40 protein-coding genes and 1 pseudogene (2 of these 41 running past the window's edge) are annotated in these 57,671 nt (G+C 56.2%); 26 read left to right on the forward strand and 15 right to left on the reverse strand.

All coding sequences use genetic code 11. The features are described from left to right. The 3 genes from H7A51_18575 to H7A51_18585 all read right to left on the reverse strand — a co-directional run. Positions 1-200, reverse strand: the 5' end (the start) of a protein-coding gene (locus tag H7A51_18575) for a sulfatase (GenBank protein MCP5538224.1). It extends 1,264 nt beyond the left edge of the window; the window shows 200 of its 1,464 coding nt (coding positions 1-200); its start codon is at positions 198-200; its stop codon lies beyond the left edge, outside the window. A gap of 24 nt (positions 201-224) precedes the next feature. Further along, positions 225-1,103, reverse strand: a complete 879-nt coding sequence (locus H7A51_18580) for a hypothetical protein (GenBank protein ID MCP5538225.1) — start codon at positions 1,101-1,103, stop codon at positions 225-227. Between the two features lie 103 nt (positions 1,104-1,206). Continuing rightward, positions 1,207-2,850, reverse strand: coding sequence for a hypothetical protein (locus tag H7A51_18585; GenBank protein MCP5538226.1), 1,644 nt, complete (start codon positions 2,848-2,850; stop codon positions 1,207-1,209). Between the two features lie 848 nt (positions 2,851-3,698). On the opposite strand from H7A51_18585, the pseudogene H7A51_18590 reads away from it, so the two are divergent. Beyond that, a pseudogene (locus tag H7A51_18590) lies at positions 3,699-3,773 on the forward strand (PEP-CTERM sorting domain-containing protein). A 38-nt stretch (positions 3,774-3,811) separates the two neighbouring features. Here the strand turns inward: H7A51_18590 and H7A51_18595 are convergent. The 3 genes from H7A51_18595 to H7A51_18605 form a co-directional block, all read right to left on the reverse strand. Next, complete coding sequence (locus H7A51_18595) at positions 3,812-4,459, reverse strand: zinc metallopeptidase (protein ID MCP5538227.1); 648 nt, start codon at positions 4,457-4,459, stop codon at positions 3,812-3,814. 45 nt (positions 4,460-4,504) lie between these two features. Beyond that, entirely contained in the window at positions 4,505-7,261 is a 2,757-nt protein-coding gene (locus tag H7A51_18600) for a hypothetical protein (protein ID MCP5538228.1), read from the reverse strand. Positions 7,262-7,346: 85 nt separating this feature from the next. Continuing rightward, entirely contained in the window at positions 7,347-8,264 is a 918-nt protein-coding gene (locus H7A51_18605) for an alpha/beta fold hydrolase (GenBank protein ID MCP5538229.1), read from the reverse strand. A 218-nt stretch (positions 8,265-8,482) separates the two neighbouring features. Here H7A51_18605 and H7A51_18610 point away from each other — a divergent pair, with 218 nt between their 5' ends. The 7 genes from H7A51_18610 (at position 8,483) to H7A51_18640 (ending at position 17,259) form a co-directional block, all read left to right on the forward strand. Continuing rightward, the gene (locus H7A51_18610) at positions 8,483-8,857 is read left to right on the forward strand and encodes a hypothetical protein (GenBank protein ID MCP5538230.1); all 375 of its coding nucleotides are present in this window, start codon (positions 8,483-8,485) and stop codon (positions 8,855-8,857) included. An 87-nt stretch (positions 8,858-8,944) separates the two neighbouring features. Further along, positions 8,945-9,541 (forward strand): tetratricopeptide repeat protein, encoded by a 597-nt coding sequence (locus H7A51_18615; protein MCP5538231.1) that lies wholly within the window; start codon positions 8,945-8,947, stop codon positions 9,539-9,541. A 137-nt stretch (positions 9,542-9,678) separates the two neighbouring features. Then, positions 9,679-11,925, forward strand: a complete 2,247-nt coding sequence (locus tag H7A51_18620) for a ComEC/Rec2 family competence protein (protein MCP5538232.1) — start codon at positions 9,679-9,681, stop codon at positions 11,923-11,925. Then, positions 11,926-13,653: an ABC transporter permease gene (locus H7A51_18625; GenBank protein MCP5538233.1), complete on the forward strand. Its 1,728-nt coding sequence runs from the start codon at positions 11,926-11,928 to the stop codon at positions 13,651-13,653. Positions 13,654-13,743: 90 nt separating this feature from the next. After that, positions 13,744-15,669 (forward strand): metallophosphoesterase family protein, encoded by a 1,926-nt coding sequence (locus tag H7A51_18630; GenBank protein MCP5538234.1) that lies wholly within the window; start codon positions 13,744-13,746, stop codon positions 15,667-15,669. Between the two features lie 69 nt (positions 15,670-15,738). Next, entirely contained in the window at positions 15,739-16,644 is a 906-nt protein-coding gene (locus tag H7A51_18635; GenBank protein MCP5538235.1) for a hypothetical protein, read from the forward strand. 54 nt (positions 16,645-16,698) lie between these two features. After that, positions 16,699-17,259 carry a ribonuclease H-like domain-containing protein gene (locus tag H7A51_18640; GenBank protein ID MCP5538236.1) on the forward strand — a complete coding sequence of 187 codons (561 nt, stop codon included), beginning with the start codon at positions 16,699-16,701 and terminating at the stop codon, positions 17,257-17,259. A gap of 40 nt (positions 17,260-17,299) precedes the next feature. Here H7A51_18640 and H7A51_18645 read toward each other — a convergent pair whose 3' ends face one another. The 3 genes from H7A51_18645 to H7A51_18655 all read right to left on the reverse strand — a co-directional run bounded on the left by H7A51_18645 (position 17,300) and on the right by H7A51_18655 (position 19,905). Next, entirely contained in the window at positions 17,300-18,451 is a 1,152-nt protein-coding gene (locus H7A51_18645; GenBank protein ID MCP5538237.1) for an ATP-grasp domain-containing protein, read from the reverse strand. Positions 18,452-18,521: 70 nt separating this feature from the next. Then, complete coding sequence (locus tag H7A51_18650) at positions 18,522-19,241, reverse strand: protein kinase (GenBank protein MCP5538238.1); 720 nt, start codon at positions 19,239-19,241, stop codon at positions 18,522-18,524. Positions 19,242-19,284: 43 nt separating this feature from the next. Beyond that, on the reverse strand, positions 19,285-19,905 hold the full coding sequence (locus H7A51_18655; GenBank protein MCP5538239.1) for an SET domain-containing protein: 621 nt from the start codon (positions 19,903-19,905) through the stop codon (positions 19,285-19,287). A gap of 339 nt (positions 19,906-20,244) precedes the next feature. On the opposite strand from H7A51_18655, the gene speA reads away from it, so the two are divergent. From speA to speB, 4 genes are all read left to right on the forward strand, one after another. After that, complete coding sequence (gene speA, locus H7A51_18660) at positions 20,245-22,167, forward strand: biosynthetic arginine decarboxylase (protein MCP5538240.1); 1,923 nt, start codon at positions 20,245-20,247, stop codon at positions 22,165-22,167. A 17-nt stretch (positions 22,168-22,184) separates the two neighbouring features. After that, a complete protein-coding gene (locus H7A51_18665) occupies positions 22,185-23,402 on the forward strand; it encodes a saccharopine dehydrogenase family protein (protein MCP5538241.1) in 1,218 nt (405 codons plus the stop codon). An 88-nt stretch (positions 23,403-23,490) separates the two neighbouring features. Further along, entirely contained in the window at positions 23,491-24,660 is a 1,170-nt protein-coding gene (gene nspC, locus H7A51_18670; protein MCP5538242.1) for a carboxynorspermidine decarboxylase, read from the forward strand. Positions 24,661-24,883: 223 nt separating this feature from the next. Continuing rightward, positions 24,884-25,738: an agmatinase gene (speB, locus tag H7A51_18675; GenBank protein ID MCP5538243.1), complete on the forward strand. Its 855-nt coding sequence runs from the start codon at positions 24,884-24,886 to the stop codon at positions 25,736-25,738. 61 nt (positions 25,739-25,799) lie between these two features. On the opposite strand, the gene H7A51_18680 is transcribed toward speB, so the two are convergent. From H7A51_18680 to H7A51_18690, 3 genes are read right to left on the reverse strand one after another with little or no spacing between them, the layout of a single operon-like run. Continuing rightward, positions 25,800-27,659: an FAD-binding protein gene (locus H7A51_18680; protein MCP5538244.1), complete on the reverse strand. Its 1,860-nt coding sequence runs from the start codon at positions 27,657-27,659 to the stop codon at positions 25,800-25,802. Next, the gene (locus H7A51_18685) at positions 27,652-28,302 is read right to left on the reverse strand and encodes a ferric reductase-like transmembrane domain-containing protein (GenBank protein MCP5538245.1); all 651 of its coding nucleotides are present in this window, start codon (positions 28,300-28,302) and stop codon (positions 27,652-27,654) included. Before H7A51_18685 ends, H7A51_18680 begins: the two co-directional genes overlap by 8 nt. 4 nt (positions 28,303-28,306) lie before the next feature. Further along, complete coding sequence (locus H7A51_18690) at positions 28,307-28,522, reverse strand: 4Fe-4S binding protein (GenBank protein ID MCP5538246.1); 216 nt, start codon at positions 28,520-28,522, stop codon at positions 28,307-28,309. Between the two features lie 209 nt (positions 28,523-28,731). On the opposite strand from H7A51_18690, the gene H7A51_18695 reads away from it, so the two are divergent. The 7 genes from H7A51_18695 (at position 28,732) to H7A51_18725 (ending at position 40,250) form a co-directional block, all read left to right on the forward strand. After that, on the forward strand, positions 28,732-29,373 hold the full coding sequence (locus H7A51_18695) for a DUF1449 family protein (GenBank protein MCP5538247.1): 642 nt from the start codon (positions 28,732-28,734) through the stop codon (positions 29,371-29,373). A gap of 32 nt (positions 29,374-29,405) precedes the next feature. After that, a complete protein-coding gene (locus tag H7A51_18700; GenBank protein ID MCP5538248.1) occupies positions 29,406-31,469 on the forward strand; it encodes a flotillin family protein in 2,064 nt (687 codons plus the stop codon). Positions 31,470-31,575: 106 nt separating this feature from the next. Beyond that, positions 31,576-31,983: a GxxExxY protein gene (locus H7A51_18705; GenBank protein ID MCP5538249.1), complete on the forward strand. Its 408-nt coding sequence runs from the start codon at positions 31,576-31,578 to the stop codon at positions 31,981-31,983. 140 nt (positions 31,984-32,123) lie between these two features. Then, a complete protein-coding gene (locus H7A51_18710; GenBank protein MCP5538250.1) occupies positions 32,124-37,187 on the forward strand; it encodes a DNA repair ATPase in 5,064 nt (1,687 codons plus the stop codon). A 38-nt stretch (positions 37,188-37,225) separates the two neighbouring features. Continuing rightward, positions 37,226-37,789 carry a four helix bundle protein gene (locus tag H7A51_18715; protein ID MCP5538251.1) on the forward strand — a complete coding sequence of 188 codons (564 nt, stop codon included), beginning with the start codon at positions 37,226-37,228 and terminating at the stop codon, positions 37,787-37,789. Between the two features lie 120 nt (positions 37,790-37,909). Then, positions 37,910-38,842 carry a hypothetical protein gene (locus H7A51_18720; protein ID MCP5538252.1) on the forward strand — a complete coding sequence of 311 codons (933 nt, stop codon included), beginning with the start codon at positions 37,910-37,912 and terminating at the stop codon, positions 38,840-38,842. A gap of 391 nt (positions 38,843-39,233) precedes the next feature. Next, positions 39,234-40,250 (forward strand): discoidin domain-containing protein, encoded by a 1,017-nt coding sequence (locus H7A51_18725; GenBank protein MCP5538253.1) that lies wholly within the window; start codon positions 39,234-39,236, stop codon positions 40,248-40,250. 255 nt (positions 40,251-40,505) lie between these two features. On the opposite strand, the gene H7A51_18730 is transcribed toward H7A51_18725, so the two are convergent. Then, positions 40,506-41,579 (reverse strand): transposase, encoded by a 1,074-nt coding sequence (locus H7A51_18730; protein MCP5538254.1) that lies wholly within the window; start codon positions 41,577-41,579, stop codon positions 40,506-40,508. Between the two features lie 94 nt (positions 41,580-41,673). Here H7A51_18730 and H7A51_18735 point away from each other — a divergent pair, with 94 nt between their 5' ends. From H7A51_18735 to H7A51_18750, 4 genes are all read left to right on the forward strand, one after another. Further along, positions 41,674-41,886: a transposase gene (locus H7A51_18735; protein MCP5538255.1), complete on the forward strand. Its 213-nt coding sequence runs from the start codon at positions 41,674-41,676 to the stop codon at positions 41,884-41,886. Positions 41,887-41,952: 66 nt separating this feature from the next. Then, positions 41,953-43,059: a transposase gene (locus H7A51_18740; GenBank protein MCP5538256.1), complete on the forward strand. Its 1,107-nt coding sequence runs from the start codon at positions 41,953-41,955 to the stop codon at positions 43,057-43,059. 360 nt (positions 43,060-43,419) lie between these two features. Next, complete coding sequence (locus H7A51_18745; GenBank protein ID MCP5538257.1) at positions 43,420-44,808, forward strand: sulfatase; 1,389 nt, start codon at positions 43,420-43,422, stop codon at positions 44,806-44,808. A gap of 133 nt (positions 44,809-44,941) precedes the next feature. Then, positions 44,942-48,205, forward strand: a complete 3,264-nt coding sequence (locus tag H7A51_18750; GenBank protein MCP5538258.1) for a hypothetical protein — start codon at positions 44,942-44,944, stop codon at positions 48,203-48,205. 240 nt (positions 48,206-48,445) lie between these two features. Here H7A51_18750 and H7A51_18755 read toward each other — a convergent pair whose 3' ends face one another. Continuing rightward, the gene (locus tag H7A51_18755) at positions 48,446-50,884 is read right to left on the reverse strand and encodes a right-handed parallel beta-helix repeat-containing protein (GenBank protein MCP5538259.1); all 2,439 of its coding nucleotides are present in this window, start codon (positions 50,882-50,884) and stop codon (positions 48,446-48,448) included. Positions 50,885-51,191: 307 nt separating this feature from the next. Further along, positions 51,192-52,475 (reverse strand): hypothetical protein, encoded by a 1,284-nt coding sequence (locus H7A51_18760; GenBank protein ID MCP5538260.1) that lies wholly within the window; start codon positions 52,473-52,475, stop codon positions 51,192-51,194. A 610-nt stretch (positions 52,476-53,085) separates the two neighbouring features. Here H7A51_18760 and H7A51_18765 point away from each other — a divergent pair. The 3 genes from H7A51_18765 to H7A51_18775 form a co-directional block, all read left to right on the forward strand. Beyond that, positions 53,086-53,931 (forward strand): PEP-CTERM sorting domain-containing protein, encoded by an 846-nt coding sequence (locus tag H7A51_18765; GenBank protein ID MCP5538261.1) that lies wholly within the window; start codon positions 53,086-53,088, stop codon positions 53,929-53,931. Next, a complete protein-coding gene (locus H7A51_18770) occupies positions 53,928-56,945 on the forward strand; it encodes a sulfatase-like hydrolase/transferase (GenBank protein ID MCP5538262.1) in 3,018 nt (1,005 codons plus the stop codon). Before H7A51_18765 ends, H7A51_18770 begins: the two co-directional genes overlap by 4 nt. A 616-nt stretch (positions 56,946-57,561) precedes the next feature. Beyond that, positions 57,562-57,671, forward strand: partial view of a hypothetical protein gene (locus H7A51_18775; protein MCP5538263.1) — the beginning only. The gene runs 2,839 nt beyond the window's last position; 110 of the gene's 2,949 nt are visible here — the first part of the coding sequence; the start codon lies at positions 57,562-57,564; its stop codon lies beyond the right edge, outside the window.

Consider the following 57,671-nt stretch of genomic DNA (forward strand, 5'->3'; position numbering starts at 1 on the left):
CCGTTTTTAGCAATCCGCTCAAGCGTGGGTGTCTTCACCACCTTGTCACCGTAGAGCGGCGAATGTGGCCAGCCCCAGTCATCAGCGATGCAGAACAGGATGTTAGGCATGGAGCCGGCACCCGCCAAGCCAGCCGAAGCAAAAAGAAACGACAGCAAGTAAATGGAGAACAAGCGCATGGCATGTAAACGTAACGCCATGGAGGTTTCTTGCATCCTGGGTGCCTAGCGCATCTCGAGTTTGGTCTTGGCCCACATCCATTTGTAGACTTTACCGTCCTCGATCAGGGCGATGGCTTCGTGTTCCTGCACGCCGAGGATGGTTTCGGCTTTGAAGGTGACGCGACCTGTCTGGTAAGTATCGCCGTCGAACTCCATTTCTTCGCCTGCTTTCCAGGAGGTGACCTGGTTGGCCTTGAATTCGGTGACCTTGCCCGCCTCGACATCGGCTTTGAGCAGGGCAACGATGGCTGCTTCATCGAGTTTATCGGTGGCTGGAGTAGGTGCCGGAGCTGGCTCGGGTTCCGGGGTTGGTGGTGTAGGGGTTACTGGGGGATCCGGCGTTACATCCGGTGTCGGGGTTACCGGCGGCTCCGGGGTAACCGGTGGCGCTGGCTCGGGATCTTTGTTCGCCACAGCATTCTGCAAACGCTCTAACATTTTTGGCACAGCAAGCTCTTTGAAGTCTGTTTTATCGACATTGATTTTACTTTCAATGGGAAGGCCGACGGGTTGAATATAGAGGTCGCTTCCTTCGAGCCGCACGGGTTTCACCTTGATGCCTTTTTCCAGCTTCATGGTGACGCCGCTGTTGGCATCAGAAATAGTATAAGGCACCTTGAGTGTCACCTTGGCCGGGAAGTCCTCCGGGGTGATCTTGGATAGGTCTACCTGAATGGCAGGCACCGGCGCGTCAGGATCGCTCCCAGCGGGGCTGGGATCACCTGGATTTGCATCCTCCGGTGTTTCATCCTCTGCATCACCCGCAACTTCCTGGGTGGACTTTTTAACCGCTGGATTTGTCCCGGTAAAAAACATGGGCTCAAGAACATAGCCCATACCGACGCAGACGATGAGTAGAATGATTGTGCCAAGGTTTGTCATAGCGTCCAATAACTAGCACCTAGAGGCATAGGCGGCAAGCCAGATTCAGGATTCTGCGAATCTTGTGTTACCGGTGCTTGATGATAACGATGCCTCGCATGCCCTAGCGACGCTTCTTACGCAGGAACGGCGGGATATCCAGGTCTTCCCCTTCGTGGAAATTAGGGCTTTCACCCTCGAATTTCCCTTTGGGGCCTCCGTCCAGTTCAAGCTCGCCCTGGGCAGAGCGCTCACTGCGGTCGCGTCGGCGCGGGAGGAAGGACCGTTGCTCCACTATTTCTTCCAACTCCTCCAATTCCTCCAGGGTATCATCGGATTCATCAATTTCATCTTCGGTAGTGTCACCCAAATCGTCATCCCACGGTGCCACATCGGATTCCTCATCCGTGAGTTCTGTCTCGGCGAAAGGGGTGTTTTCTTCCTCGTCGTCCACTTCAGGGGTTTTTCCAAAGGCCGAGAAATCAGGAATGGCATCCAGGTCGGATTCCTGTTCTTGCTCATCGTCATGGCTATCATCATCTACTGGCCGTGAGGAGAAGTCGTGCATCTCCTCAGGCTCGTCATCAAAGTCAGCGAGCGCGTCTTCCTTTGAAGTATACCCTTCGCTGGGCTCCATGATATCCTCGTCCCCTGGGTCATGGATGGTCGCAGAGGCGGCCGCGATGGCAGCCTGGGTGGCAAGCTCGTCATTCTCGTCGGAGTCCTCCGTTTCCTCAATCGATTCCAGGAAATCCTCATCCCCGGGGACGGATCTGATGGGTTCGACGGGATTGAGTTTATCCTCTGGCAGCGCACTGACGAGTGTGACACTGAGACTGTCCCCCATGGCGGGATCGACAGCGGCGCCAAACAAGACATGGGCACTGGCCGGCACATACTTGCCAAGTCCCCGCATCAGTAATTCGACTTCGTAAAGGGTAAGGCTTTCTCCACCGCACACGTGCACTAACACCGTGGTGGCATCTTTCAACAAACTTCCCTTGTCGAGTAGCGGGCTGGTAAGGGCATTTTCGAGCGCAAGCTTGGAGCGACTCTCCCCATCGGCAATACCAGAGCCAAAGAGACAGCGGGAGCGGGTGGTGCGCAGAGCGGCCATCAGGTCATCAAGACCGACGTTGATCAAGCCCGGGCGGACGACGAGTCGGGTTACCGCCTTGATCGACTCCGAGATCATCCGGTCGGCGGCGGCAAAGGCTTCGTGAATCCCCTGTTTGGCGAGGACCAGTTCGCCCATACGGCCGTTGTCGAAGGTGACCAGGGCATTGGCGAGCACAGCGAGTTCATTGAGTGCCGTTTCCGCCTGGTCGCGTCGGCGTTGCCCTTCGAACCCGAAGGGCATGGTGGCAAAAACAACGACGAAGGCACCTTCCTCGCGGGCGATGCGGGTAATGAGGGGGGCGGCCCCCGAGCCGGTGCCACCGCCCAGGCCGACACAGATGAAAACCATTTTCCGCCCCCGCAGGGCGTCGCGGATCTCAAGCTCCGATTCCTGGACGGCCTTCAGACCGAGTTCAGGATCGCCACCGGCGCCGAGACCCTTGGTGAGATTTTTACCGATCTGGATTTTCTCCCCGGCCACCGAGCTGGAGAGGGTGCGCATGTCGGTATTGACGCAGAGCATTTCCGCGCCCGTCATGCCGTCGAGGGCCGCCCGGTCGAGCATATTGGCACCGGCACCTCCCAGGCCGATGATTTTGACAGAGGATTCAGGGATGGTCTGTTGCGGATCGCGTTCGTAGGAAATCATTTTTCGAGGGACAGGATTGAGGGGAAATTGATGAGGGCGTTTGGCAGACGTGCAGATGCCATTAGTTAAGAAGTGTTTACCAAAAAGAGCGACTGGTGGCGAGGAAAGAATCCGTCCATCTGCCGGATCGCTTTGCCAGTGCTCCGAACGTACCCATTTTAAGCTTGCTCCAGCAAATACAACACGATAATTGTCGTGATAAGCTATCGGTGGATTTTCCATCCATATTCCCCTGCCCTACCCATGGGCGACAAACGAAACCACCCATAACCTAAAAAACCATGCACAAACCATTATTCATCAGCGTGTTCGCCTCGGCTGCGGTTTCAACAGCTAGTCTCCAGGCCATCGTCCTTGCCCCGCTGTCCGGCGCTACGGGAGGAGCTCCGTATTCACCCACCTATCAGGAAAGTCCGGGCTTTGTTTTAAACGACCCCTTTGCCTATGACCCGAATGCGCCAGCCGGGTCGGTCAATCCGGTCCAGACTGACTTCCCATACCACGATCAATTCCTGACCCAGAACTCAGATGCTGAGAATTACTGGATGGCAGCTGTCGCCATTCCATCGGGGCAGGCCCTCGTCTTTCTCGATGTGTGGGGAAGGAATGACTACGCCGGGGCTGAACAATCCCGCCACCAGGACCTCATCATTACCCTCAGTGACGGGGTGAATTCCTGGTCGAGTTTGGAATGGGACGGTGTAACTCCGTCGCCGACCAGCTTTGGTCGCTTTGACTTCACCACCGCAGGTGTGACCCATAATTTGCTCGAGAATGCCACCAGCATCCGCATTGACCATGTTGCGTTGAACAATGATTACCTCATGCTGGCCGAGGTTCGAGCAGGTGCCGTCCCGGAGCCATCCTCCACCGCCCTGCTGGGTCTCGGATGCCTTGCGCTCATGCTTCGCCGCAGGAAATAACCAGGGCTTTATCCGTCGGATTGCAAAAGGCTGGATTTTTACATCAAACGCGAGAGCAGACCTGGGACGATTCCGTGCCATGCCCAGGCGCGGGTGGCAGCCACGACGGCCTCCTCGTCACTGAGTCTCGGCAGGGTGCGTTTTTTCTCCAAAACCACGGTCGCCAGGGTGGCTGCCTGGAGTTCGGTGGTCAGGGTAAGTGCCTGGGCGCAGGCGGCGAGACCGAGGGAGCCCATGACGACCCCGAGTGCCCACAGGGGGGGAAGCTTGGCGACCGCCAGACCGAAGACGCAGACGATGACGGTAAAAATAGGGAACACATGCCCGAACCGGAGTGCCCAGCGGCGTCGGCCCAGAGCCTTCGGGTCGCGCAGGGATGTGAGATAGAGGCCTACCCGGAGGGCGACCAGGCCGTGGTCAGCAGCGGATGATCCGGCGGCGGGGTTTGCGGGAAGGCTCAGCCAGTGTTCGCCTGTGACGGCGGCACCGGCCCAGGCCCGTTTGGTGGTTTTGATCTCAACCTGCTGGTGGCCCATGGAATCCAACATCTTACGCGCCAACGTCTCCCCCTTGCTATTGAGCCGGGTCTTCCTGGAGACAGTGAGTACGCGGTCGGCATTGAGCTTACGCAAAATCAAAGCAGCCAGAAGCGGCAGCAGAGATAACAAGATCAGGAGTCGGTGCATGTAGACGGGTGTCAGGGAGCGGGGGTCAGGGGGCGGGCTTGGAGTTTAACGAGGCAGCGGGTCGTTTTCAAAGCGCTCGAGTTGTTTGTGGAGCTGTTTGTAGTTCGCCATCACCTGGCTTTCATCGCGGGGATTGCCTTGGGCGTTGGCGACACTGCCGGCAACGGCTTTCTTGGACCATTCGACCGCCTTTTTCCGATCGCCTTTGGCAAACCACACCTCGGCCATGGTGTCGAGATAGGCGCCCTGGGTGGGTCGGGATTTCAGGGCCTCCCTGGCATGCTCCTCCGCAGCGGCCAGATTTCTAACTGCCCTGGCAGCAAGCCATGCGGCCGTGTTGTGGGAGTTATGCGCTTTCGGGAAGCGCCGGCAAGCGGCCTCCACATGGCGGTAGCTATCCTCGAACCACTGATCGTAGGCTTTACCGATGTTCTCTTTTCTCAGTATCGGGAAAAACTCATCCGCCAGCGAGCCGTCACCCGGGATCAATTGGCGGGCGGCATTGAGATGATCCAAGGCGATCGACTTCCGACCGTTTTTCAACAGATCCATCCCCTTGCAGAAGTCAGCGTAAAAGCGGGAGCGGAGGATCGACTGCACCGAGCTCCCCGTCCGGCCGCGCATCATGAGCTGGGTGGATGTCTCACCGATGGCCGAGGCCAGTTTCCACTGATGATTGCGATAGAGGACCTGCCCGTAGTGGGCAAGATAGACAATGGCTCGGTCGAACTCCGAATCAGAAAGGTCTGCTAGAGTTGCGGCGTGAAGCCAAAGCTCCGTGGCCTTGTCCTCGACTCCCGCTTCGTAGAGCTCCCAGCCGAGGCGATTGAGAATAGCTGCATTGCCCATGCTGAGAAGCAGGACCCGGTCATATACCTTGCCCGCCTCCTTGGCGCGATCCAGTTTGCTTAATGCGATGTACCACTTGGTGAGATTGATAACATCGCTTGGATTTTTTTTCGCGATGTCCGCCAAACCGGGTTCGATGGTTTTCCATCGGAGCAGGGCAGCGTCGAGAAAGGTCTTGCTGTGGACCCACCGGTCATTGGCTTTTGCCAGGCCGTCGGCCATGCGTGATGCCAACGCCAGATCGTTACGTTTGATACTGAACGAAAACAGTGCCATCAACCGCTCCTCCTTGACCTCCGGAGCCTCAGCCGCAACATCATCTATCAAGGCCTTGTGAAGCTTGTCCGTTTTATTGTCGGGGTCCGCAAGCAACCCGGACAAGAGAGCCAGCTCGTTGAGGGCTTTGCCAATGTCCTGGTTATTCCGTTTTTTGAGATGGGCCCAGATGTGGTTCAGTGATTTGGACGGCATCTGTTTCAGTAGTTTTTTTACCGCCAGGTCGGCTTCGCCATCCTCATTGCCGCGCTGCTCGATAAAGTGGACCGCCTCCGCCCCGAGGCCGTAGATGGCCATACTGGAAACCAGGTCAAACCAACCATCCGAGCCATCGGCTTCAAGCGCGCTCATCATGGGTGTTAGAACAGCAATCGCGTGCTGGCCTTCACCGTGCGAAACCAGGAAACTCGCCAGCAGGATCAGCTGGTGATAGAGCCGGTCATCCTCTTCCTCAATCGCGTTGGCTGTAAACTTCTTCACCCAGTCCGTGTAGGGCGGCTTGGCGTCCCGGGGGATACCAAGCACTTGTAAACAGAGCTCGGGCGATTCAATGGAATCAAAATACTCGAATGCGGCCTCGACGTCCTGACGAAGCAGAAGGTCAACGGCCTCTTTACGAAATCCGTTAGCTGCTAGACAGATGGCAGTGCGGGCTGTGGAGTCTTCGTCTTGAGCCAGCCGGGCCAGTTCACGGGCAATGAGGGCAGCCTCCTTCCCTTTTCCCTCGAGCCGACTGAGCTGGATCCGGCAGCCCATGCTGTAGACCACGTCAAGGTCCGGCTGTTCGTCATAGCGGCGTAGCCACGGCACGGCATTGCCATCTAACACACGCAATGCATCAGCCAGCTTCTGCTCGCCGGCTTTTTCCGCTTCGCGGATGGCGGCGGGGATATTGCCACCGGCCCGATGGAGTGACATCCTCCACCGGGCACCCTTTTTGCCTGGCAGATTGGCCGCCTTTTTCAGTTGTTCATCAAGCTGGCCTCGTCGGGCATGGAACCAAGCCCGCATCAGCAGGGACTGGGCATCGTCGGCTGTGAGTTCAAGGATTTCACCGGCAAGGGCGAAGTCTCCCCGGGCAAGGGCTTCACGGGTGGCTTGTCCCGCTGTCCGTTTTACGATGTCGGCCATCTGGTCTCTTACCTCCGGGTCCTTTTCCAACAGAGCCAGATGCAGAACCTGCTTCCACTGCCCCAACTCAAGGAGTTTGCGGAGGATCACCAACTTCATCTCGCCGTCACCTCGCGAGAACTTGACCACGAGCGCCTTAACCTCATCGGGGCTGTCAAAAAGCACCCCGGCGGAGATATAGAGCACCAATTCACCGGCGCGATCGGCGGCTTCGGGGTCATTGCCTGCCTCCGCCTGACGAAGGGCGGGCAGGGCCGCGGTCCCAGCTCGCCAGAGCTGCTCCATGGCTTTTTCCCTTGCGAGGTAGGATTCGTCACTGAGCTGGGTGACCAAGGCTGCCACGTTTTCCGCGGTGGCTGGTTCTTGCTCGGCGGCAGATACAGCCGTGGATAAGGCTGTCCCGGTGAATAAGAGGTGAAGAATACCGGCAAAAACACCCGCCCATAACGCCTTCAGCGCAGAGCATGCAGCGGAGTTACCAGCGACGGGACACCGTGGGGATTGCACCGGTGACGCTACGATGGGGGGGCACAAAATGAATTTCATATCTTTCACATGCTTTTTTACGTCTGGACTTGCAATGATATTAGGAGAAAAGGGATGCATTGGCACTCGTTTAATGGTCGGGATTTTATTCACTTGCGGGATGCTTCACCTGCCAGGCCTGCTTGAGCCATTGGGATACGTCCTTGAAAATCTTGTCGCGGTCATGGTCATACATCAGCAGGTGGTATGAACCGGGGTAGTATTTTTTTGTTTTCCTGGTGGTGGTGGGAAAGTGATCAAAGAAGTCATTGACGTCCTTTTCCTGGGTAAAAATGTCTTTGCCTCCGTGCAGGACGAGGATGGGGCATTTCACGAGGGATGCCCTGTGGTCCATCTTTGCCGCCATGTCTCCCAGCACCAGCAAGAGCCGCAATGTGTAGCGAGGGATGTACCACGGGTTTTTCGCTGCTTGCTGCTCGTGGATATCATCCTCGGTCACCACCGCTTTCCGACCTTCGGAAAGCGTTTCCAGAGAGACGCGAAGCTTGGGCAACAACAAGGAGGAGATGCGCACAGCAAGCAATTTCCAGAAGGGCAGTTTCGCTTCCACTTCGACAATGGGGGAGGCAATGACCATGGCATCCGGCTGCTGCTCGCCGGTCGGGGTATTGCTGTAGGCATGCATTACGATCAAGGAGCCCATACTCTCGCCAAACCAGACAATTTTCGAGTTTGGATGGGCCTTACGGACAAGCCGGGTAAAGGTGTAAAGGTCTTTGTACCACTCCCTGGCCTGGTGGATGTCCCCCCTTCTGAACACTTTTTCATCCATTCCCTGCCCCCTGGTTTCCGCAGCGTAAAGGGCTACGTCGTCGTGCTGTTTGAGCAGTTGTTTTGCCATGTTCTCGTAATCCCCGGAATGGCCGGATATGCCGTGGACCCCGACGATCACTACGGCGGGGTCCTTGCCTGGTGCCGAGGTCGGCAGCCACTTGCGATAGCCAAATGTATCACCATCGTAAGAGATATAATGTTTGTCGGCGAAGCGCGGTAGTCCTTTCACTTTGTGGGTCAAGTTAAGTCGGGTAGAGCATGATAACACCAGCACAAGCGAGATCGCGACCATGACGAATCGCAACGGTTTACACGGTCTGGAAAAAGGATCGGTCATCAAGCTCTGGCGAACATGATCGCAAAGAGGATGAATTGCAAGCGTCCATGATCCGGATGTCGGCAAGGAGATTGCTTGATTAATCCTCACCGGGGTGCTTTTCTCTCCCCGTGCTACAAATAGTTTTCAACGAAATCAGTGCTGCGGAGATCTCACGCCTGGACACCCTTGAGCAGTTGGAGCTGCTCGATGCCTTCAAGGTCACCGAATCCGACCTTGTTGACATGGATGATGCGCAGTCTGAAAAAAGCTTCGGTAAGATGATCCGTGACGGGAAAACGCTCTATCGTTTCCGGACCGATGACTACCGGATCTATTTTGAGGTGGCCGAGCATTCGGTCATCGTCCACCGTGTCCTCAATAAAAACACGTTTTCGGATTTTCTGTTTCGATCCAAGATGCCCGTCTCGGAGGATGAACAACTGGCGGAATCCAAATATTTCTGGAAACTCATTGATGAAGGCAGGAACGCGCGCCGGATGTGATCCTGGAATACGCCGGCTCCAGGGGGGGACAGTTCGTGATTTTATGACTTTCAGTGGCTCTCGGGTCATGCTAAAAGTAACAGCATCATGACTAAGTGGATTGTGCATTCTGTTATCTTTCTTGCGGTTGCAGGTATTTTGTTTGCCGTGTTTACCAATAACGAGGCAGATCCGGATGCCAATGCCGTGGCCCAGCTTCCTGCCCTTCTTTTAGCCGGTATTTACTTGGGGGTCCTCTTTGTGATTTACGTCCTTCCCGCCGTTACCCACAAGGCAACCAGCGCGGTTCTTGATTCGAACGAGCTGGTCGAGACCGACCCCCTACACGGTGCCCGCGCTGCCTACGCCCGGGGCGATTACGAAGAAGCGATTGAAGTTTACCGCAGTGTCGCCGACGATGATCCTTACAATCGACTCCCATGGGTGGAAATTGCCAAAATCCAGCACGACAACCTCGAGGAGCCGGCGACAGCGCTCAACACACTACGGACGGCCTTGGAAAGCCACGAATGGCCGGTCAACGACGCCGCCTATTTCATGGGCCGCCTTGCAGAAATCTATCTTGATGATATGGACGACCGTGACTCCTGCGTCACGATTCTCAACCAGATGATCGAGCTGTTCCCTGAAACCCGGCACGCAGCCAATGCCACGCACAGACTCAGGGAAATGGGTGAAATGTAGTCGAGTCCGCACAATATCAGGGACGCGTGAAGGGGTAAAAGATATCCTTGCACCGGAATCAAGCCATACTAACATGGCCCGTCGTGTGTACTCCCACCCCATTGGCTCGATTTCTCTCGTTGTTTCCCCTATGGTCAATGTTGCTAGGGGTTGTCGCGGGTGTCTGGGTGGCGGATCACCACGGCACCACCGCATGGCTTTTGGGAGCAGTATGCGGCGGCATTGCCTCCCTTGTTTTCAGGAAAAAGGCCGTTACCTTCATCGTTCTCGGGACCCTGTTAGGGCACGGAATCCACGGGCTGCAGATTGATCTTCAAAGGTCATGGGTGAATGCTGCACGGTCAGGCGCACTCGCCAACCGGGTTCAACTAACAGGAACCATTATCGACACCGGCTCATCGCAAGACGGCCCTTACCTCGTTCAGGTTCACCGGATGGATGGCGAATCCGATACGCCCCCACCACTCCAGGTGAAAGGTGCCCGCGTGATCCTGACACCAGCCATCAAAAATAAACGCCCCCTCAAGTATGGCGACATGATCCAGTGCTCCGGAATACTCAGGGAGGTAGGCCCGATGCGCAACCCGTATGGCTTTGATCGAGCCCAGTGGTTTCACCGTCAGGGGGCGGATCTCACGATCACCCCCAGCTCCGCCGTCGTCGTGCAGGGGGTAAGCTGGTTTCGTCGTCCCGTCAGGACCACCGCCGACTGGAGGGTTCATTTACGTCAAAAAATGACCTCAGGACTTGCCCCTGACTCACGAGAAGCCCAGCTGATCAGAGCCGTCGTGTTAGGTGAGCGCCCGCCCCAACCATCGGGCATGATCGATGACTTCAGGAACAGTGGAACCCTGCATGTCTTTGCCGTCAGTGGTTTGCACGTCGGTATGGTGGGCACCATCATCGGCAGCCTGCTCTGGCTCCTCCGCGTGCCACGCTGGGTGTTGATCACCGGCATTATTCTCAGTATGACACTTTATGCTGGTATCACGGGCCTCCGGCCACCCGCCGTCCGCGCGGTCATTATGGCCTCTGTTTTCCTGGCAGGATTCCTGATCCGGCGACGGCCTTCGTTAATCAACAGCCTGGCCGCCAGCGCGGTCGTCGTTTTACTCTGGGACGGACACCAACTTTTCACACCGGGGTTCCAGCTTTCCTATGGCGTGCTGCTGACGCTTGCCCTGGCATCCGCGTTCTGGATGCGCGTGCTCAGGCCGATGGCCGAAATCGATCCCTTCATGCCGCGCCTGCTGCTCACCCCATGGCAGGAGCGGATTCTCAACTGGAGGAAATGGCTTCGGAACTCACTCTCCGTATCACTGGCCGCATGGATGGGCTCGGCTCCATTGATGTGGGTCCATTTCGGCATCATCACCCCCATCGCCATCATCGCCGGCATCCCGCTGATGTTGTTGGTTTTCGTGATCCTGGCCCTCGCCATGCTCAGCATCGCAGCAGGATCAGTCTGGGCACCCGCAGGCGAAACCGTAAACCAGGTAAACGCCCTCATGGCCAAAGCCACCTACAGCATCGCGGGAACATTCGCCGACACGCCAGGTGGGCATTGGCACCGCCAACCATCACGTCCGGAAAAAGGACGCGTTATCGTGTTTGATATACCCTATGGTGGCGGCGCAAACCTGATCGATATCGGCGGCGGCATTCTATTGGATTGCGGACGGTCAGATCATTTTTACCGTCATGTCCTCCCCACCCTGAGTGCCTTGAGGTCAAACCCGGATTCCCTCATTGTTAGCCACGCCGATTCGAAACACAGCGGCGGCATGCCACATTGCCTGGATCTCTTTCATCCCAAACAGGCGCTCATCCCACGCACCGACCAGCTCAGCAAAAGCTACCGCCATTTCCTGACCCGGGCAGAAGCCTCTGGCTGTCGACTCGTCATCCCGCACAGCGGGCAGTTTTTACCTATCAAACCGGATGTTGACCTGGAAATACTGCACGCTCCTGTCGAGCTGGAAGGCAAAGGCCGGGCAGACGATACCGGACTCGTTATCAGGCTGCATTGGTACGGCTGGAAAATCCTATTCACAGGTGACGCCGGGTTTATCACAGAAACCCGACTCCTTGAGTCCGGGCAGGATCTCAGTGCCGATGTTATCATCACCGGTAGAAACCGGGACGACTTCACGGGGCGGGAGGACTTCTACCGGGCTGTAGGCCCCAAGGCCGTTATCTCAAGCAACTGCGACTTCCCCGCCGAAGAAATCATTCCGCAGAGCTGGTTTGAGATGACCCGCAAGCTCAGGATCACCCCCCTCGATCAACAGCAGACCGGTGCCGTCACTCTGACAATCGACCATGGCAAGCTCGTGCTCACACCGACACTCACCCCTGACGAACCCGTCATCATCACACGCTGATTGCCACTATTCGTTGGACAAACTACCAAGAAACAAGCAATTTTCTGCCCGCCCAACAACCCACTCCCACGAGCCATCGTCAGAAAAAACTTCAGCCTCCTGCTCGCCCTGCGGTATTTAAACCCGCTGCGCACCCACGTCTCCGTCATCACCCTCATCTCGCTGGCAGGTGTCGCCATCGGTGTGATGGTTCTTGTGGTCGTGCTTTCCGTCTTCGGGGGGTTCGAGCAACTCGTCAAAGACCGCGTCCTCAGCTACACCCCACATATCAACGTCGAGCGGGTCGCACCATGGCCGGATCCCGGTGAAGCCCCGGACTACAACGCCGAGGAGGAATGGCGGTCTGTGGAAAAATCCATGGCATCCCTCGATGGCGTGGAAAGCGCCTACGCCCTGGTCAACGACTGGGTTCTTCTCGACCGGTCCGGTGCAGTGGCTCCAGCGTCGATGCAGGCGATCGATACCACCAACGAGTCGCAGCTCCAATCCCTCCAGAAACTCATCAAGCCCGGAGACGGCAGTGCGGATATGGGTCTCGGTGAACTGGCCGTCATTTCATCCCTCACTGCGGAACGTTTCGGGATTACCGTCGGCGAAATCATCCAGATCCACACCAACCGTAACCTCAAACAAATCCAACCCGTGCTCGAACGTATCGGCGAGCCTCCCTTCCATGAAACCAACGCTGATATCCTGACCCAGATCAAGGCCGACATGCAAAGCTGCGCCACGGCCCATGGAGCCAAGGAAACCGTCCCTATTTCCGAACTCCAAAACCTCTATTACAACCAGCTCAAACCGCTGATGGACTACAATATCCGCAATGCGGAAAAAGAGATCATCGAGGATGTGCTGATCCATCTCGAACAAGGGGAGCGCAGCACTCCGGCTCCCGACAACAGCGGGGTTTACACCTTCGACGCCGGCCACATGGCAAAAGCAATAGAGAAGCTGGATGCACTGCAACACACCGACAGCAAGGAAAGCGACATTCAGGATATCAAACACATGAAGACGGTTGTGCTCCCCAAGGACCTCACCGTGATTGGCATCTACCAAGCGACCCGCCACGCCGCCAGCCCGGATGTTTTTGTCCCTCTTCCCGTCGGCCAGGATCTCACCGGCCTGGGTGCGGGAGTCCGGGGCATCGCTCTCCGCCTCAACGATCCTTACAAGGCTGCCGAGGTATTAAATAAATCCATCCTCCCTAACATTCCGGACGATGGAGCCTGGGACGCCCGCACCTGGATGCAGGATCACCAGCAGCAGTTTTCGCTGATCAAGACCCAACGCCATTTGCTATCCATCTCGCTATCCTTCATTATGCTGGTATCCGCCTTTTCGATCATGGCGGTCATGTTTACAGTCACCATCCAGAAGAAACGGGAAATCGGCGTTATGAAGGCACTCGGCGCCACCCCGTTCCAGCTGGTGAGGGTGTTCCTCTACCAAGGGGTCATCATCGGATTGATAGGTGGCCTAATTGGCCTGGGTCTCGGCTATCTGGCTATTATCAAAAGACAAGCCATCCTGGATATGTTCGCCTCATGGGGCTTCGACCCCTTTCCCGCCGAATTCAATGGCTTCGAGGAACTCCCCGCCATCATCAACCCAACGGAGTTTCTGGTGGTCTTTCTGGCAGCCTTTGCCATGTGCGTTGTGGCCACCCTCGTTCCCGCCTTCGCAGCATCCCGCAGCGATGCGGCGAAATCCCTGCGAAATATGTGAGCCTCCCTCACGTATTATCCTGCATATGATACGAAGCAGCGGCTCGGGCCACCACCCTCCAGCCACTCCTATTCAGCACTCAACAGCCCTATGATCTTACGATTCATCACCAGAGGACTCTCCATCCTCCTGCTTGCATACCTGGCACCCGACACCGCCCAGGCGAAGTTCTCGCGCGCGCCCTACGTCCAGCTTGCAACGGAAAACTCGATCTTCATCGTCTGGCGCACCCAGACACCGGCGGATCCAGTCATCCGCTACGGCAGCTCCCGGGAACAACTCGATCACGTTTGTCCCAGGGACCAAATTGTCACCCGCAGGACGGAGAAGGACCGCAATGGCCTCACCAGCCCGCCTCTCCATAGCGCTCCCGACGGCACTTACCAGTTTGAGGCCAAAGTCACCGGTCTCTCACCAGACACCCGTTACTATTACGCCGTTTATGATGGCGATACCCGCCTCACCCCCGACGATGGCACCTACAGCTTCCGCACCCATCCGGTGCGTGGCGCCAAGCGTGACATCTACTTCTGGGCGGTCGGCGATTCTGGTCGTGGCAACCAAATGCAACGCGATGTCCACAAGGCGATGCTCGACTTCAATAAAAAGCACAAGCTCACTCTCGATATGTACCTCCACGTCGGTGACATGGCCTACGGCAGCGGCAAAGACCCCGAGTTCCAGGCGAACTTTTTTCAGATCTACGAGCCCACCCTCCGCAACACCGTCTGTTGGCCCGCCATGGGGAACCACGAGGGGTTTTCGTCCCAGGGGAAAACCGGCGTCGGCCCCTACTACGATGCCTACATCACCCCCACCCAGGCCGAGGCAGGGGGCGTCCCGTCCGGAAAAGAAGCGTACTACTCGTTCGACTACGGTCGCACCCACTTCATCGTGCTTAATTCACATGACCTCGACCGCGCACCGACCGCGACCATGGCCCAGTGGCTCCGTGAGGATCTCGCTAAAACCCCGCCTGAGAAAACCGACTGGTTGATCGCCTACTGGCACCACCCTCCCTACACCAAAGGCAGCCATGACAGTGACAAGGAAAATCAGCTCATCGAAATGCGCCAGCACATCATGCCCATCCTCGAGTCATCGGGCGTCGATCTCGTCCTAACAGGCCACTCACACATCTACGAGCGCTCCATGCTCATCGATGGCGCCTACGACACCCCCACAACGGCAGAAAACCACGTACTCGACGATGGTGACGGAGACACCAAAGGCGACGGGGCTTACCAAAAAAGCCCGGGCCTGAAACCTAACCAGGGTACCGTCCAGGTCGTCACCGGCCACGGTGGCACCGGCCTCCACAGGCTCGGATATTCACCCGTCATGAAACGGAGCATCCTGCAAAATGGATCCACTCTCGTCCACATCAGCGGCAACACCCTCAGCGCCACCATGCTCAACTACCGTGGCGAGGTTGTTGATTCCTTTCAAATCGAGAAAAAACAAGCCGTCACCCCCACCCGCATCGCCAATCCATGGCAACCCGGCAAACCCGTCGAAGGTGATTATCTCATCCCCAAAAAAGCAGATTGGCGCTACCTGGCCGGCAGATTCCCCGCCAATAACTGGATGGCTCCGCAGTTTGACGACTCCTCCTGGAAACTCGGCAAAGCCGGATTCGGATACGGTGACGCGGACGACACCACCGTGCTCGACATGCGGAACAAATACAGCAGCGTCTATATCCGCCGCAACTTTGACCTCAAAGACCCCAGGGACGCCAACAAGCTCTGGTTGGGTATCAGCTACGACGATGCCTTCATCCTCTACATCAACGGCAAAGAAGCCATCCGCAACGGTGTCAAGATGGGCCGCGGGAAAAACGCCAGAAACATCGCCCAACACGAAGCCGAACGAACCTTCGATATGTTTGATCTCAGCCCATACGCAAATCTGATCAATGTCGGTAACAACACCATCGCCATCGAAGGCCACAATCACGCCAAGACAAGCTCCGACTTCACCCTCCACCCCACCCTCATCCTCCAAAAAAAATAGGTCAAGTTTGCAACTTACCGACAACCCAGGCCACGCGCAACCCCAGCAGCTCAACATTCAGCCTCCTCAATGCCCCTCCCTCGCTACATTCTCCTGACACTCACTCTAACCATCTCCATGGTTACAGCTCACGAGAGCCCGGAACACAACATCCAGCAACTCACTGCCCACATCGAGTCAGACAGGACGCCAGCTCTCCTTTTCCAACGCGCCATCGCCTACCGCGCCCTCGGGAGGTTGGAAAATGCCACAAGCGACCTGGTGGAGGCCATTACCCTCGCCCCGGACAACCTCGGCTACCAGCTTGAACTCTGCCGTACCCAGCTGGCCCAGTCACATTTGGACAAAGCGCTCAATACCGCCAACCACGCGCTCCATCTCGCTGACACCGCCAGCCAACGCGCGGCCTGCCACATGCTTCGTGCCGAAACCTATCACCGTAGCAACCGACCCAAACCCTCGCTGCAAGCGTGCCAGCTTGCCTTCCGCGAAATACCCGAGGGGGAAATCGAATGGTATCTCATGCGCTCGGCAAACCAACTCATCCTCGGTAAACACAAACAACGCATCGCCGACCTGAAAGCCGGCCATACCCACCACCATAGCGCCGTTCTGAAAGAGCACTGGATTGATGCCATCATCGACTCCTCCGATTTCAAAACCGCCCTCCCCCTGGTTGAATCCGAGTTGTCCGACCGGCGTTGGAAGTCGTCCTGGCTGATCAAACGCGCGCGCGCGCTCCAAGGCCTCCAGCGTGACGCGGAGGCCTCCGCCGATCTCCACGCCGCTCTTGCGGAAATCAATGCCAGACTCATCCCCTCACGGCCCGATCCCCTCCTGCTCGCCGACCAAGGGCTCGTCCACGTCCTCCTCGGCGACCATGCATCCGCGCAAGTCTCCCTCAAGAAGCTCCTTCAAATCAACGCCCCCGCGTGGCTCACTGCCCGTTTGGAAGCTGTTATTATCAAGAAATGACGACCACCAAACTTGAGCCTTGCTTCTTACCCCCCGATTCTTAACCCTGCGCCTATGCGCGATATCGTTTATTTTGACCTCGAAACCCAACGTAGCTTTGGCGACGTGGGAGGTTCGGCAAACAAAGATAAAATGGGCATTTCAGTCGGCGTCGCCTACTCGACCCGCACCGGGCAATACCACATTTTCGGCGAGGACCAGACCGATGAGCTGGTCAGCATGCTTACCCGGGCCGACCTCGTGGTCGGATACAACCACATGTATTTTGACTATCCCGTCCTACAAGGCTACACGATCCTCGACCTCGCAGACAGCACCATCAACCTCGACATGCTGATCGAGGTGGAAAAAATCCTTGGTCACAGGCTCAAACTCGATTCCCTCGCCGAGGCATCACTCGGTTTCGGAAAATCCGGCGACGGTCTCGACGCGCTGCGCTGGTGGCAGGAATACAAAAAGACCGGCAACCCGGAGCCGATGATGAATATTGCCAGATACTGCTGCTTCGATGTCAAGGTCACCAAATGTGTGCACGAATACGGCATCAAAAACGGACACCTTAAATACAAAGACCGCAATGGCAACGACACCCAGTTTGAAGTCGACTGGTCGTGAAGGAGCTACCCCCTCCCTCCTTCCTTCAGCCTATGCGGGTTCAAGCCTGGTAAGAAACCCGGACCGTCCCGACAGCCTGTTCCAATGCCTCCGCACATGCTGGAAGCGTTGCGGCCTCCGCCAGCACGTAGCCCTTGGAGTCACCGCTTCCGATACGCTCTCCCACGACGTCACCTGCGCAGAGTTTGCAACTTGCATGTACCACTCCAGGTATCGCCAATGCCTCATCCAGGCCGTTGACCCGTGAAACCACGCCCGGCTCCGGATGGAGCAACCACATCCCGGCAAAACGTTTGTGGCTCCGGGGCATGCGCGGGGTTTCTGCCACGGCAAGCCGGAGCAACGCTTCCCAAGGATCAAAGTCATACGCGCGTGCCATCAAATCCATGATGTATCCACCCGGAGGACGGGCCGCAATCTCTCCAAAAACAGGACCATCCCCCCCTAAAAACACCTCCATGTGGCTGATCCCGTCACCAAGCCCCAGGGCATGGTGCACTTTTTCCGCTAGACTGTCTACCTGCCGGGCATCCTCCCCGGGGAGGTCGTTAGGCACAATATTCGCCCACCTGGGTTTGAGGTAATTGGTTAGATTGCGGAAAATGGTTACATCGTTCGCCCGGTATGTTTCAACACTCAACTCCGTCCCCCGGACAAATCCCTCAACCAACAAACCAGGCTTGAGTCGACTCGCCAATTCATCCTGGTCATGGCAAATCCAGACACCCCGACCACCCGAGCTGATGGGCATTTTCAACACCACTGGCAATCCTAATAGATCTATCAGCTCCGCTGCAGAAGTTTGTTCACCCGCTTCCACCCAGGGAGCGCATGGAAGACCTGCCGCCGCAATCGCTTTTTTCATCACCAGTTTATCGTGACAACGCATTGCCACTTCCGGCGCAATGCCCGGTAGACGGAAGTATTGGCGGATTGCCGCCGCCGCCACCACAGAGCCCGTGGTTACAGCCGCGACCCCTATCGGAGGCCTGCCATGCCCCTCTGGAAACATCTCCCGCACACGCTCAAGCGCCCAATCCGCCGCACCTCCAAAGGCGAGGCGGGACTGCTCAATACGCGACTTCACATCGATCACTACCGGCTCGTATCCACAACGCCTCGCTGCCACAATCGCGCCTTTCCGTCTACCGACTAAAACAATGCGATCTTGAACCAGACGACTCGTGTCCATAACAATAAGTTACTAACAGAAAGATGCGTTGATGACCAGAAAAATACTTATCCCATCGGGTGAAACGAATCTACCCCCCAGCCCAATCAATGGACTCCAGATGCCGGACCAGTACTTCCGCCGATTTGAATTTACGGGCAATCAATGTTTTTTTCAGTCCACAGCAAATATCCCGGACCCATTGAGGATGCCTTGCATAATACCTCGCTCCTCCTATCGCATCGTAAAATACCCGGATCATACAACAGATGTCATGCTGTTGGTTGCTACGGCTTGACTTTCCCCAGTTAAACAGATCTAACAGTTTCAGATTATAACTGACCCCCAAACTCTGCACGATGATGTTGTCGCTATGAAGATCCCCGTGATACTCACCCAGGTTGTGCATGTTTTCCACGCCTTTTGCCAGGGCATGAAGCAAATGCAGTCCCTGAAACAACGCTAACCGGCCGCCCCGGTACCGGGACAGATGCCGGGTCAGCAATTCCCCTTCCACGTATTCCGATACAAATAGGGTCAGAACCTCACCGTCATGTTCAATTTTTTCACAACTATGATATCCAATCATCACCGGACACTTCCTCAGCCTGTGTAGTCTTTGGGCATAGGCAATGGCTGACTTGTTTTGCAAATTACGCTGGGGGTAGAATATTTTTGCCGCCCGCTCAACCTGGGTGACCACCTCTTTGATCTTATAGACTTCACCTTCCCATCCTCGCCCAAGCATGGATACGACCTCATACTTATCAGCAAGTATGCTGCTTACTTCCAATGCAAACCTAGAAACCATCACGGGTAATATCTGGGTAATCCCAATCAGAAAAATGGATGATTCATGCAACAATCACACGTGCCAATTCCTCAACGGCAGGTGTGTACTTCAACTCTCTCACAGAAAGATATGGTGACTCTCCCCGGAAATAGGAATTCAAGCCCGACCTGACATCATCACCAAGATGCGACAACAGGGGTTGCTCCACATGATTAAAATTCAGTAGGGCACGTCGGATTTTCCGGTCCCACTCCCGATAATACGTATCAACATCACTCCCCCTAACAACACCACGGCAGTTCGTGCAACCACATGAAACTTCCATATCGTATTCCAGGTTGAAAAGTCCGTAGTCGTCTGTGATTTCATCACCTTCAAGAATATCATGGATGGCGATCTCAAACCCCCACCCTGTACTCATGGTATTACATTCACAGCGGTGATTGACATACTTTGCAAAATCCCAACTCAACACACGGGCCCCTCTTGGGTCGATAAATGAATATTTATCCACCATCGACTTGCATTCCGCATTGAGCTCTGAAAACGCATCGGGTAACACCCTCAACTCGAGGGCATCCTGAGCGTAAATGACTGTCCCGCGCGGTATGTATTTCGTAGCGAACACACCGTAACCAATTACTGCGTCAACGAGCCGAAGCTCGGTCGATGGATGAATCATCTGAATTTGTTTGATAATATTTTTTCAGTCATTTCTGCCGCCGTAGAGGTGTGGACACCAGCCCACCGGATTTAACTCTATAAGATGATATCTTTGTTGTTTATCTTCTCCCGTGAGGCACAACTTTGACCTGAATGCAGCACTAGATTCTACCAACCCCAATAGTCAATCAAATTTCTCGGACTGCCAAAAATTTGCGAAATGGTGATCCCCGTCATTTTTCATATAATTTCTCTGTTCTCAAGCTGCAAACCGTCTTTATATTCGACCCCAGCAGCACGTGTAAAGCCAGAATAATCCAGAACAAGCCAGAATCGCCATATAGCACCCTCCCCAATCATGGACATACCAACGACCCCTGTTGCATGGGATACCCAGCAAGCAAACGACCTCTATGGCGTGGATACTTGGGCTAATAATTATTTCAGCATCGCTGAAAACGGACACCTCCACGTCCATCTTCATGACGGTGACAAAACCGCCTCCGTCAGCCTCCCTGATATCGTGGACGGCATCCGTGAACGCGGCTTCGACACCCCGCTCCTGCTCCGCTTCCACGATATTCTCGCCGACCGTATCCGCAACCTCAACGAGGCGTTTAACTCCGCGATCACTGACTCCGGCTACCAAGGCAATTACCGCGGGGTCTACCCCATCAAGGTCAACCAGCAACAACAGGTCATCGAGGAAATCACCCAGTTCGGAGAACAATACAACTACGGTCTCGAGGCTGGCAGCAAACCCGAACTCCTGGCTGCCCTCGCCTACATGCACAACCCGGAGGCATTGATCATCTGCAATGGCTACAAAGACGAGGAATTCATCGACCTCGCCCTGAAAAGCACCAAGATGGGACTGCAAATCGTCCTGGTCATCGAGATGCCCAGCGAGCTGGATCTGATCCTCGATCGCGCAAAAGCTCTCGACATCCGACCGATGCTCGGTATCCGGGCCAAACTCTCCACTTGCAACAACAGCCATTGGTCACACTCAAGTGGCGAAAACAGCGTCTTCGGCCTAACAACAAGCCAGATCCTTAACACCGTCGATACGCTCAGAGAACAAGGTTTTCTGGATACGCTCCGGCTGCTCCATTATCATCAGGGATCGCAAATCCCCGACATCAAATCCATCCGGGAAGCCGCCACCGAAGCCACACGCATCTACGTTGAACTCATCAAGGAAGGTGCCGCAATGGGCTTCCTGGACATCGGGGGAGGTTTGGGCATCGATTATGACGGCTCGCGCAGCGACTCCCTGAGCAGCCGCAATTATGGCACCCGGGAGTATGCCGCCGACATCATTGACATCGTCAAAACCATCTGCGATTCCAGCCAGCTCCCCCACCCCACAATCATCAGTGAATCAGGTCGGGCCGTAGCGGCCTACTACTCGGTTCTTATTTTCAACATCCTCGATGTCAACAGCCCCTTCGCAAGTGCCGGACCGGAGGTCATGCCAGCAAACGCCCACCCCTACCTCGTCAAACTCAGTGAGGTGGAAAGCTATCTCGAAGAAGAAAATATCCAGGAGTGCTACAACGATGCCGTCTATTACCGGGAGGAAATACTCTCCCTCTTCAGGCATGGCAATGTTTCCCTGCGGGAGCGGGCCCACAGCAACTCGCTCTTCACCCGTATCATGATCCGCCTCTATGAAATCGCAGCTTCCATGGAGGACGTGCCGGATGCCCTCGCCGAGAATCATCCGTTTCTCGATGTCTACTACGGTAACTTCAGCCTTTTCCAATCTCTTCCCGACTCTTGGGCCATCGACCAGCTTTTTCCCGTCATGCCCATCCACAGGCTCAATGAAGAGCCCACAGCCAAGGCAACACTCGCCGATATCACCTGTGACTGCGATGGCCGAATTGACAACTTCATCATCAACGGAGAACACCAATCCCACATTCCCTTACACAGGCTCAAAGACAATGAAGATTACCTGCTCGGCGTCTTTCTTGTCGGTGCCTACCAGGAAACACTTGGAGACCTTCATAACTTGTTAGGCGATACCAACGTCGTCAGCATCGGTGTAAAAAATGGCCAGACCCAATACCGCCGTGAACTCGCTGGGGACACTATCTCGGATGTACTCTCCTACGTGGAATACGATACCAAAAACCTCCTCGAACGCTTCCGCCGCCTGGCCGAACGTTCCGTGGAAAATGGAAAAATCACTCCAGCCGAACGCCGCCAGATCATGGACACTTACCGCGAAAGCATCGACGGCTACACTTACTTCGAATCCCCAAATACCTAATCACCAACATTCAAATTATGAAATCCACACTCATCATCGGTGCCGGCGGCGTTGGCCGTGTCGTCGTTCACAAGTGCGCCCAGCTTCCCGAAACCTTCGGAAACATCACCCTCGCATCACGCACGAAGTCCCGCTGTGACACCATTGCCGCGGAGATCGATTACCCGATCGAAACAGCCGCCGTCGATGCCGACAACGTCGCGGAGGTCGTCGCCCTGCTCAAAAAGGTGAAGCCGGACATCCTCATCAACGTCGCCCTTCCCTACCAGGACCTCACCCTGATGGAGGCATGCCTCGAAGCCGGGGTCGATTACCTCGACACCGCCAACTACGAGCCGAAGGACGATCCGAAGTTCTCCTACGAATACCAGTGGCCCTATCACCAGCGCTTTGTCGATGCCGGTCTCACTGCTCTGTTAGGCTCGGGTTTCGACCCCGGCGTCACCAACGTCTACTGCGCCTACGCCCAGAAACATTTCTTTGATGAAATCCACACCGTCGACATCATCGACGCCAACGCCGGCGACCACGGCCTGCCCTTCGCCACCAACTTCAACCCGGAGATCAACATCCGCGAAATCACCGCCAAGGGCCGCTTCTGGGAAGGTGGCGACTGGAAGGAGACCGAGCCGTTGGAAATCCATCAACCCTTCGACTTCCCCCACGACGAGGTCGGCACCAAGGACATCTATCTGCTCTACCACGAGGAAATGGAATCCCTCTGCCAGAACCTCCGCGGCCTCAAGCGCATCCGCTTCTGGATGACATTCTCCCAGAACTACATCAACCACCTGACCGTTCTGCAAAACGTCGGTATGACCGCCATCGAGCCGGTCGATTTCCAAGGCCAGAAAATCGCCCCCCTCGAGTTCCTCAAGGCAGTGCTCCCCGACCCCGCGTCCCTCGGTCCGCTGACCAAGGGAAAAACCTGCATCGGCTGCGTCATCGACGGCACCAAGGACGGCAAACGCCTGCAGAAATACATCTACAACGTCTGCGACCACCAGGAGGCCTACGCCGAGACCATGTCCCAGGCCATTTCCTACACCACTGGAGTCCCCGCCATGATCGGCGCCAAGATGATCCTCGACGGCCACTGGAAAAAACCCGGCGTCAACAACATGGAGCAAAACGATCCCGACCCCTTCATGGACGCCCTCAACCAATACGGCCTGCCCTGGGAAGTCGTCGACGGCGCCCCCTTCCTCGAGCAACTCAAAAAACACAACCCATAGGTCCTATAAGCCCTATACGTCACATAAGCCCGATCCCCCAACCCCGGAAAAAAATTCGCCCAATTCGCCAGATTCGCAGTCAAAAAGCATGCCCCACAACATCCAAGAAGTCTGCAGCCGACCCGAGGTCCCCAGCCCCTGTTTCCTGCTCGACGAGTCGCTGCTCGCAAACAACCTGGAGCTGCTCGACCACGTCCAGCGCGAATCCGGGGGCACCATCATCCTCGCCCTCAAGGGCTTCGCGATGTGGTCCTCCTTCCCCCAAATCTCCCGGGTCCTCGCGGGCACCACCGCCAGCTCACTCAGTGAGGCGAAACTCGGACTCGAGAAGTTCGGCGGCGAAGTCCACGCCTACTGCGTCGCCTACCAGGACAGCGAAATGGATTTCCTGCGGAAAAATTGCCACCACATCACCGTCAACAGCCTCAGCCAGTGGCAACGCTTCCAACACCTCAGCCGCGACCCCGACACCAAGGCGTCCTTCGGCCTGCGCATCAACCCGGAGTATTCGGAAGTCGAAACCGAGATCTACAACCCCTGCCGCAAAGGCACCCGCTTCGGCATCACCGCCGCCGACCTGAATAACGCCGGTGATGCCATTTTCGAGGGCATCGACGGCCTCCATTTCCACACCATGTGCGAACAGAATTCCGACACCCTCGAGCGCACGCTCACACACGTGGAGGAAAAGTTCGGCAAGTTCCTCCACCGCCTGAAATGGCTCAACTGCGGCGGCGGCCACCACATCACCCGGCCCGACTACGACACCGCCCTGCTCATCCGCCTCGTCAAACACCTCCGCAGCACCTACGACATCAAGGTTTACCTCGAACCCGGTGAGGCCGTCGCCCTCAACACCGGCTTCCTCGTCAGCACCGTGCTCGACCGCTTCTCCAGCAACGGCCATGAGCTGGCCATCCTCGACACCTCCGCCTCCGCCCACATGCCGGATGTGCTGGAAATGCCCTACCGCCCGGAAATCATCGGCGCAGGACACCCCGGGGAAAAACCCCATACCATCACCCTGGGCGGCACCACCTGCCTCGCCGGCGATGTCATCGGCCACTACTCCTTCGACCAGGACCTGAAGATCGGCGACCGCCTCGTCTTCACCGACATGGCCCACTACTCAATGGTCAAAACCAACCACTTCAACGGTGTCAACCACCCCGCCATCGGCCGCTACCACCCCGAAACCAACACCGTCACCATCGACCGCCAGTTCACCTACCAAGACTACCGGAACCGGTTGTCCTAACGGGGCAGTATTCAGTAGGCAGTAAGGCTGCCACACACAACCCAAACCATCAACCCAAGCCAAATTTCGCGTATTTCGCGTATTTCGCGGTCAAAAAAATTGATCATTCAACCCAAGAAAAATTCGCCCAATTCGCCAGATTCGCGGTCAGCGGCGCAGGCAACATCCCAAGCACACATCCCAAGCAATCATTCATTCTTAAATCTGCAATCATCCATTCAAAATGCACTTCCTATCCTCCGAGTTCCCCCAGTCCACCCCCGAGGACGCCCACTTCCACATCCTGCCGATGCCGCTGGAGGAGTCCGTTTCCTACGGCGGCGGCACCGCCCACGGCCCCAAGGCCATCCTTGAGGCGTCCTATCAGTTGGAGGCCCACGACGGCACTTCCTTCCCGGGGGAACTCGGCATCCACACCGCCCCCGTCGTCAATTGCTTCTCCACCCCAGAGGTCTGCCTGCGCAATCTCGAAAAAGCCTGCACCCCGGTCTATCAGGCGGGAAAAATCCCCGTCACCCTCGGCGGCGAACACTCTCTAACAATCTCCCCCGTCCGCGCCCTCCACGCCATCAACCCCAACATCGGCGTGGTCCAGATCGACGCCCACGCCGACCTCCGCGACAGCTACGAGGGCAACCCCGGCAGCCACGCCTGCGTCATGCGCCGCATCCACGAGCTCGGCATCCCCATTTTCCAAGTCGGCATCCGCAATCTCTGCCAGGAGGAAATCGACTACCGCGCCGCCCACAACATCGCCTACCTCGACGCCCGCGAACTCCACCGCAACGGCATTCCCGCAAACCTCCTCCCCGAGGATTTCCCCAGGGACATCTACCTCACCTTCGATGTCGATGGCCTCGACGCCTCGCTGATGCCCGCCACCGGTACCCCGGAACCCGGCGGCCTCGACTGGTGGCAGGCCCTCGACGCCTGCGAGGCCGCCGCCAAAGGTAGAAACATCCTCGGCATCGACGTCGTCGAGCTCTCCCCCCGCACCGAGCTGCACTCCTGCTCCTACACCGCCGCCAAACTCACCTACGCCCTGATGGGGATTGCACAGCGCTCTGGCACAGCCTAACATTTTCGATGGCGCCTTCCATGATAATGGAAGGCATCGGTATATCGGATCAAACCAATGCTTAGGATATATTCGAGCTCGGCCATCTGCCGAAGGGTTGTTTTTCCAACTGCATACTCCCGTCTTTCCCCTTGTAGAGGTTGAGCCAGACGCGCCAGTTCTCGTCGTCTATCTCCGGATAGTCGAGTCGGTAGTGGGAGCAGCGGCTTTCCTTGCGTTCAATCGAGGCGCGCAGCTTCATCTCGGCGCTGATGATCATGTTCGCGGTCTCGTGTGCCAGACGCAGTTCGTGCATGTCCGATGCACGGAGTCTTGGCATGTGGTGGTCGCGCAGTTCCTCGATATAGGCGAGGGCAGCGCGCATCAGGTTTTCCTTTTTGATGTAGAGGATGAAATTGGGAATCATAATGCCCTGCAGCGTCTGAGTGACCCAGCGTGGACCGTATCCGGACTTGCGTTTGAGCGGAGCGAGCATTTCCTCAGTAATCTGTTTACGCTTGGCCGTTGTTAGTGAGACCTTGGGCAACTCCTTACACTTGGCGGCAGCAGCCTCACCGGCAACCGCACCCTGAACAGCGGAGCCGGCAAGTGATGAACCAATCTGCGTGTAAATACCGCCCGCCATGTACGAGCCGAGCGCATCACCAGCGGCATAGAGACCCGTGATGTTAGATTCGCAGTGTTCGTTGATTGGCACCAGTCCTTCGGCCTTATGAATAGCCATGCCGGCTGATGATCCTCCGACCGGGGAACCGCTCATACCGGGAGGGCTTCCTTTACCTCCCCCGGGAGGCCCTCCCGGGCCACCGCCTTTACCTGCTTTACCACCCGGACCGCCATCGGGTGGTGGCCCCATCGGATGATCTCCATCGCCTCCTCCTGGAGGGCCACCCGGGCCACGGCGATCCTCAAGTCCTGCGGGGCGCTGTGGTCCGCCACTGGTTTTTCCACCACCCCTGCCGGGAGGGCCACCCATGCCCGGTCCGCCCTGTCCACCCTCGGATGGACCGTTGACGTAGCTTGTGTAATTCATATCCACACCAAGATCATGGCGGATACCAACACCGGTCGTGCCTGGTTTTTGTTCAAACATTCCACCGATTCCGCCCCAGCCATCGAAGCAGGCCGCTGGGCTTCCCGATCTGCCCGGGTGGCCGTCGTTCCACTCCTTGCCAGTGACTTTGGCTCCAATCTGATAGGCCATCACCGTGCCGTCATGGGTGAGGTCGCAAATTGGGAACCCGTTCGGTTTAAAACCTCCTGCCCCCGTGCAGAGGATAACGGTTTTGGCTTTGTAAAACCACACGCATTCGTCATCCAGACTAAAACCAGCGGCTCCGGCGATACGACCATTTTCCTTGATCAGGTGGGTGATCGTAACGCGTTCCTTAACCGGAATACCACGCTCCTCGACGGGGTGCAGGAAAGGTTTCCGGCATAGGACGTTGTCAAAAAATCCCCACTCGCGCAGCTCGTCGATACGGTCGGCAGAGTGCTCGGCGGTCTGGCGAGTGAAGATTGGATTGTTTGTGCCGAGGGCGGAGTAGGATACCTTGTCGACGTATTCGTCGAGTGTCATCCCTTCCTTTTTGGCATCAAAGCTGAACATACCCTTGGCGAAAGGTGTTTGCCCTGAGGCGCCGAGCGCGCCTTTGGAAACAAGCATGACCCTGGCACCAGCATCGTGGGCTTTGACGGCAGCGAACAGCCCCGCCATGCCACCGCCGATGACGAGCACGTCGGCCTCGGCCTCCCGGGTTTTGATATCGTCCGGATTCAGCGTCGGTTCGTTTTCCTCGACCTCTGCGTCCGATTGCTGCATCGCTATGGCGGCAAGCGCGGCGAGTCCTGCGGCACCGGCAGAGAGACTGATGAAGTCGCGGCGAGAGAGGTCTTTTTGACTGGTTTTTGGTTTATCCATTGGCGGGCTCCTTGCTTGGTTGGTTGTTGAAAAGATACAATTGCAGCACCAGCAGACAGCCGATGGTGGCAAGCGTGATAAAATAGATGGAGAGCACCCGGTCCATGTGACGACCCATGTCGACAGCGTGCCAAGTTCCGAAAGCAATAAACAATATGGAGAGAATACCGTGCAAAACACGCCACTGACGATAGCTGATAGGCATTTTGGTTCTGAATACAGCGGTAATTCCTAACAAAATCATCAGTGCATACGCCGCGAGTCCAAGAACAATACCCATGTTGTCGAATTCCGTCACCATAGTGATCAACGAATCAATGGGTCTGGCTCCAGCCTCGAGGTAACGCGGCAGCACAATGAAGGCCGGATGCAGCAGGATGACCGAGACCAGGAGGTAGCCGATGGCCTTGTGCAGTCGCACCACGCGCGGCAGCTTCATCCCCCGGGTGAAGGCACTTTTGATCCGGGTGAGATACATCTGCCCCAACATCATCGAGAAGCCGAGAATGGTAAGTATTGATAGAAAATCCTTCAGCCAGCTTCCGCGGGCAGGTGTCGGACCAAAAACGACCAGAGCCGCGGGAATGACGAGGAAAAAGACCCCCATGATGAGGGAGGAATAGGATCGGATGACGTGGTTCATGGCATTATCCCCAGGAAACGACGACAGGTATCGACTTGTCGGGTGTGATTTGAATGGCATCCACCGGACAGTACATCCGGCAGAGGTGGCAGATTTGGCAATCATCCGGGTATCTGATGATCGCCTTCTTGGTTTTCGGGTCCATCCGGATCACATCCGTGGGACAGACCTGGACGCAGGTTTCGCAACCGATGCATCCGTTGATTGTGTCAATTGGCATAGCTTTCGTGGCTTGGCTTCGGGCATACCCTAGGCCCTCCTCGTAAAGCTCGTATTTCCCCAACCACTGAATTTGTTTAAGATTCTGTAAAGTTCAGGTGAATCTCACGGCCAAAATCAGCCACCATTCAGTTACTCCACCCAGCACTGCAAATTTCTCCAACATTTGTAATCGCGCAAAGTGACTTTTCCCTTTTAAATCACATCGTCGTGAAGGAAATCTGGGAAATCGCAATACTACCGCATAACTTACCCCTGACATGTGTCGTTGGTTTGTTCATGCTCTACTGGCTTAGCTGTATCATCGGGATCTTCGGGGTCGACTCGGTCGATATTGACCTCGATGCCGATGTCGATCTGGACGTCGACGCTGATGGCGACTCCAACGGACATATCCCGTCGCCCCTCGCCGCCGCCCTGCGCTTTGTCAATGCCGCCGATGTCCCACTCATGGCCATTCTCTCATTACTGTCCGTCTTCATGTGGGTCGGCTCCATGATGGCAAACTACTACCTCAATCCAGAACTCTGGGACTGGCTGGTCATGGTCATCTTTTTCTCATCGTTTGTCGTATCCGTGATTCTGGTGAAAATAGCCACCGCTCCCCTCGTTCCTGTTTTCCGGAAAATGAAGGAACTCGAAAAAGCAGAACCCGCTGTCGGCGGTACAGCTATCGTGATCTCCAAGGAGGTCGATGGAAAATACGGGCAGGTCGAACAAAAACGGGAAAAAGGCGCTCCAGCTACCCTTACCTGCATCACTTCAGAAGATTCTCCCATCCCTCGCGGAACCGAAGTCGCCGTTGTCTCCTACGATAAGGACACAGGCATTTACAACGTCAGAACCCTGTAACATTCAATTAAACAACCCAACATCAATACACTATGAATACCATGCAAATCCTCGCAGCCGCCCCCCAGTGGATAATGGCCGTCGTCATTCCAGTAGCCGTGATCATCCTCGGGCTTTTTGTCCTCATCCTCCTGTTCTACCGCAAGGTGGAAAAGGGAACCGCCCTCGTCGTTACCGGCCTGCCGAAAACCAAGGTCATCTTCAACGGCGGCACCGTCATCCCGCTGTTCAACCGCGCCGAGCTGATGGATATCTCGGTCAAACGCATCGAGGTCGACCGCACCGGTAAAAACGGCCTGATCTGCAAGGACAACATGCGCGCCGATATCAAGGTCGCCTTCTTCGTCCGGGTCAATAACGTCGAGGACGATGTACTCCGCGTCGCCGAGTCCATCGGCTGCGACCGCGCATCATCCGAGCCGGAAATCCGCGCTCTCTTCGATGCCAAGTTCTCCGAGGCCCTCAAAACCGTCGGTAAGAAATTCGATTTCATCCAGCTCTACGAGGAACGCGATACCTTCCGCGATGAAATGCTCAAAGTCATCGGCACCGACCTCAATGGCTTCGTCCTCGATGATGCCGCCATCGACTACCTCGAGCAAACCCCACTCGAATCCCTCGACCCCGATAACATCCTCGACTCCGAGGGTATGAAGAAAATCCACCACCTCACCGCCGAGCAGGCAAAGCTTTCTAACAATATTCTGCGCGACAAGGAAAAGGTCATCAAACAGCAGGACGTCGAAGCCCGCGAGGCAATCCTCGAGCTCGAACGCCAGCTCGCCGAAACCGAGGCAAAACAAAAACGCGAAATTGAAACCGTCCAGGCCCGCGAGCAAGCCGAGACGATGCAGGTGCAGGAAGAACAGCGCCAGAAAGCCGAGCAGGCACGCATCGCCGCCGAAGAAGAAATCCAGATCGCCGAGGAAAATAAACAACGCCAGGTCCTCGTCGCCCTGCGTAACAAGGAACGCACCGATGCTGTTGAGTTGGAACGCGTCAAACGCGACCAGGAACTCGAGTCGATCGAACGCCAGCGCATCACCGAGCTGAAAGACATCGAGAAGGAAAAAGCCCTCGAGGTCCAGCGCAAGGAAATCCAGGATGTCATCAAAGAACGCGTCGCTGTCGAGAAGACCGTGGTCATCGAACAACAAAAAATCCTCGATACCGAAGCCTTCGCCGGTGCCGACCGCGCCAAGCAGGTCAAGGTCACCAACGCAGAGGCCCTCGCCCAGGAAATCCTTATCGAGCAGATCAAACGCGCCGAGGCTGTCAAGGAGGCCGCCATCCTCAAGGCCGACCAGGAACTCTACGAGCGCGTCAAGGCAGCCGATGCCGATAAACAAGCCGCCGAGCTCCACGCCGAGGAGCTGCTGGTCATCGCCGAGGCCGAGCAAGCCGCCGCTGAGAAACAATCAGCCGCCAAGAAAATGCTCGCCGAAGCCACCGCCAAGGAAGCCGCCGCCGTCGGTCTGGGTGAGGCCGAGGTCATGGTCGCCAAGGCAGACGCCGCCGAGAAACAAGGCACGGCGGAAGCCACGGTAAACCGACTCAAGTTCGAGGCCGAGGCCACCGGCATCGAGCAGAAGGCCGCCGCCATGAAACTCTTCGAGGAAGCCGGCCAGGACCACGAGGAGTTCAAACTCGAACTCGAGAAGGAAAAAGCCGTCGAACTCGCCCAGATCGACGTCCAACGCCAGATCGCCGAGCAACAAGCCATCGTTGTCGGCGAAGCCCTCAAGTCCGCCAAGATCGACATCGTCGGTGGTGAGACCCAGTTCTTCGACCGCATCACCCACGCCATCACCTCCGGTAAAGTGGTCGACCGCACCGTCGACAACTCCCGCGTGTTAGGCGACGTCAAGGAGACCTTCTTCAACGGCGATCCGGAATACTACAAATCCCAGATGGCCGCCTGGATCGATCAATACGGCATCGAAACCGAGGACATCAAAAACCTCAGCGTAGGCGCCCTGCTAGGAAACCTCATCGTCAAAGCCGACGGCGAAACCCGCGACAAACTCCTAGGCTTCCTCAACGCCGCCGACCGCTTCAACCTCAAAGAAACCCCCGCCAAGGATTTCCTTGGCTAGAAGAAAAGACTGACCGCGAATCTTGCGAATTGGGCGAATTTTTTTACCTGGCTTCGTGAGATTCTGGTCCGTCCGTTGGCCCTTCTCCTCCTGACCTCTCAGTTGTATGTCCATCATCTACAAACAAGAATCCTTCAATATCGTCGGAGCGTGTTTTGAAGTCTACAACGAGATGGGAAGCGGTTTCGACGAGCCCCTCTATCATGAGTCATTGGAACTAGAATTCGCGGCAAGAGCTATTCCCTACATCTCAAAATCCCGTCTAGAAGTTCGTTACAAAGGACACATCCTAAAAAAGAACTTCCGCCCCGACATCATTGCCTATTCCAAAATCATCCTCGAACTCAAAGCCGTCAAAGAACTCAACGACGACCACCGGCGCCAAGTCCACAATTACCTCAAAGCCACTGGCTTCAAATTAGGCATTCTAGTCAACTTCTGTAACCCAACCAAACTAGAATACGAACGCATCGTAAACACCAAAAACGATCCCCCTCCCAACCTCCAAGGTTAGAGCCAAAGCTCACAACCAAAGGAATAATCATCCCAAGAAAAAATTCGCCCAATTAGCAAGATTCGCGGTCAAGCGCCGCAGGCATCAACCCAAGCCCTCATCCTAAGCACGTAACCCAAGCGTATTTAGCGGTAAAAAAAATGTCCCAAGAACAACAACTAGAAGGCGGTGCCTACGAGGTCATCCGCGGTCGCATGGAAAAGCACGGCGCGCTCCTCCAGCAGCGCATCGAGCAGCTCAACGCCGCCCGCAAGGACATCTTCGGTGCCATCGACCCCGCGCTGATCGCCACCGAGCGCGTCAGCACCGAGCACAATTGCATCCCGCGCGACATGGTCTCCATCGGCGCGAACCGCTTCCTCTTCGGCTACAACATCCAGTTCGGCCTGAAAAAGACCACCGATCCGCAGGACGTCTTCGCTGTTTACCATTATGACCCCCAAACACACCTGTTTACCAAAGAAGATCTCGGCATACTGTTAGGTGGCACCTTCGCCGAGGACTTCCACTACATCTACAAGTATTACAAAGAGGCCACCTTTGTAAAATTCATGGTCACCGGCCCGAACCTCTACATGGGCATGCGGATCGGCAAAGGAATTGATGACATCAAGACCTTCAAATGGATCGTCAAAGGCGACGGCTCGTTAGACTACCAAGGCAACCGATTCGACCACGAATACAAGTTCCCCCCGCAGCAGGAGTTCACATGGATACGCGCCCACCGCGACATGCAACGTCACGGTGAACACCCGCACATTTCCATCGAGGATAAAATCTTCGTCGAAACCGTAGGCGGCGACCTGACCATCAAGGTTGAGGACAACACCGCCAGCGGCCACGGCATCTACGCCGAGGATGTCACCGATCTCGATCAAACCCTCGACGACGCCGAGATCTTCTACGCCGTCGTCGGCCCGCTCATTCTCCTAAAAATCCTCCCCTACCGCGAGCAGCTCTACCGCTACCTCGTCTTTAATGAAAAAACACAAACCGTCCAGCGCATCGACGCCATCGGCCACTCATGCGTCCTGCTCCCGGACGATCACGGTCTCATTTTTGCCAATGGCTATCTCCAACTAACAGGAGAAGCCAAAATCTTCGACCACGGCCTCGACGACATGCGTTTCGAAAAACGCATCGCCTCAGCTAATGGTGAAGACACTCTCTTCGTTTTCTACAATCGCACCTCCGGCGACTACGTGCTGCTCTCCTACAACCTCATCGAGCGCACGGTGGAAACCCCCATCATCTGCTCAGGCTACTCGCTCTTCCCCGATGGCAAACTGCTCTATTTCCGCTCCGAAGACGCAGCCAGCAAACACCACGTCATCCAGGTCTGGCAAACCCCCTACATCGGCGATGACGCCGCAGCCAGCATCAAGGCCAACGATTCCTTCCTGTTCAAACTCGGCAACGCCGACATCGTCCGCTGTATGGCCGAATGTCGTGAGGTGGTTAATTTGTTAGGAAAGGAAGATTCCTACGCAGGACTCTACCTCGACCTCGTTAAAAAAACCGGCGATATCAACGACACCTACTTCTGGCTCAGCAAGGACGAGGCCTTCAAGCTCGCTGAACCCCTGCGCGAGATCAATACCGCTGCGAACTCCGCAATCAATGAGTTTGAAAAAGTGGTGCGTCTGCGCGAGTCCACCGCCGAGAGCACGCGCGAAATCCAGGAGCAGGTGCAGACACTGCTGCGCCAAGTCGAGCACTCACCGCCGGATGACATCCAGGGTTACGTGCACCAGCTCTCCAGCCTGCGCACCCTCCGCGGCGATATCATCGGTCTCCGTGACCTGCGCTATGTCGATCTGGAAACCGTCGCCACGCTCGAGCAGCAAGTGGTCGAGGCCACCGAGACCGTTTCTAACAAGACTGTCAAATTCCTACTCACTCCCGAGGCACTCGATCCCTACAAAGCCGCTGTCGATGAGCAAAAGAATGCCATCGCGAAACTAAAAAAAGTCACCGAGGCAGACGAGTCCAGCGAGAAGCTGGATGAGGCCGGCACCGAGCTGGAAATGCTCATCGACGTCGTCTCCAACCTCAAGATCGAGGACGCCACCCAGACTACAACGATCATCGATTCCATCTCCGGTATCTACTCCACCCTCAACGCCGTCCGCGCTGAGCTGAAGAACAAACGCCAGTCACTCGCCAAGGCCGAAGGCACCGCCCAGTTCGGCGCCCAGATGAAATTGTTAGTACAGGCCGTGGTCAATTTCCTCGACCTCTGCGACGGCCCGGAGAAATGCGATGAATACCTGACGAAAGTCATGGTCCAGATCGAGGAGCTCGAAGGAAAATTCGCCGAGTTCGACGATTACGCCGAGGAACTCGCCGCCAAACGCGAGGAAGTTTACGATGCCTTCGAAACCCGCAAAACCTCGCTGTTAGAGAAGCGCAACCAGCGCGCCGCGAATCTGGTGAAATCCGCCGAGCGCGTGCTCTCCGGCATTAGCAAGCGAGCCGAAGGATTCAAGGAAATCAACGAGATCAACGGCTACTTCGCTGGCGACCTGATGATTTCCAAAGTCCGCGACATCATCGAGCAGTTAGAAGGCCTTGGCGACTCCGTCAAAGCCGCCGACATCCAGACCCAGCTGAAAACGCTGAAGGAAGACGCCGTGCGGCAACTCAAGGACCGCAAAGAACTCTTCGTCGATGGCACCAACATCATCCAGTTCGGCAAACACAAGTTCAACGTCAACACCCAGGAGCTGGAGCTCTCCATCGTGCCCCGCGACGAGCACATGTGTTTCCACCTCGCCGGCACCGACTTCTTCGAACCCATCACCGACCCCGACTTCCTAGCCACCCGCGACGTCTGGCCCCAAGAAATCATCTCCGAAAACAAGACCGTCTACCGCGCAGAGTATCTTGCCTACAAGTTCCTCCGTGACGGCGACCTCCGGTCGCCTAGTCAACCACTTGAAACTGAAAACTTGAATCTTGAAACTCTCACCCGCTTCGCGAGTGAGCGCTACACCGAAGGCTACACCAAAGGCGTGCACGACCACGACGCCCACAAAATCCTCCAGTCCCTCCTCCCCATCCACGAAAAAATAGGCCTCCTCAAACACTCCCCCGCCACCCGCGCCGCCGCCATCCTCTTCTGGCACACTTGGGACAGCCCGGAAAAATCCACCCTCGCCCAACAACTCAAAACCCACGCCACCATCAGCAAATATGGCTTCCGTGGCGGTGGCATCCAGCCGCCCAGCCAATCCACACCCTACATCGCCCAACTCCAATCCGCCTTCGAAGAAAGCCAACGTGGCGGCGGTTTGCAACCGCCTCGCCTGCCCTCACAGCAAATCGCCAACTACCTCTTCGACCAGCTCTCCTCCGGCCAAAACTTCGTCGTCTCCCCGGAAGCCGACACCATCATCAAAAACTTCAAACAAACCCTCACCGCCAAACACGCCAAGCAGTCCTACGAGGAATCCCTAGCCAACCTCACCGGCCACGCCAAATACCAAACCATCCTTGACTGGCTCTTATCCACACGCGAGCAAAGCTCGCCTGATAGTAATTCACTATTCACTATTCAACATTCACAATTCAAAGAAGCCGCCGCCCACCTAGCCGCCGACACCCACCAAAAACTCTCCGTCCACCACATCGACGTCACCGCAGAAATAACCGGCCTCCTAGGCTCCCACCCCACCATCACCGAGGGCGAATACCACCTCCACTACAACACCTTCATCGATAAACTGCAAAAATTCGAGCAGGAGAACGTGCCCACCTACCGTGCCTACCTCAAAAGCAAACAGGACCTCACCGAGGCCAAACGCGCCGACATGCGCCTCAACGAGTTCAAGGCCCGCGTCATGTCCTCGTTTGTGAGAAACAAGCTGCTCAACGACGTCTACCTCCCCATGATCGGCGACAACCTCGCCAAGCAGATGGGAACCGCCGGTGCCGACACCCGCACCGATCGCATGGGCCTGCTACTCCTCATCTCCCCGCCCGGCTACGGCAAGACCACGCTCATGGAATACGTCGCGGATCGACTCGGCCTCACCTTCATGAAGATCAACGGCCCAGCCATCGGCCACGCCGTCACCTCTCTCGACCCGAACGAGGCTCCTAACGCCTCCGCCAAGGAAGAGGTGGAGAAACTAAACCTCGCACTGGAAATGGGCGACAACGTCATGCTCTACCTCGATGACATCCAGCACTGTAACCCCGAGTTCCTGCAGAAATTCATCTCCCTCTGTGACGGCCAACGCAAGATCGAGGGCGTTTACAACGGCCAGGCGAAAACCTACGATCTCCGGGGGAAAAAAGTCTCCGTCGTCATGGCGGGCAACCCCTACACCGAAAGCGGCGGCAAGTTCCAGATCCCCGACATGCTCGCCAACCGCGCCGATACCTACAACCTCGGCGACATCATCGGCAGCAATGCAGACTCGTTCAAGGCCTCCTACATCGAGAACTCCCTCACGTCTAACAGCGTTCTCTCCAAGCTCGCCTCCCGCAGCCAGAAGGACGTCTACGCCGTCATGCGCATCGCCACCACCGGCAGCCAGGAAGGCATCGATTTCGAAGGCAACTACACCCCCGCCGAGATCGAGGAATTTGTCCAGACCACCAAGCACCTCTACACCGTGCGCGACACCATCCTGCGCGTGAACCTGGAATACATCCGCTCTGCCGCCCAGGAAGACGCCTACCGCACCGAGCCTGCCTTCAAGCTGCAAGGCTCCTACCGGAACATGAACCGCATCGCCGAAAAAGTCCTCCCCATGATGACCCACGAGGAAGTGCGCGAGCTCGTCATTGATCACTACGAAAACGAATCCCAAACCCTCACTACCGGCGCCGAGGCAAACCTGCTCAAGTTCAAGGAAATGGAAAACATCCTCACCCCGGCGGAGGAAAACCGCTGGGCCCAGATCAAAAAAGACTTCAATAAAAACAAATTGTTAGGAGGAGCCGGAGAAAACGATCCTATAGCAAGAGTCGTCGCCCAGCTCACCAGCATCAATGACAGCCTTCAAGATCATTCTTTCTCAGAAAAAACGATCACCCAGCTAGAAAAAATCATCTCCGGCCTCAGAGCCGTGCCGGTGGAAGTGGACATCAACCTGATCGCAGATCAGCAAAGCGGAGTAGAGAACATGGAGAAAACCTCCAAGAAACCAGCCATCAACGTAAAGCCCGAGGTTCGCCAGAACCCTAAAAAATAAGCCCTATAGGACCTATAAGACCTATCCCCCAAAACCCCATGAGTTCAGAAGACCCCAGCTTCCTCCCCAAAACCGGCAACTACCAGGAACTCCTCTCCTACCAAAAATCCGAGATCGTCTATGACCTCACCTTCCGTTTCTGCGAACGTTTCCTGACTTACAACGACCGCACCGTTGATCAAATGGTGCAAGCCGCCCGCTCCGGCAAACAAAACATCGCCGAGGGCTCCAAGGCCGCCAAAACATCCTCCGAGATGGAGCTCAAGCTCACCAACGTCGCCCGGGCCTCCCTCGAAGAACTCCTGCTCGACTACCAGGACTACCTCAGAACCAGAAACCACCCCATCTGGGACAAAAACTCCAAGGAAGCGCTCTACGTCAGAGGCCTCGGCAATAAGTCCCATGAGTCCTATCAAACCTATAAAGAATTCGCCGACACCCGAGACGCCGGCGTAGTAGCCAACATCGCCCTCTGCCTCATCCACCAGGCCAACTACCTCCTCGACAAACAAATCGCCCGACTCGAAAAGGACTTCCTCGAAAAAGGCGGCCTCAAAGAACTCATGTACAAAGCCCGCGTAGAACACCGCAGAAAGCAATAAGTCATACCGTGTCCTGCGTAGCCTCGGCGAAGTAGGATAAGTCCTATGATTAATCAACCAATAGGTCCTATAGGACGTATAAGACTCATATCCCCAATGCTATAATGATAGTATTCTACTATGAAACATCTGTGCCTCATTTTCCTATCGCTAGCCCTACCCGCCTTTGCCACACCCATCAACCTGCAGGTGAGTCAATCCTTCGTCAGCCTCAGTGCCGTCAAAGGGTATAAGTCGCAAAGCGCTACTATCACCATCACTAACCCGACCTCGCAGACACTGCCCAGCGAAGCCAGGCTAAGCGGCGAGCATCACCACGCCTTCCTGATCAGCGAAACCCCAAAAGAACTCTCCCCAGGCAAGAGCTACGAGCTCACTATCCAATTCAACAAAACACAGAAAAGCTTCCTGCACAGCGCAAGCATTCAGCTCGGGCCAGAGCAAACTGGCACAGAAATCACCCTCAGAGGGATCGGCTTGCAGCAGTTTGAAGGCAAAAACGAACCACCGCTTCTAGACATCGTTAAAGCCTTGGGCATCCCGCTCAAAGTAGGCGGAAGCACGCTCCATCTGGACACGAAGGCAGCTACAATTGGCCAGAGCCTCGACGCCTCCCACTTTCAGGCGATAGACAACAAGCAGGCAAAAATAACGCCACTAGCCCGATTTTCTCCAAAGGGCAAGGCGCCCTTTGGCTACTTCCTCGGCCAGAAGAAGCACCAACTTGGCGAGCTAATCGACAGCTCAAAGACACTCCCAGATGCACACCAATGCTTATTTCCTGATATACTTGGAGCCGGAAAAACTCTGCTATTTAATGCCCCAGCAGGCGCATTCAACCTCTACTTTCAGGGCCACAAGCAACTCTCCTGCACCGACACCAGCGTCCCTACTACTGCGAAAATCAAACACACCGCTCGGATTTATCCAGTCACCTCATACCAAGGCAAAGCTCTCGAGAACGCCTACTTAGTCGGTTTCGAGGAAGCCTCCAACGGCGACTACCAAGACGCGCTGTTCCTGATAGAAAACGTGAGTGTCATTAAACAGTAAGCTGAGTTCTTTTTCTCAGGTCTCTTGTATCTCCAAAGAAATATAGCTTAAGCCGATAAAGAGACACACCTTTAATAAGATGCACCTTTAATAAGATGCATGAAAGGTTTAGAGCCCAAAAAGTCAACGGTATCCAAAAGTTAAGGGTCTAGTAGAACATCATCCATTAAGAATCCCATCACCCCCGGACGATCAATTCTCTGCACTCGAGATAAAGGGCCCATATCAGATAAGGCAGGTGAAGGGACTGGCCCTTGACAAAAAAACCAGCTGAATGCCCCTGCCTTTTCCTTTTTTTAGAAGTTGACGGGGTTGATGAAATTCCGTTGAATTATTAGCAATAGATATACATCTCACCTCTAATCCCCCCGAAACCTAAATCACTCCTATTATGAGCACCATTACCATGTCGCGCGCTGTGAGCCTGCTGTCACTCTTTGCTCCTTTGTCTTTGCATGCTGCAATCGTCGGCATTCCCACTATCACCAATAGCGCGACCCGATATAGCGGCGCTTTCGATGCTACCAATCTGTTTGATGGCAACAGGGACACGGAATATGCATCCGCCGGGGGCGGGGCTGGAGACGCGTTCAGCACCAGCAACGGCACATGGGTGGAAATGGATTTTGGATCCACCGTAACAGTGGATCGGTTCTTCGCCATGACCCGGAACAATTCTGGTGATGTTGTCGGCGTATCCCGACTGATTCTCAGTAATGATGCTGTCTTCGACAACTCCGACAACATCATCACCATCAATCCGACGGGTAGCAACGGGGCAGGGCCCGGGCAGTCTTTTGCACAGACCAGTTTTCGATATGCGCGCTGGGAAGCAGGCACGTCTCTAGGGCCGGCACAGAACCTCGGTGCCGCCGAAATGCGCTTCCTCAACACGGCGGCTGGATCGGCCCTCGTCACTACTACTTCTGTCATAGGAGGCAGTGCCGCGCACGCCAGCAACCCTACCAACTACGCGCTTGCCAATGCGGCCGACGGGGGATTTGGCCGGGACGCCAGTGCACAGGAATACGCGTCCAACGGCGCGGGAGACAGTCTTTTCGTGGATTTCGATCTGGGGTCGGTCATGGAGGTCAATGGCTTCGACTTGTTCCAACGTGGAACAACGGGAACCTCGGATCGATTCACTGACTTCGATCTGATCTTCAGCAACGTAAGCGATTTTAGTTCCACGGTGGCGACCACCTCGCACACAATCAACGGTTTTCATGCCGACGAGATGTTCAGTTCGATCAATGCGCGTTATGTGCGACTCGACGTTACAACCGGCGGGACCGGCAATACAGGCATCGTGGAAATGAATTTCTATCAAGCCGTGCCCGAACCCGCCACGGCCTCTCTGCTTGGCCTGGGAGGAGTGATTCTGCTGCTTCGCCGCCGCAAAAACTGAGCCCACCCCATCCGCAAGGACAGGCGTGTGCTGCCGGACGTTTGGCATTCGCATCTTAAAGCATCGACCAACCCGGGGCTTTGGCCTGGATCAGCACCTATCTCGCTCAGACTTTTTGCCTGCGCTATCTGGCAGAACAGCATGGGCACCATGTAATCCGAGCTGGCGAATCCCATGCTTCTTTTCTCGCTGCCTGTTTCCCGGACTGGCCGCGCAAAACGACAGTAAACATATGACATGATCGGTGTTAGAAGATCATGCTTTAAAAATGGCGTAGGTTTGCCTTAACAGGTGCAAGGACTGCACCCACGAAGTCGGTTTGAAAATTTGATTTCTTAACCAGCGGATGAAGGTCACGCCCGTCTGCTTAAGCCTCTGCCAGTCTTTGTATAGCCTTGGCAACTCCCCTCCTAACTGGCTGGCTTCACTTTGCGCCTGCTCAAGACGCTTGTCCATCCGCTCGCGGTTTGTTGTGTTCTCGATTCCCTCTTCTTCCCTGATGGTTTCCTCAAAGCGTGTCAGCAGGTTGTGGCTCAGGGTGATGAAGAGGGCCTGCATCTCCCGCGCGGCCTCCGTGCTCCCCCATGCCTTTATCTCGCCAAGCTTGTTCTTGAACACATCGAAGATTTTCTCGATGTCCCAGCGCATGCGGTAGAGCTGGGCAATGAGTCCCGGCGGGAAGCTTGAGCTTGTCAGGTTGGTCAGCAATACCAGGTCGCGTCCGCTCTGCGGGCAGCGGTAGGTGATGCGCCGCAGCATGACTCCGCCGCCGTATCCTGCGAGTTCGTCGCTGATTACTCCGGCGTTAACCGGATCCGCGGTGTCAAACCCAAGGGGCATCGGACTCACCGGGCGCATGTTGTCTTTTTCAAGGCTCAGGAAGTAAATGCCGCCCGCTTGCTTCCACTTGAACCACTGGGCGAAATCGATTCCGGCCTTATCCCACACGTAGATGACCTTCCTTCCCTTTGGCGCGCCTTGGCGCAGGAGCTCTCTGTCGAGGGACTTGAGCAGGGTGATGTCGTGGTTTTTCTCGGTCTTCCTTGTCCGCCGTTTTTCTTTCTTGTTGCTCAGGGCGAGGTGATTACAGGTGAAGTTTCGCAGGTTCAGTGTGTAGAGGTGGCCTACGGCTGTTTTCCTTCCCTTGTAATCACGCTGGTCATGGGAGGCGGCGGCATGAAAGTGGCCGTCCCCCGCGAAAATCTCAAAATCATCAAGGGCCGCATGGCTTGCCGGGATGGGATGGATGGTTGCGCGGAGCGGTGGCGAGATACTCGTCGAGAAGGCTACGGAGGTGGCTGCGCCGACGCCTGCTCTTGAGGGCGTCAAAGAACTGGGCGGGGGTGAGGTCATATAAAGGGACAGACCTTTTATAAAGAAACAAATTGACCTCTCCCCCATGCGCTGTTTTACTGCCCTTGTCATGCGTCAGCCACGTTTCCTATCCCCCTCTGCTGAAGTCACGGCTTCCCTGTATCACTGCGTGTCCAGGGTTGTTGATCGGCAGTTTGTGTTGGGCCGCGAGCAAAAGGACGTGTTTGTCCGTATGATGCGCGAATACGAGGCGTTTTGTGGGGTTCGGGTGCTTGCCTACTGCATTATGAGCAACCATTTTCACCTGTTGGTGGACATATAAAGGGACAGGCCTTTTATAAAGAAACAATTTGACCTCTCCCCCATCCGCTGTTTTACTGCCCTTGTCATGCGTCAGCCACGTTTCCTTTCCCCCTCTGCTGAAGTCACGGCTTCCCTGTATCACTGCGTGTCCAGGGTTGTTGATCGGCAGTTTGTGTTGGGCCGCGAGCAAAAGGACGTGTTTGTCCGTATGATGCGCGAATACGAGGCGTTTTGTGGGGTTCGGGTGCTTGCCTACTGTATTATGAGCAACCATTTTCACCTGTTGGTGGAGGTTCCCCCGAAGGTCCAGGGAGAAGCTGTGGAAATTACGGATGAGGATTTTCTGGCTCGTCTCAAGCCCTTGTATTCGACGGTGTATTATCGGGGTATCGAGCAGATGCTGAAGAAGTTTCGTGCAGACGGCGCGGGTAAGGCTGCTGCAGAGCTCAAGGAGAAGTTTACCTGTCGGATGCATGATCTGTCCGAGTTCATGAAGGGGCTGAAGCAACGTTTTACGCAGTGGTATAATGGCGCGAACGGTCGGCGCGGAACCTTGTGGGAAGGGCGGTTCAAGAGTGTGCTTGTGGAGGATGGTTATGCTGCGCGGGTGATGGCCGCTTATATCGATCTTAATCCGATCCGTGCGGGCATGGTGAAGAATCCCGAGGATTACAAGTGGTGTTCATACGGCGAGGCGATGCAGCCGAAAGCGAACTCCGGCAGGAAAAAAGCGCGCGACGGGATCTGTCGGATACTTGAGACCCATGAGGAAATTGGAAACAAACCACCCGAACCGCAGTTTTGGAACAAGGGGGCGGCGGATCACTACCGTATGATGCTCTTTGCCGATGGCGAGGAGGTATTTGCGGAAGACATTCACGCTGGCGATGTGCCTGACAACCAGAAGATCAAGCGCGTTAGAAAAGGGTTCAAGCGTAAGAACGTGGAAAAGGTGTTAGCCAAGGGTGGTAAATTGAGTTTCGGCGAGGCCATGCGCTGCAGGGTGCGGTATTTCAGCGATGGCATGACCGTGGGAAGTCGGGAATTTGTCGATCAGATATTCAAACAGGCACGCGATCGCTTTGGAGAGAAACGAAAGACCGGAGCTCGGCCGATGCGTGGTGTTGGATGGAAGCAACCCAAAAAGCAAATCTACTCGATGCGACAACTTGTGAAAAACCCGCTTGAGTAAATCGTCAGGACGGATTCAAGCAGCAAAGATCCGTATGCTCTACTGTCCACAACACAACTTTCCAGGACAGGAGTCTGAAAGTGCCTCCGCCGGGCAGCTAACACTCCAAGCTAGAGTCTTGCCAAAGACACCCACACCCAGCTAGAAAAGATCAGCTCCGGGCTGAGGGCTGTGCCGAAGGACGTAGACATCAACCTCATTGCTAGTCAGCAAAGCGGTGTTGAGAATATGGAGAAAACCTTCAGGAAACCAGCTATCGACGTAAAACCCGGGATCTGCCATAAACAAAAAAAAATAAGGCCTACCGTGTCCTGCGTAGCCTCGGCGAAGTAGGATGAAACCCATAAGACCCGTGAACCGATGAAATTTTCAACAATCGCCCTAGTCATTCTAACAACCGTGGTCACATACTTCGCGCAGGCGGAGGACCAACGCCCGAACTTCGTCTTCATTCTCGCGGACGATTGCACCTTCCGCGACCTCGAACTTTACGGAGGCCCGGCAAAAACGCCCCATATCAACAAGCTCGCCGCCGAGGGGCTCACGTTCCATCGCTGCTACCAGGCCGCCCCCATGTGCTCCCCTACCCGGCACGCACTCTACACCGGGATTTACCCGGTGAAAAACGGTGCCCACCCCAATCACAGCAAGGCATACAAACACATCAAGAGTATTGTCCACTACCTCGGGGCGGCAGGATATGATGTGGTCCTTGCGGGAAAAAGCCACGTCGCGCCCGCCTCTGTTTTCCCCTTCAAATATGTTCCGGAATTTGCCGATCCGTTAAACAAGGATGTGAAGGTCCATGCGAGCGGCTGGCGCTACCCCAAGGTTTACAACACCATGCGTCAGGCCGCTGAAAAGCAGCGACCCTTCTGCCTTTTCCTCGCATCGAACGAACCCCACACACCCTACACCAAGGGAGACCCGACACCCTACCTCAACGCCCCGCTCAGCCCCCAGCAACTGCCTAACAAACATCAGAAATACGCGGAATACCTCGCTGAAATCACCTACTTCGACGGACAGGTGGGTGAAGTCCTGCGCATGATCGATCAGTTGAAACTTAAAGACAACACCCTGGTCATGGTCGCCACCGAGCAGGGCAGCCAGTTCCCCTTCGGGAAATGGACCTGTTACGACGTCGGGGTGGCCAGTGGTTTGGTGGCCCGCTGGCCCGGAAAGATCGCGCCGGGAAAAGAAACGCACGCCATCGTGGAATACACGGACATCGTTCCCACCTTCCTCGATGCCGCCGGTGCCCCGATTCCCGAGATCCTCGACGGCAAGTCGTTCCTGCCGCTGCTAAAAGGTGAAAAGAGCGAGCACAGCCAGTATGCCTACAGCCTCCAGACAACCTGCGGAGTCGACGGATACAAATCCCCCTATGGCATCCGAAGTGTCGTCGGCAAACGCTACCGCTACATTCTCAACCTCTTTCCCGAAAATGAATTCAGCATCCCCATCTCGCGCAGCACTTACGAGGAAACCAGGGGGATGGACGGCCAATACAAAAAATTCGGCGACAGGTATATGAAGCGCCCCGCCGAGGAACTTTACGACGTCATTGCCGACCCGTATTGCCAGAACAATCTGATTGCCGACAAAAGCCTCAGCGAAACCAAGAATGAACTGCGGAAAAAACTGCGCGCATGGATGGCCTCCCAGAACGACCTCGGGCGCAAAACCGAACTCGACGCCAACAACCGCCAGACCAAACCGCGGCTCAGTATCCATTCCAAAAAATAACCCATCCTACTGACATGTCCGACGTATTCTTCAAGCCCGTTGTTGAAGTCGGGCACTTAAACCGCATACTGGAGGATAGTCTTCCTTATTGTAAACCCTCCGCTTCTCTGCGATGCTGCCCACTTTCTTAATTATGAATCATCTCAAAGGCCTGAAGCTTGAATGGTCGTTATGTGTCCTGTGTGTATTTTTCCAAACCCTGTCGCTGTTCGCGCTGCCGGTTTCTTCCCTGGTGGTGCCCGGTCCGGACGGGTCGCTGAGTTACGTCGGCTATGCCAATGAAGACCAGACGAACGCGGACAACATCATGATCGATTTCTCGCAGGCGGGGTATCAGGGTGGCGGTGTTGCCATCCCTTGGGTTCCGGTTGTGATTGCGCTCGATCCGGTGGCGTCCGGTGACGATTATGCCCGCATCCAGCAGGCGATTGATGATGTTGCGGCGATGCCCTTGTCGTCGGCCGGGTTCCGCGGTGCCATTCTCTTGAAAAATGGCGACTATCGCGTGTCGCAGACGCTGAAAATCCAAGCCGACGGGATTGTGATTCGCGGCGAAGGGCAATGGGCCGGCGGAACGGTGGTGACATTCACCGCGACCCAGCAGGATAACTTGTTTGAATTCACCGGCAGTGGCGGCTGGGCCAGCATCGGTGGCACCACCAGCGCCATCACCAACACCTTTGTCGGCAGTGGTGCGCATCAAATCGATGTCGCATCCGCAGCCGGGTATTCGGTTGGCGACCGGATCATCGTGCGCCGCACGCCCAATCAGGCATGGATCGATCTGATCAAGATGGGGCAGTATGGTTGGACGCCGAGTGCCTATAACACCCAGTCTCCGCGCACGATTACCGCCATCGACGGCAATCGCATCACCTTGGATGCGCCGCTGATCCACGCCATCGAAAGCCAATACGGCGGCGGTGATGTTTTCCGTTACCATTTCAACAACGGCCTGCACAATGTCGGCATCGAGCGCATGCGTCTGGCCTCGAGTTATACCAGTAACACGGATGAAGACCACGGCTGGGCGGCGGTGCAGTTTTCCAGGGTTGAAAATGCATGGGTCCGCAGAATCACCGCTCAGTTTTTTGGCAACAACTGTGTCAGCGTGATCAACCAGAGCCAGAAGGTCACGGTGGAAGATTGTTCCATGTTGGACGCCAAAAGTGAAAACACCGGCGGCCGGCGATACTCGTTCAATTTGGACGGGGCGTGTTTCACTCTGGTGCAGCGTTGTTACACGCGCGAGGGGCGGCACGACTACGTCACCGGATCGCTTACCGCCGGGCCGAATGTTTTTGTCGATTGTGTCGCCAAGAACACCTACGCCAACAGTGGCCCGCATCATCGCTACGCCCAGGGACTGCTGTTTGACAATGTTTCGGCGGGTCAGATTGATGTGGAAAATCGGCGGGACTCGGGTACGGGGCACGGCTGGTCTGGTGCGCAGACTGTTTTCTGGAGCTGTAATGTTTCGGGCGGCTTCATCTGCGACGCCCCCAAGGCGGCGATGAATTTTTGTATCGGCAGTGTGGGCAATAAACATGACGGCACCTGGGCACCCAGCGAGCCCGATGGATTCTGGGAGCTGCGTCAGACCAACATCACCCCGCGCAGTTTGTATTACCGTCAGCTTCAGGACCGGTTGGGTGCCCACGCCATGCAGTTGGTCACCACATCCGGCCAACGCAACGGCCGGGTCTGGGACGCGATCGCTTCATGGAAGGGTTATTCCAATCCACCGGACTCCGTCGTTTTCAGCCCGGTTCAGGTGGAGGTCCTGCCCGAGACCGCATCGACCCGGATCGGCGACGCCCTCACCCTGAACGCCCTGGTTCGTTTCCCCTTGCCTGAGAATTTTTCCGCGAGTGGCGCATGGACGGTGGACAGTGGTCCAGGGGAGGTGGTCTTCGAGAGTCCGAGCGAGGTCATCAGCCGCGTTTGGTTTCGCCAACCCGGCGTCTATGCCTTGCGTTACACCCACACTCAGACGGATGACAGCGATCCGCTGAACCCGGTTGATTACACCGATTTCGATACAGTGATGGTAGAAGTGGTCGATCACGGCGCACTGACGCAGCCGCCCGCATTTCCTGATTTGGGTGAAATTACCGCGGCTACGGCGGCACTGACGATTGATACCGATGCGCTGACGTGCAGCGGTGGGATCAATGCGTCTGGTCGGCTCGGCGTCAATCCGGACGGCTCTGAAGTGGCGGTGTTTGTCTTTAGTTCGATCAACATGGTCAACGCGCCGACGTTGACCGGATCACGTCCGCTGGTGCTCGTCGCTGAAGGAGATTTGAGCTTGGACAGCACACTGAATGTAGCTGGCGGCAGTGGCTCGCATAAGGTCGGTGGTTCGGGAGTTGCCGGTGGCGGTGACGGTGGACATGCCAACCGTGATGACTCGCCGGGTAGGCCCTATGACGGCCAAGGGCCGGGTGGAAGTTCGGGTAATGAGACCGGCGAAGACGACTCCAGTTCTGCGGGCGGGTCATTTGGTGGTCGGGCCGGCGGCAGCAGTACTCCCGCTGGGTGGCCATACGGCAGTGAAACCTTGCACAACTTGATCGGTGGCAGCGGTGCCGGCGGCACCAGGAACAAGGGAGGTGGAGCAGGTGGCGGAGCGGTGGCTCTGATCGCGGGTGGAAACTTGCAACTCACCACCAATGCTGTGCTCAATGCCGATGGCGGCGGCGGCTCTGCCAGTGGATCCCAGCTAACCTCCGGCGGCGGCAGCGGTGGTGCCATTTTGCTCAGTGGTAAAAATGTGCTGCTGCAAGGCACTATCAGCGCGCGAGGCGGAAATGGTGGCGATGCCAGCGGCGGTCAGAAAAACGGCGGCGGCGGCGGCGGCGGACGCATCGCGATCTATTATCGCACTACCCTGGACAGCGGCAGCGCAGCCATATCCGTCGATGGAGGCATTCCGCTAGGAAGTAATTCCGCCGGTGACGCTGGTGGAGTCGGCACGATCTATACCAGTCTCACTGCCGCCGGCTTGGCCGATCAATGGTTGTATACGGAGGTTGGGGTGAGTGATCCGGATGATGTGGACTGGGCGTCCGATTACGATGGCGATGGACTTAGCGCCTGGGCGGAGTATCAACTGGGTGGGTCGGAACAACAGGCGAGCCCAGCAGTGCGACCTCGTATCCAACGGGACAGTAATGGCGAAATCCGATACGTCTTTAACCGTCGGCGCGAGGGCGCGGACTGGAGTGCCTACGCGCTTGAGGAGTCAACCACGCTGATGCCCGGCAGTTGGTCTCGTGTGTATCCTGACGAATCGATGACCCGGGAGCACCCGAGTCTGCCTGGATTTGATGAAGTCACCGTGCCTATCGCCGATGATTTCCCCAGATGGTTTATCCGGATGCATCTTCGGTAACTGGAATCTAAGCGGAACCTAGGCAGTGTGGACAGGCGCCGGCATAGGGACAATGAGCTTCGGTAAGGCCATGCGTTGCAGGGTGCGGTATTTCAGCGATGGTGTGACCATGGGAAGCCGGGTATTAGTCGATCAGGTTTTCAAACAGGCACGCGATCGATTTGGAGAGAAAAGAACGACCGGAGCCCGGCCGATGCTTAGGGTTGGATGGAAGCAGCCCACGCTGTCGCTGATGTCGCTTTAATCCAATGTTTCGATGCCACTCGCCCCAGCGAAGCCCGCCTCGAAGCGCATGAAACCGATTGGATGCTCACATGGCTCGGTCAGGTCCATCCTATGGAATCCCGGGCCGGTAGCGGTGATGGAGGGAACTGCGGATGGGGCGGCCCATTGCTCAAGGTTTGTCGATTTCCGAAATCCTGCGGTGATATCCAGTGGCGTTGTGGAGATGGTTGCCGAGCATTCAAAGTGATCGCCAACCATATGGATGGTGACCGGCAATACCTCCGGCTTCGACGGGTCCAGCCCGGTGGCGAATTTGAGGATGTTAGCAATGCCATCACTGGAAAGAGAAGCAAGGGGGGCGGCATCGGCTCCGGAAAGCTGGTGGAAAGCGCACCAGTCCTCGTAGTTGCCCCGCACGCTGATTTCCATGGTTTCGCTATCGACAGAACCGGTGGCTGCCGACAAAAGCTGGACCCAGACTTGAGTCCCAAACTCAAGCTGTTCTGTTAGGTGCTCTGCACCTGACGTCAGCGGCGTCGATGTATCGCCACTCTCCCCCAGATACCACTGGAACGACGGGAGGGCGTGATCAGAGGTCGCAAGTAGGCGCGCCGAAGATCCCAGCCTAACATAGGGTGTCGTGTCAAATGACTCAACCGCCAAGGCCGTGAACTCGCAGGCCCCGAGGTCGGGCTCGCCATCGCGTGAGAAGCCACGCTGATCGGTGGCCGGGTCATCCGTTGCAACCACACCGGCATCGATGGCGGGACTTCCAAAGGCAACGGGCACCGTCGATGTCAGTCCTCCATGGGCACCGAAGCTCCCCAGCAGGGGATCGGCCGTCGATACTCCGGTTCCCGGATAGCCGCCGTCGATGATGCTGTTGCTGACCGTTGCCGTGCTGCCATAAATGTCGTCCGCCTCGTTGTCCCAGAAGATGCTGTTCCTCACAACGGGAGTCGAGTCGTCGGCATTCAGCCCGCCGCTGTATTCCTCCTCTTCGCCAAGTTCGAGATGCCGGAAATTGGATCGGTTTGAGTAGAAAGTGCCATGGATGATCTCGACGGTTGAGGACTGGCAGCGCATGGCTCCGCCACCGCCGTCGTCAGGGGGGGCGCTTGGACCACTCCCACCGCCGGAACCACCTCCGTAAACTTCATTGTTGTAGAAGGTGCAGTTCGCGAATCGCGGATTGCAGGAAATCACGTTGGCACCGCCGGCCGCGCGAAACGCACGGTTGCCCGAAAACGTGCAGCGGCTGACCTCGGCATCATTGGCCGAGAGCACCAGGCCACCTCCTTTTTCAGCCACATTATCGATGAAGGAGGAATCAGAAATGAAGGCCTCGACCGTGCCGGAATACACCACGAGTCCACCACCGGCGTCACCCGACTCGTTGGAATTGAAAACACATCTCTCGAACACCGCCTGGCTCTGGGAACAATACATTCCGCCCCCGGAACCAGCGGCGGTGTTACTTTCAAAGGTCGTGTCGGTGACCACGACGATCGCGTTCTCGCAGTTGACAGCACCCACGGCACGCGCTGCTGTGTTCGACCGGAAGATACTACCGGAGATCACAAGTGATTGACCGCTGTGCCAAATGGCACCTCCGACACCTTTCTGAAGCACCTCGGCGGCATTACCGGTGAACTCGCAACGGTCGATCACAACATCTGAACCCGAGCTGAAGATGGCGCCTCCATAGACCGCGTTGCTGTTAGTGAAAGTGCAATCGACGAACGAGACGCTTGAGCTTGCATTATACACGGCTCCCCCATAACGAAAACTCTCGTAGATGCTGTCGGCGTAGTTACCAACAAAGGTGCACCGCTCGAAGAGGCAGTCCGAATCCGCCTGATAGACCGCTCCTCCCTGCGCCGTTCCGTTCAATGAGACAACCCGATTGTCGAGAAAGATGCAGTCGCGCAGGGTGACGGACGACGACAGGTTGACCATGCCTCCCCCGCTGACATCGTCATTACGACTTCTGGCCATCGCAGCGCCTCCCTCGATCGTCACCCCCTCCAGCACCGCGTCCTCGATCTGATCGTTTTCTAACACATGATAACCGTTGGAGGGGCGGTAATCGATGACCCCGTCGCCATCGGTGTCGGTGTCATCCCGTCCCAGATCCGCGGACAGCACCGTTGGATTCGCCACGGGGTCGCGCGAGGCGGCATCGGTCTCGGTTCCGGCAAAGCCCCCCAGCACGGTGACCTGGCTTACGAGTTGGAACGACTGGGATCGGCTGATGTCGGAGGGATCCTCGTCGTTGGGGTAGTAGATCCCGGCGGCGATCCAGATCTGGTCACCGGCGACCGCGGCATCGAGCGCGGCATTCAGCGTGGAAAACGCATTCGCCCAGCTCGAGCCATCCTCCGAGCCCGTTGCATCCCGGTCGACATGCAGGACGGAGGCAAAAAGACCAGAGGGGACCATGGAAAATGCCATGACAAGCGCAAGGACCCGGCCCCCTCGGCCCCCTGGATGATTGCGCACGAAACGCCACCCCCCTTGGCCCGAATCGATCTGCACGGAACCCTTCATTCCACTATGCATACTAAGGCAATGTCCATGAATCCACCACGCAGCTGCCACCAAGGTCTGTGCATATCTTGATCATTTGCTGCGTGTCCATGCACGGTAGAGGCACCGCCCATCCATTTTCGCTTCCCAAGCCGCGTGGATTCCTTCCATTGATCGTGATTGTCGCCAAGATGATGCGGCGTGGCCAAAACAGGGCCCAGTCTACCCTGCATCACCTCACATTCTGTAGGATTTGTGACACCGCGTTGCCCCTTGTTCCCGTTACCCTTTGCGTCAGGGCATAACGACACAAAACGTCCATGATAAAGGCCGAGTACGCGGCTCGCGACTTGACTTTCCAACCCAGGCCATTTTCATCACTTCCCATGTGAATCACCCCGAACTTCCATGAGCCGTCATCTCCCTGTTGCTTGACAAGATATCTTATTGCTCCGTCCAACACCGGCCCTTGGTAGTCGGCATCAATCAACGTGCTCGCCGCACAGGCCGTAGCCAGAACAGGGCTCTCCCCGCGCCACAAGATGGTATTATCTCGTTGTTTCATACCATGGCTCAGGACTTCACGCAGTAGGATCTTCACTGATGGCTTTAAATCCTCCACACCTCCTTCTTTATAAGCTCTGGCAACACACGCGTGAATCATCCAAGCATGCTGATAGTGGGTGGTAACGTCCCTAGGGTTCTGATGAGTGCCCTCCCTTATAACACGGTTGATCCACGCTACTGATGCTTTGACACCAGGCGTATGCAGATGTTTATACCTGCCCAGTGTTACTAACACATTCGCATTTACCACAAGGTCCACCTCGTTCGGGCAATCGGGACGCGTCTCCGGTGGCAGCCAGGTCAGAAACGTACCACTTCCCGACTGAAGAACGCTGGTTTTGGGGGCATAACGGTTTGTATTGGATTGATCAAGATAGCGACCAAATACGCAAAGCCGGACATCTTTTGCCGCTTTTCTGTCTCCACTCAGTTCGCTATGAAACAACAGGGCACTATAACATGACGAAGTGGTGTCTGAATCTGGCCAGATCCGGAAAGAACGGAAATATACCCTCGGTGCAACGGGCTCGAGATCACCAAACCACTTCATGTTTATAAAAGAAAACTGGTCCAGAAAATCTGAAACACCTTCCCACTTCCATGGTCGTTGATGATACATAGGCCAATATCCGTATGAATCAAATGCGGGAGTGTTTCTAGTATACCTAAAGTGTTGGAGGCTCTCAACAGCTGACGACCTGACTGTGTTTATTGCAGCCAGCCGTTCTTCACTTAAGGCTAACTTACCAGCATTCTCTTCTGACAACCTGCTAAGATAACAAATAATCATCGCTGTAGAAAATGCATTCGAATCCCGCGATTCCAGCGTCCCCAGAGAAAGGCGTTGCTCCCATTCACCAGCAAACATCCTCCCCCCACTACGTCTCGCTTTTTCTTTGGTGACCTGGTTACTCTCCAGATAATCAAAGGTCTTGTGAATGGCACCCACCACGGGAACCGGCGTTACCCCCCCCAATGGTTCCGTCTGTGGAGAACATCCCACCATGTGAATCACCAGTAGTGTGCCTAGTGCCCATATCCTGGTCATGACGATCGCTCGCCATCCTGACGTTAGCCCTACTGACTCACAAAATTCCATCCTCCCAATATTACAACCGATGACCTTATATCAGAAATATGGGAAGGGATCAAACCATCTCGAAGGCAAACAATTCGACTCTCCAGAGCGATTTTTGGGAAATGTGCTGATACGGGATGCTGTGGCTTTCTCTGTTGGAAAACACGGTAATCAGGTTGCGTGTATAGGGGGCGGGCACACTACTGTCCAAAACAAGTAATGGGAGGACTCCAATAGCTTTAGGACGTTGGATCTTTGCTACGCCTCGGCCGAAATCTTCATGCATGTTCCGGCTGGTTGCCCGTGTGGGCTGGCACGTCATAAATTTTGATTTTTTTTGCGAATCGGGGATTCGCGTTCTGATTCCGGGCAGCAACCGTCTTGTTTAAACCTCATGTTGATACCCCTCCCTGAGAAACATCTGGAACAGATCAGCCCCAAAATCCACCTGACCAAACCGCATTAACTGAAAAACAACTCAATGACACCACCATACAAACCAAAACCAACGAGCCGCGGCCCACGCAAGCAATCACTCCCTGTCACCCTGTTTGCAGTGCTTGGACTCACCGCCGCGGGTAACGCCGCAACTGTATCGGTCGGCTCCCTAGGTTCCCTGACCCCGGAACTCACCAGGGCAGCCTACGGTGAGATCGCCGCCACACAATTCGCCGACTCCGAGCAGGGCACCATCGACGGCGACAGCGTGCTCGACACCACCGCCGACATCACCATCGCCTGGGAAATGAGCCTGAAATCGCTTTCGCCCAACGATGCCCGTGACTACATCTTCACCGTTGGCAACGGCGGCAGCAGTGGCCTCAGCCTGTTCTGGAGAGACACCGATGACACCTTCTTTGTGCAGGCGGAATCCGGAAGCACGAAGCTCGGCGGCAACGGCAGCGGCGGCACGGCAGCTCTCAGCTACACGCCCACTTCAGTCAATGACCTGAACATTTCGCGTTCCTGGGTGGTTTCACTCGATACGGATGCCACGGCCTCGACCTTGAACCTGTTTATCGACGGTAACCTGATCGGCAGTGTCACCGGCGGCCCCATCACCGACTGGAGCCCGGAAGTCGCTGGCGCTTTCCGCCAAGGCGCTGCGGGCGTCACCCCTTTGCGCGAGGACTTCGGCAACGCGGGTGCAGCCGGGATCACAGGAGGTGGACAAATCGGTTCTTCCGAACTCCGCTTCTATGAGGACACCTTCGTTACCGTGCCCGAGCCTTCGTCATCCGCCATGCTGATGGGCGGCGCTTTACTGCTGATAACAGCCAGACGCCGGTCTGCGGCATCCCGCGGGAAAAACACCGCCACCCAATGAAGCCGGGTTGTCTATCCATGAGCCTGCTGGCCGCTGTCACCACAATGGCGGCCGCAGGCGAGGTGGCGATACAACAACTCGGCACCTTGACCCCGCAATACAGCAGGGTCGCCTACGGCGAGATCGCCGCCACGCAATTCGCCGACACCGAGCAGGGCACCATCGACGGCGATGATGTGCTCGACACCACCGCCGACATCACCATCGCCTGGGAAATGAGCCTGAAGGCTCTCTCACCCAACGATGCCCGTGACTTCATCTTCTCCCTCGGCAACGGGGACAGCAGTGGCCTCAGCCTGTTCTGGAAGGACTCCGATGACACCTTCTACCTGCAGGCGGAATCCGGAGCCACGCAACTCGGCGGCGACGGCAGCGGCGGCACTGCGGCTCTCAGCTACAAACCCACCACCGGCGACGACCTGAACATTTCGCGCACCTGGGTGGTCTCGCTCGATACGGATGCCACAGCCTCCACCTTGAGCCTGTTTATCGACGGCAAACTGATCGGCAGCGTCACCGGTGGTCCCATCACCGACTGGAGCCCGGAAATCACAGGCGCGTTCCGTCAGGGGCCCTCGGGCGTCACCCCCTTGCGCGAGGACTTCGGCAGCGCCGGTGCCGCAGGTACCGTGGGGAGCAGCCAGATCGACACCTCCGCGCTGCGCTGCTATGAGAACATCGTGGCCACACCGGTACCGGAAGGCCACCCCTACGTGACCTCATTTACCGTCGATCCAGCACGGATCACCGCGGGTGAATCCTGCACACTTAACTGGACCGTCAAGGAAGCCACCACGGTAACCATCACCCCCGGGGTGGGAGACGTGACCAGCCAAACAATCAACGGATCAGGCAGCGTCGAGGTGACTCCGCCCGGCCCCGTTCGTTACACACTGACCGTCACCAATGCGGAAGGTTCGTCGGCGGCGAACCTGGACGTGCCGGTGGACATCACCTTTTCCGTTGATCAGACGCGCATCGACGCCGGCCAACCCTGCACACTCAGCTGGCAGGTCGGAAATGCGACCTCGGTTTCCATTGAACCAGGTATCGGCGACGTCACCCCGCAGACAAGCGGCGGCAGCGGCAGCCTAACAGTCACGCCAACACAAACCACACACTACACACTCACCGCAACTTACGGAAGCGGAAGCTCGAAAGCGGAAAGCGGCGTCAGGGTCATTGGAAAAACGGCCGACCGCCGACCGAACATCATCCTGTTCTACGTCGACGACATGGGCTGGCAAGACACCTCGGTGCCGTTCTGGGACAAGGAGACCATTTTCAACCGCCGTTACATCACCCCGTCCATGGAGACCCTCGCATCCAACGGCGTGGTTCTTACCAACGCCCACGCCTGCGCCGCCCTCTGCGGCCCTTCCCGCTACGCGTTGATGTCGGGTCTGCTACCCGCCCGCAGCCACTATACCTTCAACGGCTCGCAAAATTCCCCCACCGTCAACGCTCCCGTCTGGGACCCACTACCGATCCAGGACCGCCCGACCCTCGCGAGATCCCTCAACGCCCTCGGATACCACACCGTGCAAGTCGGTAAGTGGCACCTCGGCAATGCCGCCTCCATCTACAGCGCAGGGTACGATGTGAAAATCGGAGGACATGACAAGGGCCAACCGGGCAGCTATTACGGCAACGTCAAATTCGGCTCGGGTGAATACCAGGTGCCCGATCTCGGGGAATACCACGGCCAGAATATTTTTCTGACCGAGGCACTCACCCTCGAGGCGAACAAGCAGATCGAGGCCGCCGTCCGCAACGCCGAGCCGTTCTTCCTCTACATGTCCCACTACGCGATTCACGCGCCGATTCAGGCGGACTCCCGCTTCACCGCGCACTACAACGACTCCAGTGATAGCGATCATTATATCAGCAACTCAACTGAACGGGCTTACGCCACTCTGATCGAGGGCATGGACAAGAGCCTGGGGGATCTGATGACCAAGGTCACCGAGCTGGGCGTCGACCGCGAGACGATCATCGTCTTCTCCACGGACAACGGCGGTGTTTCCAAATCCCCCCGCGGCCCAAGCCCCTACGGTGGCTCCACCCACAACTGGCCGCTTCGACTCGGCAAAGTATGGACTTACGAAGGGGGACACCGGGTGCCCACCCTCGTGTCATGGGTCACTCCTGACAACGCCAACCCTGTCCAACAGGCTCATCCGGTCGCCGGCAACCGTAAGGACGCACGCTTCATCAGCCAGTTGGATTTCTTCCCCACACTTGTCTCCATGGCCGGTGGCACACCCCCGGAAGGGCTCGACGGCGACGATATATCACCATGGTTCGCCAATACACCCGAGTTGTCCAGACCGGCATCCTTCCTCTGGCACCAGCCCAACTGGCGACCCGACGCCGGTGTCCCGCACCAGACAGGGTTCACCTATGGAGATTTCAAGATCATCCATTTCATCGAAAACAACACCTGGGAGCTCTACGATCTCTCCACCGACATCAGCGAGACCACCAACCTGGCAGCCACGCACCCGGAAAAACTGGCTATCCTGGCCCGCAAGATGACTAGGAAACTTCAGGAGGTCGGCGCCCAGCACCCGACATGGAAAGCCACCGGCGAAGAAATCAAGACCATCCCACCCGGTCCACCACCCGCACAAGACGTGGACTACGACGGAGTCCCTGATGCCGATGAAGACAACAACGGTGACGGCATCATCTCCCCCGGAGAATCGGACCCCAATCGATTCGACCGTTTCGAGCGGCTCAACTTCCGCATCGAGCGGGAAACCGGCGCATTGAGAGTGAAATACCGCCGTGTCTCCGGGCCGACTCCGGACATCTGGTTTAAACTGTTGAAAAGTGAAAACGCCCTGCTCTGGAACGATTACGTCGATAGTGAGCCAGTAACGGACTACGATCATGGAGACGGAACCTCCACCATCGGCCACGCGGTCCATCCCAGCGGTGAAGACTCCCCAACCACGCAGCTTTTCCGATTGCAGATAGGAGGACCCGCAGTCGATGGCTACACCCCCTGAGCATCACTTTCCACCGGACCAGGCAGGTGACTGATGGTGACGTCACCTGTCGGTCATTTGACTCATGCACCAGGGACACTTGCCAGAGCAGGAATGAATCAAAGCGGGCAGATGCTGAAAGTGAAACTGCAACACAAACAGCGGGTTCAAAGCATGCGGCTGGAAATGCAAGCCATGCCTTCCATGGCGTAACTCGAAACAGCCGCTGGAAATAATTCCCTTTGCACGCCGGGTATGGAACTTATGATCCGCATCAAGCGCCAATCCCAGACGGCACTCACACAAGCATGGCTCCAGGCACACTCCCGCCCACCTGTCATCACCCAACCCGTCTACTTGCCACTCAACGTGATCCGCAGGGACTCGCATAATGGGACCAGGGCGCATAATGGGACAGACCTTTTACGTGATGTAGACGCCACGATTCCTCCACCTTGAGACATTCGTCCGACTTTTGTTCAGGCACCGATCTCATCGGCCTGGATCTGTCGGCTCAAGTGATCCATATATGGACAGGCGACCGTTTTGAAAGTTGTATGACGGACAGCCAAATGACAAGAATCCCACGATCCCGTTCCCTTCTGAGAAAATCCCCTTGGAGAGGCTCATTAAAAAAATGATGAAATTACTGTTTACCATTCTACTCTGTTTACCGTGCTGTGTCCGAGCCTTGCCGCCTGAAAAGGCAATCGATTTCACCACCGGCATGGGCAAGACAATCACGGC

The sequence above is a fragment of the Akkermansiaceae bacterium genome (assembly GCA_024233115.1).
Taxonomy (GTDB): domain Bacteria; phylum Verrucomicrobiota; class Verrucomicrobiia; order Verrucomicrobiales; family Akkermansiaceae; genus Oceaniferula.

Bases quoted from the DNA above. Each gene is read 5' to 3' on its own strand.
- H7A51_18755 (MCP5538259.1), bottom strand. From the start codon at position 50,884: ATGGCATTTTCCATGGTCCCCTCTGGTCTTTTTGCCTCCGTCCTGCAT.
- H7A51_18580 (MCP5538225.1), bottom strand. From the start codon at position 1,103: ATGACAAACCTTGGCACAATCATTCTACTCATCGTCTGCGTCGGTATG.
- H7A51_18745 (MCP5538257.1), top strand. From the start codon at position 43,420: ATGAAATTTTCAACAATCGCCCTAGTCATTCTAACAACCGTGGTCACA.
- H7A51_18680 (MCP5538244.1), bottom strand. From the start codon at position 27,659: ATGGATAAACCAAAAACCAGTCAAAAAGACCTCTCTCGCCGCGACTTC.
- H7A51_18770 (MCP5538262.1), top strand. From the start codon at position 53,928: ATGAAGCCGGGTTGTCTATCCATGAGCCTGCTGGCCGCTGTCACCACA.
- H7A51_18585 (MCP5538226.1), bottom strand. From the start codon at position 2,850: ATGATTTCCTACGAACGCGATCCGCAACAGACCATCCCTGAATCCTCT.
- H7A51_18715 (MCP5538251.1), top strand. From the start codon at position 37,226: ATGAGTTCAGAAGACCCCAGCTTCCTCCCCAAAACCGGCAACTACCAG.
- H7A51_18740 (MCP5538256.1), top strand. From the start codon at position 41,953: ATGCGTCAGCCACGTTTCCTTTCCCCCTCTGCTGAAGTCACGGCTTCC.
- H7A51_18700 (MCP5538248.1), top strand. From the start codon at position 29,406: ATGAATACCATGCAAATCCTCGCAGCCGCCCCCCAGTGGATAATGGCC.
- H7A51_18650 (MCP5538238.1), bottom strand. From the start codon at position 19,241: ATGGTTTCTAGGTTTGCATTGGAAGTAAGCAGCATACTTGCTGATAAG.
- H7A51_18600 (MCP5538228.1), bottom strand. From the start codon at position 7,261: ATGAAATTCATTTTGTGCCCCCCCATCGTAGCGTCACCGGTGCAATCC.
- H7A51_18595 (MCP5538227.1), bottom strand. From the start codon at position 4,459: ATGCACCGACTCCTGATCTTGTTATCTCTGCTGCCGCTTCTGGCTGCT.
- H7A51_18620 (MCP5538232.1), top strand. From the start codon at position 9,679: ATGTTGCTAGGGGTTGTCGCGGGTGTCTGGGTGGCGGATCACCACGGC.
- H7A51_18635 (MCP5538235.1), top strand. From the start codon at position 15,739: ATGCCCCTCCCTCGCTACATTCTCCTGACACTCACTCTAACCATCTCC.
- H7A51_18645 (MCP5538237.1), bottom strand. From the start codon at position 18,451: ATGGACACGAGTCGTCTGGTTCAAGATCGCATTGTTTTAGTCGGTAGA.
- nspC (MCP5538242.1), top strand. From the start codon at position 23,491: ATGCCCCACAACATCCAAGAAGTCTGCAGCCGACCCGAGGTCCCCAGC.
- H7A51_18655 (MCP5538239.1), bottom strand. From the start codon at position 19,905: ATGATTCATCCATCGACCGAGCTTCGGCTCGTTGACGCAGTAATTGGT.
- H7A51_18665 (MCP5538241.1), top strand. From the start codon at position 22,185: ATGAAATCCACACTCATCATCGGTGCCGGCGGCGTTGGCCGTGTCGTC.
- H7A51_18690 (MCP5538246.1), bottom strand. From the start codon at position 28,522: ATGCCAATTGACACAATCAACGGATGCATCGGTTGCGAAACCTGCGTC.
- speB (MCP5538243.1), top strand. From the start codon at position 24,884: ATGCACTTCCTATCCTCCGAGTTCCCCCAGTCCACCCCCGAGGACGCC.
- H7A51_18705 (MCP5538249.1), top strand. From the start codon at position 31,576: ATGTCCATCATCTACAAACAAGAATCCTTCAATATCGTCGGAGCGTGT.
- H7A51_18720 (MCP5538252.1), top strand. From the start codon at position 37,910: ATGAAACATCTGTGCCTCATTTTCCTATCGCTAGCCCTACCCGCCTTT.
- H7A51_18710 (MCP5538250.1), top strand. From the start codon at position 32,124: ATGTCCCAAGAACAACAACTAGAAGGCGGTGCCTACGAGGTCATCCGC.
- H7A51_18685 (MCP5538245.1), bottom strand. From the start codon at position 28,302: ATGAACCACGTCATCCGATCCTATTCCTCCCTCATCATGGGGGTCTTT.
- H7A51_18640 (MCP5538236.1), top strand. From the start codon at position 16,699: ATGCGCGATATCGTTTATTTTGACCTCGAAACCCAACGTAGCTTTGGC.
- H7A51_18630 (MCP5538234.1), top strand. From the start codon at position 13,744: ATGATCTTACGATTCATCACCAGAGGACTCTCCATCCTCCTGCTTGCA.
- speA (MCP5538240.1), top strand. From the start codon at position 20,245: ATGGACATACCAACGACCCCTGTTGCATGGGATACCCAGCAAGCAAAC.
- H7A51_18750 (MCP5538258.1), top strand. From the start codon at position 44,942: ATGAATCATCTCAAAGGCCTGAAGCTTGAATGGTCGTTATGTGTCCTG.
- H7A51_18615 (MCP5538231.1), top strand. From the start codon at position 8,945: ATGACTAAGTGGATTGTGCATTCTGTTATCTTTCTTGCGGTTGCAGGT.
- H7A51_18735 (MCP5538255.1), top strand. From the start codon at position 41,674: ATGCGTCAGCCACGTTTCCTATCCCCCTCTGCTGAAGTCACGGCTTCC.
- H7A51_18765 (MCP5538261.1), top strand. From the start codon at position 53,086: ATGACACCACCATACAAACCAAAACCAACGAGCCGCGGCCCACGCAAG.
- H7A51_18725 (MCP5538253.1), top strand. From the start codon at position 39,234: ATGAGCACCATTACCATGTCGCGCGCTGTGAGCCTGCTGTCACTCTTT.